The organism is Bifidobacterium tissieri (assembly GCF_002259645.1).
GTDB lineage: Bacteria > Actinomycetota > Actinomycetes > Actinomycetales > Bifidobacteriaceae > Galliscardovia > Galliscardovia tissieri.
The window spans coordinates 1-57,671 of the sequence record NZ_MWWV01000002.1; the positions used below are offsets into that span (position 1 = coordinate 1).

Genomic DNA, 57,671 nt, shown 5'->3' on the forward strand with positions numbered 1-57,671 from the left:
ATGATCCAAAACATCGCAACTCTGCTGGGACTCATCCAAGTCGTATTCGAACTCATCGACGCCATTGGCGCCGGAAGCCGGCCGGCACTCGTCGCGGCCGGGGCCCTGATGTTCATCCTGCACGCCATCCACCCGCTCATCAAACGCCGCGGACGCCACACCCGCCACAATCGGCACACAAACCGTGAGAAAGGACTCTAAAGCACCACAAAAGTTCCTATAGCCCTCCGTTCATGCGTCTCCTTTCACTTGCCGCAGGGCCGTTTGCCCCGCACACGCGGGGATGATCCCAATCAAACAGGGCAGACAGAGCCACTATTGTGGTTTGCCCCGCACACGCGGGGATGATCCGACGGGGGATGAACCGGCATGACTGTATCGACCGTTTGCCCCGCACACGCGGGGATGATCCGGTCGCGCAGAACTGGAAGCGGCTGGCTGAGAAGTTTGCCCCGCACACGCGGGGATGATCCTTCTTCTGCATGTCGCCGCGTGCCCGGAGCATCGTTTGCCCCGCACACGCGGGGATGATCCTGCCGCTGATGGTCGATCCCAGTTCCTCGAACCGTTTGCCCCGCACACGCGGGGATGATCCGGACAGCACGGCGGGGTCGGGCTGCTCGGTGATGTTTGCCCCGCACACGCGGGGATGATCCGCCGGGAACGGCGGCGACGGCGATGGTGGCGGGTTTGCCCCGCACACGCGGGGATGATCCGCTCCGGGAACTGCAGGCGAGGGACAGCCTCACGTTTGCCCCGCACACGCGGGGATGATCCGGACCTCGCCAAGGACGTCGCCACCATGGGCCAGTTTGCCCCGCACACGCGGGGATGATCCGCAGACCGACACGGGCGAGTCGATACCGTCCGAGTTTGCCCCGCACACGCGGGGATGATCCACCCGTGTACGCGCCGTTCTTCCGCATCGCATCCTGCAGGAGGCCGGATGCGCCGGGAATCGCGTCGGCCAGCTGAGTTTGCCCCGCACACGCGGGGATGATCCGATCAGCTGGCCCTTATGCCAAGAGTTCGCCCCGTTTGCCCCGCACACGCGGGGATGATCCACGACCGAGTTGCAGTCGGTTCCATTCGACCACTCTGGCAACCCACCAAGTGATATAATCGATGTGTTGAAGCGTCTTGGATTGACACCTCCTTTCAACACATGCATTGCGCATGTGGGTGACATTTCAGGGCGCTTCATCGTATTCTGCGTAATTGCCCGTCCTTGCCGATGATGTAGACCATGCCATCTTTGAAACGGCGGCTACGTTTGATGCACCGGATAAGCTCTTCGTCAGACATGCCCTTATTATCGACATTGTCGATAACCACTCGTTTAGCATCCAGCTTGTTGCTCGTCTTCTTAAGATGCGTGTCAATCGTGTTTTTGCTGGATGTATCTCGGAGGGTTTTTATCTCGATACCGTTCATCAGATCGGATAATCCGTAGTTTCTGTTTTCTCCCTTGACTGGATCGAATTTGTCTACGAAATCCTGTTTGAAGATGGCTGCAACACCATTCGCTTGCGTTTGCCCCGCACACGCGGGGATGATCCGTTGCCCACGGCCTTGCCGGACTGGGCGGTGATGTTTGCCCCGCACACGCGGGGATGATCCGCGCGTGCGCGAACTGAGCGCCACAATCACCGCGTTTGCCCCGCACACGCAGGGATGATCCGCGGACACGGTTGGCGAGCACGTCGACGGCCTTGTTTGCCCCGCACACGCGGGGATGATCCGTTGTTCACCTGGGCGACGTCGATCTTCTCGATGTTTGCCCCGCACACGCGGGGATGATCCGTCGTCGATGACGTCGATGGTGACGTCGAGTTCGTTTGCCCCGCACACGCGGGGATGATCCGTGTCGCGGCCCTTGGCGTTCAGGGCGTCGAAAGTTTGCCCCGCACACGCGGGGATGATCCGCCGTGGGCCTCAGCAAGAACGAATACAACGAGGTTTGCCCCGCACACGCGGGGATGATCCGCACGCCGTACCGTTCGGCGCGGCGGGCAACATGTTTGCCCCGCACACGCGGGGATGATCCGGAGGCCGCGAAACGATTGCACCAGTGGATCATGTTTGCCCCGCACACGCGGGGATGATCCGCGCGTAGCCGCCGGGACGGTTCAGCGCGGCCAGTTTGCCCCGCACACGCGGGGATGATCCGAACTGTTCAACCGTCTGCTGCCACGCGGACGTGTTTGCCCCGCACACGCGGGGATGATCCGTTCTGCACGATGATGGATCGTCCCGTTCCCTCGTTTGCCCCGCACACGCGGGGATGATCCGCTCCGCCCCTGCTCGTGCATGGAACACAGGATGTTTGCCCCGCACACGCGGGGATGATCCGTGCTCGGTGTGCAGGATTCACGGCGGGGTGAAGTTTGCCCCGCACACGCGGGGATGATCCGACCGACGGCATGACCGAGGCCGAAACCTCCACGTTTGCCCCGCACACGCGGGGATGATCCTCGTCCGCGGACGTGGGCGAGCAGATGGTCCACGTTTGCCCCGCACACGCGGGGATGATCCGGCATCGAGATATGCGAGGCCACCAACCGCGCTGTTTGCCCCGCACACGCGGGGATGATCCGACTATTTCATGCGGGTGAAGGTGGTCGATGCCGTTTGCCCCGCACACGCGGGGATGATCCGGGGACGGCGTTCCTGAGGCAGTCCAACGGCAAGTTTGCCCCGCACACGCGGGGATGATCCGACTATTTCATGCGGGTGAAGGTGGTCGATGCCGTTTGCCCCGCACACGCGGGGATGATCCGTTCCGCGTCCATACGGGTTTCCTCGCTTTCCTGTTTGCCCCGCACACGCGGGGATGATCCGCTGGTGGGTTGGGGCAGGATGCCGATGCGGGTGTTTGCCCCGCACACGCGGGGATGATCCGTTCATGCCGATGATCACCGGCGCGATGAACGCGTTTGCCCCGCACACGCGGGGATGATCCGTTCTACGACTCGTCGGGCGCGCGCGTCGGCGAGTTTGCCCCGCACACGCGGGGATGATCCTCAGCGGCCAGCTCGTACCCGACTGCCGCACCTGTTTGCCCCGCACACGCGGGGATGATCCGAACAGGGCGAGACCGGCCGCGAGCGCGGCGACGTTTGCCCCGCACACGCGGGGATGATCCGCTGGGAAGACCAGACCGCCTTGGTGGTCTGGCGTTTGCCCCGCACACGCGGGGATGATCCGCGCAGATCATCAACCAGTGGGCGCGGTTCGAGGTGTCGGCGGTGGCAGACTACGGAAATCTTCCCCATCAAAAACAGCACACGAGCGACGGCAACGTGTTCGAGCTGTCGTTCGACGGCAGAACATTCCGGATAAGCCAAACCGGGTCGAGAATGCCAAGATTGGACTACTGGTCGACCACATAAAACGTACAAACGTAACGTACCGCTACTGAGTTTGATCGAGGTGGTCGAGCGCATCGGCGTTATCAGGGGGCTTGGCCAACTACAACCTTCCCAGACCCAAAGCTATGGTCGGCCGGGCTCGCAGCTGGCCACCGTAGCTGGAATGGTTCTGGGTATTCCCGGACTCCAAAAATCGGATCTGGGTATTCCCGTATCATGAACACCCCCGACACAGGGTCTTCGTGATACGGAAATACCCAGACTCAGTTATCTATACCGGTTTGACCCAGACTTATCGTCCGGGAATACCCAAACCGGTGTCCGGAAATACCCAGACCAAAGTCCATCGAGTCCGGGTATACCCAAACCCGTGTCCGGCTTGACCCAGATCAGAGTCAACCGTGTCCAGAAATACCCAAACCGGTGTCCGGAAATACCCAGAACCGTGTCCGGAAATACCCAGATCAGAATCCACCGTATCCGGAAATACCCAAACCCGTGTCCGGTTCGACCCAATATTCGCCAAGATCCCCGATACCTGACCAGGTACGATCCCGCATGCACCTATTCCCGCTATCCCTCCTCGCTATCCCTCCGGCCAAAGATAGGCAAACATGGCATCGAATGCCGCCATGGCCTGTTCGATGGGCGTGGCGTCGGCGGGGACGGGCGTAGGTGATTGGCTGATGAGCAGGGCACGGTAGCCGTCGTAATACTCGGAATCGATGTCGGCGAGATAGTCCTCGTACCGTTCGGTCATGTACTGGTAGGCCATGTCCCGCGTGGTCTGTCCGGCATGGTTGATGGCGAGATAGTTATGTCCGTCGGAGCAGCACTCCCAGTAGGCGATGATATATCCGACGACTTCGGTGCCGAGTTCACCGAATTTTTCGAATTCACCGAGTTTCCCGAATTCATTGCGTGGCCGCATAGCGGATTCCTACCATTCTTTCATCATACGGATGCGATGCGGCATACGGATGCAACGAGACGCAACGAGGCCGCATCATAGACAGCACACTGCCATCATCGCATTCACCCAAACGGCGTACTCACCGGCCTCACGCCGTACCGTCGTCGTTCCGTCGTCGTTCCGTCACCGTCTGGAGACGTGCCACGACATGTCGGCGCGAGCTGACTCATCAGTCAGCCAACTCATCAATCAGCCAGCCAGCCCGCCGCCACGCCAGCCCTCCGCCTACTCCGCGAACGCGGCGTCCAACGCCTGGTCAAGATCGGCGATCAGATCCTCGGGATCCTCCAGACCGATGGACAGACGGATCAGATTGTCGGTCACGCCGGCGCGCAGACGGTACTCCTCAGGCACTTCGCGATGCGTGATGCGGGCCGGGTCCACGATCAGCGAGCGCGCGTCGCCGATGTTGGGGATGTAGGTGAATACGCGCGTGGCGTCGAGCAGTCGGCGTACATGTTCCTCGTCGCCGTCGATGAGGAACGAGAGGATCGTGCCCACGCCGTTCGGATAGTATTTGGCCACCAGATCACGCTGGTCGGTGTCGCCAAGTCCGGAGTAGTTGACCTTGAGCACGTGCGGGTTGGTCTGCAGGTGCTTGGCGATGGCGGTGGCCGTGGCGACTTCGCGCTGTTCGCGTTCGGGCAGGGTTTCGAGTCCCATGAGCTGCAGGTAGGCGTTGAACGGGGCCTGCACGGCACCGAATGTGCGCACGTATTTGATGCGCACGCGGCGGATGTATGCCTTGGGGCCGAAGGCGTCGGCGAAGCTGCGCCAGATGCCGTTGCGTTCGTCGCTGACGACGAGTTCCTTGCGGGTGAACTGCGGGTGGCGGCCGGCGGCCCAGTCGAATCGTCCGGCGTCGACGACCACGCCGCCGAGTGCGTTGCCGTGTCCGGTGATGCCTTTAGTGGTGGAGTGCACGACCACGTCGGCGCCGAATTCGATCGGGCGGAACAGGTAGGGGGTGGGTACGGTGTTGTCGATGATCAGCGGGATGCCGTGCTTGTGGGCGAGGTTGGCGAGCGCTTCCACGTCGGTGATTTCGGTGGACGGGTTGGCGACGGATTCGGCGAAGATGGCGCGGGTATCGGGCCCGATCTTGGATTCGACTTCCGCGAGGTCGTTGATGTCCTTCACGAAGTCGGTGTGGACGCCGAACTGGGGGAAGAAGGTTTCCATGGCGTCCACGGATGCGCCGTACAGGTTGGTGGGCGAGATGATGCGTCCGCCGCCTTCGGCTGCGCACAGCAGGGCGAATGACACTGCGGCCATGCCGCTGGCGACGGCTACGGCGTCGTCGCCTCCTTCAAGCTGGGCGAGGCGCTGTTCGAGCACGTCGATGGTGGGATTGGCCACACGCGAGTAGGAGAATCCCTGCTCCTCGCCGGCGGCGAGCCTGTCGCCACGGACCGCGGATTCCATGTCGAATGCGGCGCTCTGGTAGATCGGCGGCGTGGCGGCGTCGTGGTTGGCGCGGTTGTCGTAGCCGCCGTGGATGGCGATGGTGTGGAATCCGTTGGTCATGGGATGTTCTCTTTTCTCGTGTGTTCAGTTGCGCGTATTCGGCCGCGCGTTCAGTTGCTGGTACAGATCGTACGACAGATCGGACGACTGTGTGTCGGCGTGGTCTCGTTGAGTTCCGCGAGCGCATGCTGGGCGATGGCGGTCAGGAATCGTACTCCGGAGATGATGCCGTGCGGGTCGGGTGCGAAGGTGGGACCGTGCGGCGCGTTCGTGTCGCCGGCGCCGATGCGTACGAACAGTCCGGGTGCGCGGTCGAGGTAGTACGAGAAGTCCTCGCCGCCGAGGTCGGCCCATCCGGGGCGGGTTTCGAGTCCGGTTTCGGCGGCGATCTCGCGGCCGACTGCGGCCCAGTGCGGGTCGTTGTCGACGGATGGCGAACCGAAGAACCATTGGACGTCCGCGTTCACCCCGTAGGCGGCGGCTGTGTTCTCGACGATGCGTACGGCCCGGTCCTTGGCGATCTGCCGGTCGGCGCGTTCGGTGGTGCGTACGGTGCCTTCGAGGAATGCGGTGGATGGCAGCACGTTCCAGGTGTTGCCGGCCTCGATGTGCGTGACGGACAGTACGGCGGGGTGCACGGGGTCGAGGCTGCGGCTGACGACGGTTTGCAGCGACTGCACGATGGCGGCCGCGGCCACGATCACGTCGTCGCCTTTGGTGGGTTCGGCGGCGTGGGTGCCGTGCCCGGTCACGGTGATGGCGAATTTGTCGACGGCTCCGGATGTGCCGCCTTCCTTGATGTAGATGGCTCCGACCTCGCCGGGGGCGTCGTGCGTGCCGAAGAACGCCTGTACGTCGTCGAGTGCGCCGGTGTTGAGCACCTGTACGGCTCCGGTGGGGCGTTCCTCGGTGGCGCGGCCTTCCTCGGCGGGTTGGAAGATCACCTTGACCGTACCGGCGAGGGTGTTGCGCACGGCCTGCAGTTCAATAGCCGCGCCGAGTGCGACGGTGAGGTTGAAGTCGTGCCCGCAGCCGTGCATGTATCCCGCGTGTTCGGACGCGTACGGCAGGCCGGTATTTTCGGTGATCGGCAGGCCGTCGATGTCGCCGCGCAACGCGATCACCGGACCGGGTTGCGCACCGCGGATGACGGCGACCAGTCCGGTCTTGAGTCCCGTGTTGAGGATTTCGATGCCGTGGCTCTCAAGGATCCGTCTGATGCGTGCGGTGGTGGTGTGCTCCTCGTATGACGGTTCCGGATGCCGGTGGAACCACCGGTAGTGTTCCAGCAGACTCTGCTCAAAAGCCGATTCGCTCATGGGATCGTCCTTTTTCTCTTGATCGGGCGGCACGGGCCAGTCATACGCGTCCCGTGAAACGTGCAATGTTTCCATGTAAGCCTGTTTCCCGACACTTGACAACGCGCCGAGTATACGAAGAACTTATGGTCTGTTCGAAACCGTTCGCATGCATTCGTCTGCTCACGGCCATACCCTGAAGTCAGGCCCGACGGATATATCACATATCGGAATGAATGATCAGTATTCCGACATCACCGCCGCCGACGCCCGGACCGGGCATGATCGCGACGATCATCGCCCGTCATCCGAACAGGGCCCGACCATAACCAACGCCATAACCAACGAAGGACGACCGATGGACATCACCAAGGCATTGACCAGAATCCGCAGCAACGTCAGCACTCCCGTGTTCGTGCTGCTGCACGGCTGGGGATCGAATGAATATGATCTGCCGGATCTGCTGCGTTTCTGCGCTCCGGACGCGGATTACGCCTCGCTGCGCGCGCCCATCGAATACGGCATGGGCTACACGTGGTTTGGTACATGGGATCACGAGGGTGTGCCGTCGGGCGAGTCGTTGGACAAGCAGGCGCTGGACGCCGCCGAGGCGATCGACCGTTGGGTGACGGACAACATCGACGAGTCGCGTCGCGTGGTGACGATGGGATTCTCGCAGGGAGGACTGCTGGCCGGGCATATGCTGCGGGTGAACCCGGATCGGTATATGGCAGCCGTCAGCTTCTCCGGCTGGCTGGCTCCGGGCGCGCTGCCGGGCGATGCGAAGCTCGGCGAGACCACTCCCCCGGTGTTCTACGGCCATGGCGGCGCCGATACGATCTTCTCCCCCGATGAGCTGGCCGCCATGAGCGGGTTCTGGCAGTCGCACAGCACGCTTACCGAAAAGATCTATCCCGGCATGGAGCACAGCATCAACATGCCGGAACTGCGTGACGTGTCCACGTTCCTGCAGTCCATCGGCGCGGCGCGCCCCACGTTCTGACGATCATCGGTTCGACGGTTCGACATTTCGACGGACCGACGGACCGTATCGTTCGTTCCGTCGAACCGTCCGTGGTCTGCAGCCGATGAATCATACCGACTTGCAGACCGCGGAACCACACAATCTCAGAGTTCGCGCGAACGCTGGGCGGCGGCGGACACGGCCTTCATCACCGTGCCGCGGAATCCGGCCTCCTCGAGCACCGCGTATCCGGCGATCGTGGTGCCGGCGGGCGAGGTGACCATGTCCTTGGCCTGCGCCGGGGTCATGTTCCGGTCCAGGATCAGCTTGGCCTCGCCGAGGCAGGTCTGGGCGGCCAGACGGTATGCGGTGTCGCGGGGCAGCCCCTCCTTGAGTCCGCCGTCCGCAAGCGCCTCGATGAACATGGCGACGAAGGCGGGCGCGCTGCCGGAGAGTCCGGTCACCGCGTCGATCAGATGCTCGGGCACGAATTCCACAATGCCGATGGATGCGAACAGTTCCTTGGCGAATGCCTTCTCTGCGTCACTGAAGTCGCTGTCGGAGCTGAGCGCGAAGGCTCCGGCACCCACGAGGGCGGGCGTGTTCGGCATGAGTCGCAGTACGCGCGGGGTGCCGTCGACGGTGCTGCGGATGCGATCGGCGGTGACGCCGGCCATGATCGACAGCACGGCCTTGCCGTCGAATGATCCGCAGTTGGCGGCGGTGGCGGCGAATGACTGCGGCTTGACGGCCAGCAGGATCATGTCGGAGGATTCGACGACCTCGCGTTCGTTGGAGGCGGTTCCCAGTCCAAGATTCTTCGCTCGTTCGATGGAGCTGGCGTTCGGATCGTAGATGGTCACGGATGCGGGGTCGACCACGTGGTGTGCCACCGCGCCTCCGATGATTGCGCCGCCCATGTTGCCGAAGCCGATCACGCCGATGCGCGGAGTCGCCGTAGACGTTGTGTTGTCTGCCATGTCAGATCCTTTCCTTGGAGGTGCCCACCCGGAACGGCGTGACGTTCGTCGTCGTGTCCGAGCCTGCCGTGGTATCCATCCCATGCGCCACGACTAGAACGAAGTCTAGTTTTCGTTTGTGAACGATTATGCCTATGCCGCCTCATGCCGCGGACGCGATGCGACGAACGCCTTCGCGAATGTCGTCCTCGCTTGGGGGAACGGTCGAGAGCGCGCAATGAATGGAGAGGCCCTCGATCATCGCGTCGAGCAGCTGTGCCGTGCGCGGGTCGAAGAACCGTCGCAATTGTTCGCGACTGCGGCCCATCCATCGTGTGGTGATGTCACGGTAGGAGGGGTCGCGTGCGGCCAGCGTGTAGAACTCGAGGTTGAGGTTGAGATCATGCTGGCTGCGGAACACGTCCTCGGTGATCGTCCGGACCACGGCGTCGCAGGCCTGATCGCGGGTGGTGACTGCGGCGAACCGTTCCCGCATGCGTCGTACGCTTTCGTCGGCGAACCGTTCGAACGCCTGATGCAGCAGGTCGTCCATGCCGTCGAAGTAGTAGGTCATGGACCCGAGTGGCACGCCGGCGGCAGTGGCCACCACGCGATGCGAGGTGCCGGCCACACCCTTTTCCGCGATCACGTCCAGACACGCCTCGATGATGCGGTTCCGACGTTCGGGGTCACCGCGTCGTTCCCCGCGTCGCGCATGATTGTCGCGTTCAGATTCCGCCATAGTGTCCATCCATTCCGCGCCGTATGATCACCGTCTGATCATTCTCCTGTACATGTGTACACGATCAGTCGGATATTCGCGGTATTCGACGGCCATAGTCATGAAGGGTACGGAACGACCGCTATAGGTCGGTGCGCAGACGATGGTTCTCGGTGAACGCCATGCGATAGACGAGCATGACGATAAGCGTATCGGCGAGCGCGGTGAGCGACGAGATCACGGCGAGCACGACGAACTGGTATCGTGCGGCCTGCACCGGATCGCCACCGGCGATGATCTGACCGGCCATCATGCCGGGGATGAGCACAATGCCGCTGGACGCGAGCTGGGCGATGGTGGGGATCAGTCCGAGTCGTACCGCCGAGGTGATGGATGGCATGGCGGCCTCCAATGGCGTGGCGCCCCAGGCGAGCATCGTCTCGATCTCGTATCGGCGTGTGCGGATGTCGTCGAACAGTCGGGTGATGGCCACGGCGATGGCGGATACCACGTTGCCGAGCAGCATGCCGACCATCGTGACCACGACCTGCGGCGCGTACCACGGCTTGGGTCGGATGATGAGTTCCACGACCACGGAGAACATGAGCACGGCACTGGCGAGCAGGGTGAGGAACACCGGCAGCGCCAGCCCCTTCGGCAGGCCGCTGCCACGGGTGAGCGTGATCTGCACGGCGGCGATGATCATGACGCCAAGCAGGGCGAATACGAGCCACCACTGGTTCACCCGGATCACATAGCCGATGATCAGGCCCATGGCCAGCAATTGCACGAGTGACCGTACGGTGGCCCACAGTAGTCGGCGTTCCACGCCGAGTTTGAGCACCGCGGAGATCACGGACGCCAGAGCGACCAGCAGCAGGGCGACCAGCAGACCCCAGTTGTCGATCGGATAGTCGGACGCGGCGCCTTCCGTGCTGGTGACGAGAATACCGTTGATATCGTTCATGCCTGCACCTCCGTCGGGGACACTTCCGTCAGAACTCCATCCGCAAGTTCGAGAATGCGTGCGGCCATGCCGTCGGGGTCGCGATGGCGTACACGGCAGACGGCAACGCCCTGTTCCGCGGCCTTGGCAAGCAGGTGTGCGGCGCGCATGGCATTGTCCGGGTCGAGTCCGGCGTCCACCTCGTCGGCCAGCAGTACCTTCGGTCCGGTCAGCAGAGTACGCAACAGGCACACGCGCGCCTGCTGTCCCACGGACAGGTCCTGTGGCGACCGGTCGAGTTCCACGTCACGCAGTCCGATCTCATCCAGCGCCCGGCGCAACGTACCGTCGTCAGGGATGACGACTGAGGAATCACGACGGACCTTCAACGTGAACGGGTATCGGATCGCCTCCGCCACGGTCTCTCCCATCAGCACCGGACGTTGTGGTACGTACGCCACCTGCGTACGCCATTGTTCGGGAGTGAACCCGTCAGCGGACCTCCCGTCAAGCGCCATACGGGCGTCGGTGTCGGCGTTGAGCTGCGCCATGCACTCCATCAGCGTGGACTTGCCGGAGCCGGACGGTCCCACCAGATCGACGATCTGCCCGGCATACAACGTCAATGACAGCCCCTGGAAAATGGTCTTCCACTCGTCTCCATGCCGTACGCGGCACATGGCGTCGTCCACCTGAAGCACGGGTGTGAGCCCATTCGCCGACTGTTGGTCTCTTTCAATTGCAGCCATGACTTCAGTCTAGAATCGTTCCTTTCCATAGGTTCCGGCGATTCTCAGCGCTTTCTGAGAACACGTATCGCAGTCTTGGAATCAGGACGATCCCTGGACACTGTCTCGGAATCGACCGCACTCATTGCCATTGTCACGACCAATTTCACAAGGATCCGATATGCCAAGTTTTCTCAGTCCTGAATTCATCATCTCCGCGGCGGGTCCGTGGGCGCTGGTCATTTCCGCAATCATCGTGTTCGCCGAAACCGGTCTGCTCGTCGGATTCTTCCTGCCCGGCGACTCGCTCGTATTCCTGCTCGGCATGGTCTCCGCGGCCACCGCGCTGCCCGACTCGCCGCTCGCCCACACCTCGCTCGTACTGATCTGCATTGTGATCGGCATCGCCGCGTTCATCGGCGATCAGACCGGATACGAACTCGGCCGCAAGGGACGAGACAGCCGACTGCTACGGTCGTGGACCCAGGGCAAGAACGCCGAACGACTCGAACGCGCACACTCGTTCTTCGTCAAGTACGGTTACAAGGCCATCATCCTCGCCCGCTTCGTACCGATCCTGCGCACCTTCACCCCGTTCGCCGTCGGCCTGACCCACTACGACCACAGGAAGTTCATCTCCGCCAACCTCATCGGCACGCTGATCTGGGGCATTGCCCTGCCCACGCTCGGCCACCAGCTCGGCCGCGTGAGCCTGATCGCCAACAACATCGACGCCGTATGCATCATCATCGTGCTGATCTCCGTCATGCCGCTGGTCATCAAGGGCGTGCGTTCCGCGCTCTCCTCACGTGGCGCCACCCGCGCGTAAGACGTATTCCGTCACGCATTCCGTCGTGAAACGTGAAACAATGTGACCATACGATCGACGAAGGAGATGGTCATGGCGGACGAGACGTCGTATGCGATTTCCGATCCGGGGAAACTACTGCAGCCGGCCGTGCTGTTCATCGAGGATGATCCACGCATCGGGTCGATCACCGCGGAAATCCTTGGCGACCACTATCGCGTGGACTGGGTGACGACCGGCGCGGAAGGCCGTAAACGTCTCTTCGGCATGACCTACGATGCTGCGATCGTGGACCGTCGACTGCCCGACGCCGATGGACTGGAGCTGGTCCGGGAGGCCCGCGGCAGCGGCATCACCACGCCGGTGCTCATGCTCACCGCGTTGGGCAGTGTGGACAACATCGTGGAGGGGCTGGACTTCGGCGCCAACGACTACCTGACCAAGCCGTTCCATTTCGAGGAGCTGGAGGCGCGACTGCGTGCGCTGCTACGCGGGTATCGCGCCGAACAACGCGCCTACGACATCGGCGACTGGCGACTGCTGCCGAAGTCGAACATGATCGAATCCCCGGATCTGACCCGCATTGCACTCACCCATGCCGAATGCACGCTGCTGACCACACTCTGCTCCTCGCCGCAGCACGTGTTCTCCCGAGCGGAGCTGCTGCGGCTCGTGTTCAGCGAAAGCGACACGGAGGGCACGATCGACACGTATGTGTCATACATCCGACAGAAGACCACACGACATATCATCGACACCGTACGCGGTCACGGATACATCATCGGAGAGCCGCGCGAATAGAGGAAATTCATGGGTCACGATACGACATCGACAACCGCTCCGGCGTCTTCCAAACCGAACCGTCTCATCCATGCCGCGGCAACGATCGTGGCACGTGTGCTCGGTGATCGGGCGGCGGCCAGCATCAGTCTGCGCATGACGCTGGCCATGACCGTGATCACGCTGATCGGCAGCGGATGCCTGATCGCCGGTGTGCTGCTCGGTTCCCGGCACGAGTTCAGCGAGCGCGGCATCGATCCGAACGATGTGAACGCGGCGGCGTCATCGGTTGGCACGTGGGTGATCGATCAGAAGAAGGCGTTGGCGTTCATCGTGCTGTTTTCGCTGGGTATCATCGTGGCCACGGCGTTGGTCGGCTGGTATTTTTCGCAGCGCGAGTTGGCGCCGTTGCACGAGGCGCTGCGATTGCAGAAGAATTTCGTCGCCGACGCCAGTCATGAACTGAAGACGCCGCTGACGGTGATCAGTCTGCAGACCGATCTGGTCGAATACCGCCAGTCGCGCGGCATGCCGATCGACGATGCCGTGAAACAGTTGCGTGACGATGTGGATCGGATGAACGACATCATCAACGACCTGCTGCTGGCGGCGCAGGGGGCGCAAAAACCCGAACCGGTTGCATTGGGCGAGGTGATCGACGAGGCCATGTCGACGGTGGATCTGCTGGCCCGCAGCAAGCAGGTGACGGTCGACTGCAACGATGCCACGGCGATCACGGTGCTGGGCGGACGGTTTGGCCTGGTGCGATGCATGGTGGCCGTGCTCGACAATGCGATCGCACACTCCCCCGCCGACTCGCACGTTCGCGTAAATGCGTATACGACCGGCGAGTCGTTGCGTGCGGGCAAGCGTCAGGCGGTGATTCTGGTGAGCGATCAGGGCAGCGGCATCGGCGACGATCCGGAACGACTGTTTCAGCGGTTCGCGCGGGCGGATGACGGCACTGCGCATCAGGGGTATGGGCTTGGGCTTGCGTTGGCACGTGACGTGGTGTCCCGCTATCACGGCTGGATTGATGTGGAGTCCTCGTCATCGCAAGGCACCACGATGCGAATCACGCTGCCGGTGGCGTGATACGTCATGATGACGTTCGTGACACGCTGATTCGGCACGCCGGCCGCGTCGAGTGAGCCAATCGGTGAGCCGCCGAAAATTGCAAAAGGTCCGTGACCCATTCGGATCCCGGACCTTTATCCGTGGAGCTAGGGGGATTCGAACCCCCGACCCCCTCCATGCCATGGAGATGCGCTACCAGCTGCGCCATAGCCCCGTCAGCTGATCACCATCACCGCGATGGCAATCTGACTGGTCTCGTTCGGACTTGAGACATAGTACGCGTATACCGTACTTCATGCAACCATCGGCGTGTCTCATTGCACCGACGTTGTGTCGACTATCGAATCGGACGCAGTTCGAGATGCGCGTGCGCGTCGACATCACTCCACTTGACCGGATATCCGGCCCCGTGCGCGCAGAACACCGAGTCGGGCGTGTTCTCCAGATCGGATTCGGGATCATAGTCGGCTGATTCGATCACCTCGTCGGCGTTATGGCAGGGACGGTATCCGCCGAATGTGCAGCTGATCTGCCCCTGACCGTGCGTGTACGCGTTGACGTCCATCGCATAGTCGCGCATTTCGGAAACCGGTGCCGTGCCGGACAGCACCGCATACTCCCCGTCGTTCGACGGTGGGTCGAATTCGCCGCTCATGCGCTGCACGTCGGCCATGGCACGGCCGATCATGTCCTGCGGCACCTCGAGACGGAAGTCGTACCACGGCTCCAGCAGTCGGCAGTGTCCGTCGCACTTCGCCTTCATCAGTCCCTGACGGACCGCACGATACGTGGACTGACGGAAATCGCCGCCTTCGGTGTGCTTCTCATGCGCTCGCCCGTTGATCAGCGTGATGCGCATGTCGGTGATCGGGAAGCCGGCTAGCACGCCGAGATGCTCCTTCTCCCCCAGATGGGTGAGCACCAGACGCTGCCAGTTGCGGTCGAGGATGTCCAGACTGCAATCGGAGCCGAACGTGAGCCCGCTGCCGGCCGGAGCCGGTTCGAGCATCAGGTGCACTTCGGCATAGTGGCGCAACGGTTCGAAGTGGCCCACGCCTTCGATGGGCTCGGTGATCGTCTCCTTGTAGAGGATGCCGCCGGGACCGAAATCGATGTCGAGCGCGAACCGGTCGTGCATGATCTGCCGGATGATCTCCAGCTGCACGGCACCCATGAGCTGCACGTGGATCTCCTGCAACCGTTCCTGCCAGGTGACGTGCAGCAACGGATCCTCGTCGTCGAGCTCGCGCAATGCGGAGAGGACCTTGTGCACGTCGTTGTCGCCGGGCAGCACGGTGTAGGTCAGCACCGGTTCAAGCGCGGGTTCGCCGGCGTCCGGCTCCACTCCCAATCCTTCGCCGGGGAAGGTGCTCGTCGGGCCGGTCACCGCCACCACGGCACCGGCATGGGCCTCGTCGACGAGCGTGAATCGGGCCCCCGAGTACACACGCACCTGATCGGCCTTCTCATGCCAGATCGAATCGGAGGGCACCGCCGACGATGCCGGGGACGCCGACGGAGCCGGAGCCGTTTCCCCACCGTCGGCCGACGCACTCCGCTCGTTGGTCAGCACGCTTTTGACCGGCAGCGTGCCGCCGGTCACCTTCATCCACGTCAGCCGTCCGCCCTGCTTGTCGTGCGAAATCTTGAACACACGCGCACCGAACTCGTCGCCATGATCGGGTTGACGGACCAGCGCACGCAATCCATGAAGGAATTCGTCGACGCCCTGCAGTTTCAACGCCGATCCGAAATAGCAGGGAAACACCTTGCGTTCGGCGATCAGTCGACGAACGGTCTCGACGGTCAGCCTTCCCCGGTCGAGGAACTCGTCCATGGCCGATTCGTCCTGCGTGGCCATGGTCTCCAGAACGTCATCGGGCAGATTGGGAAGATCGGACGGATCGTGGGAATCGGACAGGGTCGATGACTCGGACGTCGCAATGGTGGCAGAGGCATCATCGACGCCGCTCAACCCGTCGAACGGCACGCAGGCGTCGGAGAACCGGGCGCGCATCTGCTCCAGCACGGCCTTGCCGTCCGCGCCCACGGCGTCCATCTTGTTGACGAATACGAATGTGGGTACACCGTACCGTGCCAGCAGACGCCACAGCGTTTCCGTGTAGCCGCGCACGCCATCGGAGGCGCCGATCACCAGAATCGCATAGTCGAGTACACGTAGGGTGCGTTCCATTTCGGCGGAGAAGTCGACGTGGCCGGGGGTGTCGAGCAAGGTGATACGCAGATCGTCGAGGTCGATCACCGCCTGCTTGGAGAAGATCGTAATGCCGCGCTGCTTCTCCATGGCATCGGTGTCGAGGAACGCGTCGCCGTGGTCCACGCGACCGAGCGAGCGGATCTGACCGGACCGGTAGAGCAGTCCTTCGGACAGCGTGGTCTTGCCTGCATCCACATGGGCGAGGATGCCCACCACAACCTGTTTCATCGTCACCTCGGCGCGCTCAGTCGGATTCATGTCACATGATGGCTCACATGATGGCGGATTTCACGGGATGACACGGGGGCCACCGCAAATCGCCATCATTCGACAGTACCGGCACCCGTGCACCGCGGCGCGCGCACGGGACGGTATGGATTGAGCTGAGACATCGACGACGCCCGCCGCCGTATCGACCGCCGACGGCTCCTGTCACAAACCGAGGATCTTCGCAGCGGTGCCGTACAGCACCTTGCGCTCCTCCTCCGGATGCAGATGCCAATCGCGAATGTTCTGCACCCCTTGGGCAATCGGACCCAACGGGAACGACGAGCCGAACAGCACCTGATCGGGGACCATGCGCTCCGCCGCCTGGCGAAGCTCCGGAGAGGCGTTGCCACGCGTGCCCTCGAAGTCGGCCAGCAGATACAGGTTCGTGTTCATGAACGCGATCGGCACCATTTCCGCCACCCACGGCCATCCGGCATGCGCGGCGACGAAGATAAGCTTCGGGAACGTGGTGACCACGCGGTGGACCTGACGCGGAATGGTTGGATCGATAAGATCGCTGGCGAACGCACTGACCGTCGCCAGGACCGGAAGACCGAGTTCCTGCAGACGCTCATAGATCGGGAAGACGCGTTCGTCGTCGAACCGCACGTCATTGCCGCCAAGCGGCTCGATGGACACCCCCTTGGCACCGCGCGCCACAACGTCCCGCTCGATCACGTCCAACGCCTCCTGAGGATTCGCCACGTCGAGGAACGGGAACACGAGAAACCGCTGCGGATCGCGGGCCGCATAGTCGAACAGTTCGGCGTTCGTGGTGTTGTACACCTTGCGCCCGGGCAGCACGGCCTTGACCACATGGGCTTCGTCGAGCTCGGTGCGCAGGGATTCGTAACCGCGGTCGATCGCCGCCGCGGTGATGTCGTATCCGAATCCGGAGAAGAACCGGCGAACCATCGTCTCGGAGAACCCGGCATCGTAGTGTTCGGAGAACGGGCGTAGACGGAAGTCGATGACGGGACCGAAGTCATCATTGTCATAATTGCCGTTCGCGGATGCGGCGGATTTCGCGGAATGTGCGGACTGTGTCTTGTTGTTCGACGATGCGCTTGTCATGGAGATCCCCCAATCTCGTTTTCGATCCCGTGTGGCCTGTGCAGCCCGTGTGGCCCGTATGGCCTGGGATTCGGCATTGCGGTTGCATTGCAGGCAATGGTATTCAGATCAGGGTGTTGCAAATGGGCGGAACCTCACATTCCGAACACCGGCGTTATAGACAATGGTGATGTCTCGTTCAATGCCGGTTCACAACTCGCAGGCGCCTTCGACGCCAACGCACAATACCGTCTCGATAACGCACAGCAACCGCGCAATAACCGCAATAACGAACGGTGGCCCGCGGTCCAAAACCGAACCGCGGGGCCACCGTGTAGGGGCGTCGCGTCATGCGATCACGAACGTCATGCGCCCGATATCATGCGTTGTCGTCACGCCTTGGCGACGGTCACGCCGAGCTCCTTGGCATCGGCGTCGGCGGTGATCTCCACACCGGCCTCAGCCAGGGTCTCCGCGGCGATCAGGTCGCGGAACTGCTCGGCCTTGGGGGCGTCGGCGGCGGGCACGACCAGCTTCAGCGCGATGCGATCGGCGATGTCGAGTCCGGCGTCCTTACGGGCGTCCTGCACGGCGCGGATCACGTCGCGGGCGTAACCCTCGGCGATCAGGTCGTCGTTCAGCTCGGTGTCGAGGATCACAAAGCCACCGGTCGGCAGTGCGGCGGACACGGAGTTGGCGGCCTCATGCGCGTTCTCCTCCTCCACACGGTTGATCAGCTCGTACTCGCCCTCGACGAGTGCGATCTCACCGTTCGGAGTCTCGGCCACGGGAGCGCCGTCCTCGCCGACATGCCAGGCACCGGTCTTGGATGCCTTGATGGCGAACTGGACGTCCTTGCGCAGACGCTTGCCGGCCACACGGGCGTTCACCTTGAGCTCGTGGACGATCTTGAGACCCTGGGATGCGGCATCCTCCATGGTGCAGAACTCGATGTCCTTGACGTTGAGCTCGGACTTGAGGATCTCGGCGTACGCCTTGACCGCGTCGGCGTCCTCCACCACGACGGTGAGCTTAGCGAGCGGCTGGCGCACGCGGATCTGCTGGGCCTTGCGCAGCGACAGCGTGCCGGAGACGACCTCGCGCACCTTCTCCATGGCGTCGACCAGTGCATCGTCGGCCTTGAGGGTGTTGCCGAGCTCGGTCGGCTCGCCGGTCTTCTCGTCGGCGAGGAACGGCCACTCGGCCAGGTGCACGGATTCGCCGCCGGTCAGACCGCGCCAGATCGTCTCGGTCTCCATCGGAGCGAGCGGGGCCATCACGCGGCACAGCACCTCGAGCGCGGTGTACAGGGTGTTGAACGCGTTGGCGTCCTCCTGCCAGAAGCGGTCACGGGTGTTGCGGATGTACCAGTTGGTGAGCACGTCGATGAAATCGCCCACCTCGTCGCATGCGTCGGAGATGGCGAACTCGTCGAGCGACTTCTGCACGTTGGCGACCAGCTTGCGCAGACGGGCCAGCAGGTAGCGGTCCATCTCCGGCAGTGCGGCCACCTCGTCGGCGGTGATCGCACGGGCGTCGAAGCCCTCGCCCTTGTTCGCCGCGTTGGCGTACAGCGTGAAGAAGTAGTAGGAGCTCCACAGCGGCAGCATGATCTGACGCACGGTGTCGCGAATGCCCTCGGACGTGACGATCAGGTTGCCGCCACGCAGAATCGGGGACGACATGAGGAACCAGCGCATGGCGTCGGAACCGTACTTGTCGAACACGCCGTTGACGTCCGGGTAGTTGCGCAGATGCTTCGACATCTTCTGGCCGTCGGAACCGAGCACGATGCCGTGGCAGATCACGTTCTTGAACGCCGGACGGTCGAACAGGGCCGTGGCCATCACGTGCAGCAGGTAGAACCAGCCGCGCGTCTGGCCGATGTATTCGACGATGTAGTCGGCCGGGAAGTGCTGCTCGAACTTCTCCTTGTTCTCGAACGGGTAGTGGAACTGCGCAAACGACATGGAACCGGACTCGAACCAGCAGTCGAGCACGTCGGAGATGCGGTGCATGTGGCTCTTGCCGGTCGGGTCGTCCGGGTTCACACGGGTCAGGTTGTCGATCCACGGACGGTGCATGTTGATGTTGCCGTCCTTGTCGCGCGGGTAGTCGCCGAAGTCGGCCTTGAGCTCCTCAAGGGAGCCGTACACGTCCACACGCGGGTACTTCGGATCGTCGCTCACCCACACCGGGATCGGGGAACCCCAGAAGCGGTTGCGGGAAATGGACCAGTCGCGCGCGTTGGCGAGCCACTTGCCGAACTGGCCGTCCTTCACGTTCTCCGGGATCCAGTTGATCTCCTGGTTGAGCTCGAGCAGGCGCGGCTTGATCTTGGTCACGGACACGAACCAAGAGCTCACCGGCTTGTAGATCAGCGGCGTGGCGCAACGCCAGCAGTGCGGGTAGGAGTGCACGTAGCTCTTCTCCTGGAAGAGGATGGCGCGCTTGTCCTCGTCGATCTGGGCGAGCGGGCCGTCTCCGGCACGCAGGTTGCGCAGGATCGGCAGGTTGGCGTCGAACACGAACATGCCCTCGTATTCGGGGCACTGCGAGGTGAAGCGGCAGCCGGCATCGAGCACGTCGGTGCTCTTGATGCCCTTGGCGTTAAGCGTGTTCATATCGTCCTCGCCGTAGGGGGCCTGGTGGACCAGACCGGTACCTTCGACGGTGTCGACGTAGTCGGCGGTGAAGATCGTGTATCCCTGCGGACCGGGCACGTGGCCTTCGGATTCGGCCTCGTCACCGGCGAAGTACGGGAACACCGGCCAGTAGCGCCAGCCCTCCATCTCGGCGCCCTTGAGCTCGCGGACGATCTCGTAGTTCTCGCCGAGCTCCTTCTCGTAGTGCGGCAGTAGGGCCTTGCCGAAGTAGAACTTCTTGCCGGCGAACTTGCCTTCGATGGGCTTGACCTCGACGTAGTCGATGTCGGCGCCGACCACGATGGCGAAGTTGGTGGGCACGGTCCACGGCGTGGTGGTCCAGAAGACGGCGTAGGCGTCCTCATCGCGCAGCTTGACGGCCACGGACACGGTGGTGTCCTGACGGTCCTGATACACGTCGGCGTCCATGCGCAGCTCGTGCGCGGACAGCGGCGTGCGATCCTTGGGGCAGTACGGCAGCACACGGTAGCCCTGGTAGGCGAGGCCCTTCTCGTACAGCTGCTTGAACGCCCACATCACCGACTCCATGTACGGGATGTTCAGGGTCTTGTAGCCGTGCTCGAAGTCCACCCAGCGGGCCTGACGATGCACGTAATCCTGCCATTCGCGCGTGTACTTGAGCACGGATGCACGGCAGGCGTCGTTGAACTTGTCGATGCCCATCTTCTCGATCTGATCGACCGAGTCGATGCCGAGCTCCTTCTGCGCCTCAAGCTCGGCGGGCAGACCGTGGGTGTCCCAGCCGAACACACGATTGACCTTGCGGCCCTTCATGGTCTGGTAGCGCGGGATCACGTCCTTGGCGTAGCCGGTCAGCAGGTGGCCGTAGTGCGGCAGGCCGTTGGCGAACGGAGGGCCGTCGAAGAACACGAACTCATTCTGGCTGTGGTCGCCGGAAGGATTGCGTTCAACGGACTTCTGGAAGGTATCGTCCTTGTCCCAATAGTCGAGGGTCTTCACCTCGAGATCGGGGAAGCTGGGATTCGGGGCCACATGCTCCAGACTGGAGTCGGCTGCGGCCTTCGGGAACTTGTTGCTCACCGCTGGTCTCCTCATTCACAGTGTCACCATTACTACTGCTACGAGGACGACCGGCGTTCCACGATGATCACGAACATGCCCGGGCACATCCGCCATTCGTCGCGGCGCGTACCGACCGCGGTACCACCTCGCTTGCCGCACCGGTGTTCCAAAACCTCGTGGAACGGTGATGCGACCGCTTGTCTAGGGCTGTGTCGGGCCCACCCGCCGGTTCTAATAAGCCGCGCCACGCATATCCACATTGGACTTGGGCGACGTGCGACCGTTCTTCCGGAAGCTCCCCGCTGATGACGGATCGATGCTTACCATGTCACATGATAACACCGCCACGCGGACGCATGTCGCGCGCATCCAGGAAATGTGACCCGCACGACATCGTCTGGTAAAGCTACGTTTTATTCATTCATAGACGAAAATGGCACTGAGAATGATTCTCAGCAATACTTTTTCACTCAGCAAGCTACTCTGAGATGGACCGTTTTCACTATCGAATTTACAGCTCTATCTCTTCCTCGACCATGTTCCATCTTGTACCGCACAACGAGCGCTTACCAGTATTTAGTATGCAGAATTTAGTATGCAGATTATGTGATCATCGACGATTCGTTGCGTCTCTTAGTACGAACCCCGTTTGTCGAAAGCAATAAAGACCTGCCATGTTCTTTAGCTGTTTTGGCATACAGCGTCATGAGAAAAACGCTCACCCGATGCAAACTCATGCAGTAGATTTCATGATCTCCTACAGCATAGCCCTTCACAGCATCCGATTTGCCGAATAATGCGGAACGGGCAGCCAGGCGGCGGACGACCAGATGGCAGACAACCAAGTGGCAGACAACCAAGTGGCACGGAACGGACAAATAGTAGATCGGCGCATTCTCTGCCACGAGCCGTGGCACGGAATGGCGAAACCTCCACACGGGTCATTCCCTGCCACGGGTCACGGCAAAGAATGACAAGATCGCCCAAATCGACGCTCCCTGCCACGATTTCCTGCCACACAATGACCAGCAGGGCGTTTTGCGCGTTCCCTGCCACGATCGTCCGGCAAGGAACATACGAAACCGGTTCCAGCGACGTTCCCTGCCACGGCCGTCACCCCGTTATCACGCCCAGGACCGAGAAAACGACGGAATTCACGCCATATTCACTGGATTTACGCGCGAATAGGACGGAATTTCGCGGCAGGAAACGACGGAAAACCTCGTATCGTCATTCCCTGCCACGCCCTTTGGCAGGGAATGACAGCAACCGCCCATATCTCGTTGCCTGCCACCACAATCACTGGAACCTGCCATCCCGAATCCACCCCCAGAAGCCCCCTCCCAGAAGCGCAACCAGACACCTGCCACAACCGATCACTCTCCCCGAGCCCGAATCCCATCTCCCCTACTCCCAGACCACTTCCCGACGACATCACAACCAATGGCAGCCAAAACCAATCACACACCTACCGAGACACTCCCCACTACGAGGATTGGACCAGTAGGATGAGAAGCGTGAAATAAGAAATCTACTCGTCACATTGCCTCAAAACAAAAATCTACTGTTCATGAGAGCAGAAATGACGACTCCATACCGGTGTAAAGAATCAATGCCTTTCCACTGCAGAGGCGTCGTATGAATGCATGATACGCATAACAGGAAGACCTCGCCCATATAAAACATGGTCGTCTTCGGAACACCTCCGAGGATGTCCGAAGACGACCATGGCATGCGCGGTAACGCGATCTGCCTCGATCCGTTTGACCGTTAACGGTCAAACGGTCATGCGGTCATGCAGTCAGCGTATCGCAGCCAACGCCATGCTCAGCGCTGAGCCTTGCGCCGGTTGAGCACGAACGCGCCACCGGCCACGAGGGCGAGCGCCGCGAAGACCGCCGCGCCGACGATGGCCGTGCCAGTGGCGGACAGTTTCGGTGTCTTCTTGGCGTTGGTCGTAGTCTTCGTCGTGTCGATCGTCTTGCCAGTTCCCGTCTGGGTGCCGGCGTTATTGGTGTCGCCCGGCTGCGAGGCGGCCGTACCGTCGTCCTTCTCGAACACGGCCTGGATGGACACGTCCTTGTTGGTCATGGCGAACGTGTTGTCCTTGACCGTGACACCGCCGTAGAGCACCTTCCACTCCTTGAAACGGTAACCGTCGTTCGGCGTGACGGTGAGTGTCACCTGATCGCCCTGAGCAGCGGTGGCAACGTTCGCGGATGCCGTGCCGTTGCCGTCACCGCTCACCTTGACCGCATACTTCACCTTCTGCGTGTTGGGCGTGCGCCACAGCTGGGTGCCGTAGAACGGATTGGCTGTGCCGATCAGCAGATAGTCGCTGGTCTTGGCGAAGATACGCAGACCATGGTTGTACCGGTCTCCAAAGCCGTTGTCGGTCAGGGTCTGCACGCTCACCTTGCCGTTGCTATCGGTGACGGTATACAGGTCAAAGCCGCGCTTGGAGGTCTTCAGATACTTGTACGACCTGGCATAGGCCTCAAGATTATCCTTGGTGGTGAGCTTGAGCAGCATGTCGTACAGGGGCTTCAGATTGTCGGGAACGGCAAGCTTACCGTATTCGTCGAGCAGCTGATCATATGCCTCGCGGAAGCTCTGACCATCGGACGCCTTGGCACCGATCAGGGTGTCGAGCGTGTTGAGCTGGTTGTTGAGATCGTTGAGTCGATCGGCGAACGCGTTGTCGGTGATGGATCCGGGGACGATGGTGCCATCGTTGATTCCGGCAACGAGCTTGACCCTCTGGTCGTCTGTAAGGCTGACCTTGGCGTCGGATGTATTGGCGTTGCTGCCGGAATCCGCACTCATCGTCTGTGGCATGGTCTGTGCCTTGCGCTCAGACGCCTGTTCCACTGCCTGCTTGACGAGATCGGATGCGTCTGCGGATACGGTGTCGGGGGTTCTGGCGGAGAACGTTGCCGCACCGGCCGCGCCCGAATCGTTGCCGGAATCGTCGGGGCTGGCTGAACCGTCGGAATTGGTGGCATCCTTGATCAGCAGTTCAAGGAACACACGCAGATAGTTGATCTGACTCTTCCACTCCTCCGGCGTCATGTGGATCAGATCGCCGTTGGTGAACTGGGCGATCGGTTCGAGTAGCGTCGTCGTGTCCATCGTGCCGATATACAACTTGTCTTCGTAGACGGTTGCCTGCCACGTGTACTGGTTCATGTGGGTGTCGTATCCGGTGCCCTTGCCGGAGATGCCGCCCTCGGGGAACATGTCGGTCGGGTCGCCTACCACGAGTTCGATGTTCTCGTTGGCATCCATACGATACAGGTTGATGGACTGCTCGAGGTTGGTGGCCTGCGTCACGAAGTTCTTCTGCAGTACAAAGCCCTGCAATGCGCTGGACACGTCGTTGTAGTCGCCGATGTACAGGTGGTTCTTGTATTTGACGAGCGTTGCCGCGCCGGCGCTGATGCGCGACGGGTCGATGCCATACGTGTACTTGGCGCCCTGTGTAGTGTCGCCCACCACGCGACTCCACGTCCAGCTGGAACGTTCGGTCGGATCACCGTTCACGGTTCCACGCCAGATGGCGAACGCCTTCTTGGTGCCCTGCGTGTTCTGATTGGCGGGTGTGCCAGTGCACACCACCACATAGAGCTGACCGTTGAATTCAATCACCTGGTAGATTCCGCCGCCCCCGTTGACATCGGTACGATGCCAGGCTGGCTCACCGCCGAAATCATCCATGGTGGCGATGGTCTTGAATGAGTCCTTGCCTGCGGACGGATCCTTGGAGGCGGTGAGGAACACGCCGTTGTTATCGAGCGCGCCGGCGATAAGCGTGCCGTTGAAATCACCGATCGCGCGGGTGGATGTGAACACGTTGTCGGCCACCAGTTTGTCGAAGCGGGCCTTGCCCTGCTCGCTGGTCGTCTTGTCATCGGACAGGATGCCCAGCGCATCGTACACGCAGGTGATCTTGTCGTTGTTTTCCGGATCGATCTGGTAGATCACCGGGAAACCGTTCTGCACGGACAGCGCAGTGGCGAGTTCACGCTGGTTGAGGTGCATGGTATCGACCACCATGCCCACGAAGTAGATCTTGCCGTCAAGCACGAGCGCGTCGCGGAACGTGGGCATGACACCGGTTTCGCGCGACATAAGAACCTTCGTCTCGCCGGTCTTCACGTTCACCTTGACAAGGATCCCGCCCGATTGCACGCCGTCGGGCTCTCCGAAGTACAGGTTGCCGTTGTACATGGTGTCCATGGCGGCTTTCATCGCCTCCGCGGACATGCCCGGCACGCTGTAATTGAGAATGGTGGAAATGCCCAGACCACCGTACATGGTGTTGATATACACCCAGTCGCCGTAGACGGCGGATGCGTAACTGTATGACTGGCCTCGGGCGCCATTGCCCTCGGCGCTCACACCCTGCTCATACGGTTTGACCAAACCGTTACCGGCATAGTCGACAATGCCGTCGTTGGTTTCCACACCGGAGCCGGCGTGCGAGATCTTACTGAATGTCATGCCGTTGCCGGCTGTGTAGGTGGTTGTGGGGTTGAGCGTGGATGCGGTTCCTTCCGCAGCCGATGCCACAGGGGCGATCAGCATGGCAATCGATGCCACGACTGCGGCCGCGACACCTGCGATACGACGTCCGGAGCGGCCGGAGCGGTCTCCCCCACTGATATTGCGTTTACTGCGATTATCGATATCCCCGATGCGTCTATGGCGAGATATGGCCATGAATCTTCCTTCTTCATATGCCGAGGCTGACTCGATGGACGGGGGTACTGCTTCATTGCGTCATTGCATCGGGTCGTACCGGCAGACCGTTGTACTGGTACCGTCCTCTGATGAGAACCAATCTCCACCATACGCGTATGGGACTACATACGGGGGTACATCATTAAGTCGAGTGACGATCATAGACCAATCTTCAATTTCTGAAGTATTTTCCATATCCTGCAGACGTCAATCTCCAAGTTCTGAAGTTGATCACGACCAATAACGCGGTATGGGCGTTGGAATTCCAACGTCCATACCCCGAAACTCTTTCCCGGAGACTTCAGAACTCGGAGATTGATGGCTGTATGACGCCGAAATTACTTCAGAACTTGAAGATAGGCGAAGATAGGCGGGAAGCAGACTGCAACAGCACGCAAACGGGGAAGCCCAAAGGCAGGGGCATCAGGCGGCCGCGCGACGACGGTCGATCTCCTCCTGCAGTTTGAGCAGGTCGCGGATGGTGGACAGCGTGTGGAAGATGATCTCGCAACGGTGGGATGCGGCGTGCTCGCCGGTCAGCTGCTTGTGAATCAGTTCACGCTCCTCATCCTTTTCAGTGCCGTGAAGCGCCACGTTCATGCGTACGCAGAAGCCGACAGCCAGAGACTTCTCATCCTCCGTGGCAAGCTCCTCGTGAAGCTCAAACGGCTTGTTCGTCGGATCCTCATGCGTCAGCAACATGGCCAACGCGGCAGGCACCGGTTCAACCTCCTGCGACACGTTGCGCAATATGCGAATAATGCTCTGATTGAGTTCGCCCTCCTCAACCGCTTCGATGAGCCGTTCCACATTGTCGGGCTTCAGGTCGGCATGGCATTGCTTCTGAATCTGCCGACGGATCGCGAAGGCGATAAGGAGACCAAGCATCGTGGCCTTCTGACGGCCGGGTTCGATGTGGCCTTGGTGGGAGTGGGAGGATTCGGATGCCTGCGACGACTGCGCGTCGCGCGGAGTCTGCTGTTCGCTTGTCATGGTTTCCAGCCTAGTCCGCGGAACGCCGAGCCGCAGCCGTAGCGTACGGTATGTGGGCCGATTCACGCTGCGGCATGTTCACACGGGCGGTTGCAAGCCATCCTGTCATCGGCGCAGATCGCATGAATCTGCATATATCTCCAGACCGCTCATACGCATCCAGACCGATCGACGTCTACTTATACAGCGCTTCGACGCTCATGACATCATCCAAACCCGGCAACGATTCCCCAGAACGCGAGGTGCGCAATCGAGACAAGCTATAATTCCGCCGCTCAAAGCATTTCCGCACATCCTCAACGGGGACAGGCCGCCACGAGACCTCGCCAATGCGATCTCCTTCGACACGAAGCGTAACCCACGCCATACGATGTCGCTGCGTCCACCCGGGCATGGGATCGGGTTCACCGGTCAGAATCGTCCAATCTTCCGCGCTGACATACGCCAGGCTCTCGACCTCGCAAGTGGGCAGATCGTTGCGGAATACGATTCGATACACCGGACTCTGTTCCACGTTGTCCTCACCATGCCAATCGCCATCCCACACCAGCGCAGTGCGGAAATCGTCGGTGTTCACGGCGACTATATGCGGATCGGCGAACACATCCGTCGCAGACGGTTCCCTGCTGGACCGTTTCCGCGAATACACCGCGTACACGGCCGCGATGATGGCGACAAGCAGCAAGAGGCCGGGAAGCGCCATATTCCCCCAATCGATCTCCCCCATCTGAATGCCCTCGCCGTACACGATCACCCATGTGCCTTCAAGCGCTTTGAATATGCCGAACAATCCGAGGACTCCGACCACCACGGCCACCAGAATCGCGAATACTCTTCCGGCTTCGTTATCGGTTTCCTTGCGCTTGATCTGGTCGCGTACTTCCAAAGCGGTTGTGCGCGATCCCGTCAGCCAGATTGGATTTTCGATCGGGCTCAGTCGCTCAGTAGACACCGTCCGTGAATCCCCATTTACACCTTCCATATACGCCCCCATGCCATGCATATACACCGGTTTGAGTTCCGGATTCATTTTCTCTCGGATACGGCAACAAGACAACGGCCTCGAATCATCCGTACACCCACCCGGTTGATCTGGATATACCCGGATTCTTATTCTGGGTATACCCGGTTGATCTGGGTATACCCGGTTAGTTTAGGAGTGGAAAAGAGGGTGCTAGTGACATGGTTTTACCCAGAGCCATCCGTCATGACCCGGTTTGACCCAGATCCCTGTCCGGTTTGACCCCGAATCATGTCCTATTAAACCCAGATCTTTGTCCTGTTCTACCCAGAACGGAGTTGGGTGAGTTCTGATATGTCCGTCTTGCCCCAGATTGCTGTCCTGATTGACCCAGAGGGATGATCCGTGGTTGAGGATGATGTCATCTTGGAATTCGCTGTCTGAACAGTCGTTCGATTCTTTGCTGTGGGCCCGGAATCATCCCCGTGCATAGAGGGGAAACACCGAAATGACTGATCACCACAAGATATCCGCTGCGAATCATCCCCACGCGAGGGGAACACTTAGACGTCGAACCGATTGGAAAACTGATCGGGAAAATCAAAAGGTCCGCACTCCCCTATCGGAGAATGCGGACCTTGATCCGGGATGCGGAGATCTCAGCGCGATGACGACGCAGTTGCATCGTCACGCGCAACCACGAGCAACCACGCGTAACCGGGCAACATATAGCCACGCAACCGACATCACGCACAGTCGCGCAACCGCCCCTAATCCGCTAATCCAGCTCCACGGCGCCCGTGTACAGCTGGTAGTACTCACCCTTCTGGGCGATGAGCTCGTCGTGCGAACCGCGCTCGATGATGTTGCCATGATCGAGCACCATGATCACGTCGGAGTTGCGCACGGTGGAGAGGCGATGCGCGATCACGAACACGGTACGCCCCTTCATCAGGTTGTCCATGCCGGCCTGCACCACTTCCTCGGTGCGGGTGTCGATGGACGAGGTCGCCTCGTCGAGGATCAACGCGGGCGGATCGGCCACGGCGGCTCGCGCGATGGAGATCAGCTGCCGCTGCCCCTGGGACAGGCCGCTGCCGTCACCCTCGAGTACGGTCTGGTATCCCTGCGGAAGCATGCGGATGAAACTGTCCGCGTTCACCAGTCGCGCCGCCTCGATGCACTCTTCGTCGGTGGCATCCAGACGACCGTAGCGGATGTTGTCCATCACGGTGCCGGTGAACAGCGTCACGTCCTGCAGCACCACGCCGAGCGAGCGGCGCAGGTCCGGCTTGCGGATGCCCTTGATGGAGATGCCGTCGTAGAGGATCTGGCCTTCCTGAATGTCGTAGAACCGGTTGATCAGGTTGGTCACGGTGGTCTTGCCGGCACCGGTGGCACCGACGAGCGCGATCTTCTGTCCCGGCTTGGCGAACCAGGTGATGTCGTGCAGCACGGGCTTGTCGGGGTTGTAGCCGAACGTCACGTTGGTGAAGCGCACGTCGCCGCGCAATAGCGTGAGGCGTCCGTCGGGCGAGGTGATCGCCGATTCGCGGGCCTTCACCGCCACCTCGCGGGCCTTGCCGTGCAGTTTCTCGGCGGCGCGCAGCGAACGAGTGCCGTCGTCGCCCTCCTCGCGCTTCCATGCCCAGTGGCCGGTCTCGCGATCCGTCTCGGTCATGGTGCGGCCGTCCTCGCCGAGCTCCACGTTCACCAGGGTCACGGTGCCACCGTCGGTTTCGACCGGCTCGTCCATCAGCTGGAAGATGCGCGATGCGCCGGCGAGCGCCATCATCACCATGTTGAGCTGCATGGAGACCTGCCCGATCGGGTTGATGAACGAGCGGCTGAGCGTGAGCAGCGAGATGAGCGTGCCGAGCGTGAGCGGGCCCGCGCCGGAGAGGCCGAAGTTGCCGACGCCGGCGAGCGCCATGGCTCCGCCGATGATGGCGAGCAGGATGTAGAGCATGTAGCCCATGTTGCCCACAACCGGCATGGTGACGTTGCCCCAGGTATTGGCTTCGGCGGAGGCTTCGAAGAGCTCCTGGTTCTTCTGGTCGAAGGTCTTCTGGGTGGTGTCCTCGTGGTTGAACACCTTGATGACCTTCTGGCCGTTGACGGATTCCTCGACGAACGCGTTGACGTCGCCGAGCCAGTGCTGCTGCTTGACGAAGTAGCGTCCGGCACGACCGACGATCGCACGGATGATCATGAACAGCATCACGGTGAACAGCAGCACGAACGCGGTGATCGGCACGCTGAGCCAGAGCATGGAGATGACGGCCGCGATCGAGGAGATGGCTGCGGCGAACATCTGCGGGAATGACTGGCTGATGGCCTGTCGCAGCGTGTCGGTGTCGTTCGTGTAGCGGCTCATGATGTCGCCGTGTTCGTTGGTGTCGAAGTAGCGGATGGGCAGACGCTGCTGGTGGGCGAACATGTCGTCTCGGATTTTCTTGAGCGTGCCCTGTTCGACGGCGACGACGAGCCACTGCCAAAGCCATCCGCAGAAGATGCCGGCCACGTACAGGCATCCGATGAGGGTGATGGCGCGCAGCAGCGGCCCCCAGTCGGGGTTGGCCTGGCCGACCATCGGCAGGATGTACGTGTCGATGAGGGTCTGCAGGAACAGTGCGGATCCTGCCTGTGCGGCGGCTCCGACGAGGATGCAGACGACGATGACGACCACGTGCACCTTGTATTGCAGAATGTATCCGAAGATGCGTTTTATGGTGCCGGGTGCGGGCTTGCCGATGCCGGGTTTGCGATTGCCGAACGCGTTCTTGGTGGCGGACGCGGACTGTGCCTGGTTGTTCTGCGCGGTCTGGTTGTTCTGTTCCGTCATTATCGTGCACCTCCTTCGGCGGTGGGAGCGTTGTGGACTTCGTGGGCCAATGACTGTTCCTCCTCGGGCAGTTCGGTTTCGGCGCTGTTCAGCGCATTGCCCGCGGAACGATCGACCGGCGAGGTAGCGTCATCCGTCACGTCCTCCGGCCGGCCCTGGTTCTTGGTCTGGGATTCGTAGATGGACCGGTATTCCTCGCAGGTGAGCAGCAGTTCGTCATGCGTGCCGCGTGCCATGATGCGACCGCAGTCCATGACGAGGATCATGTCGGATTCCTGCACCGAGGAGACACGCTGGGCGATGATGATCTTGGTGGTGTCCGGGATCTCGTTGTGGAACGCCTCACGGATGAGTCGGTCGGTCTTGGTGTCGACGGCGCTGGTGGAGTCGTCGAGGATGAGGATCTTCGGCTTCTTCAGCAGTGCGCGCGCGATGCACAATCGCTGGCGCTGGCCACCGGACACGTTGGTACCGCCCTGTTCGATGTACGTGTCGTACTTGTCGGGGAATTCCTGGATGAAGCTGTCGGCCTGGGCGAGCTGGCAGGCGTGCCGCAGCTCCTCGTCGGTGGCGTTCGGGTTGCCCCAGCGCAGGTTTTCGGCGATGGTGCCGCTGAACAGCACGTTCTTCTGCAGAACCATGGCCACCTGGTCGCGCAAGGCTTCAATATCGTATCGGCGTACATCGAGACCGCCGACCCGCAGGGATCCGGCGGATACGTCGTACAGACGGGGTATGAGCTGAACAAGCGAGGATTTGGAGGAGCCGGTGCCGCCGACGATGCCGATGGTCGCGCCGGACGGGATGTTCAGGTCGATGTCGTCGAGCACGGGCTTTTCCGAACTGTCGGAGTAGCGGAAGGTCACGTGGTCGAAGTTGATCGAACCGTCGGCCACGGTCATGACGGGCTGGTCGGGATCGGTCACGGTGCTTTCCTCCTGCAGCACCTGGCAGATGCGTTCGGCGGACGCCTGCGAGATGATCACCATGACGAAGATCATGGACAGCATCATCATGGCCATGAGGATCTGCATGGCGTAGGTGACGAGCGCGGTCAGATCACCGGTGGTCAAGCCCAGTGCGGCGTTGTTGCCGGAGTCAGCGATCTGCACGGCACCCATCCACGAGATGAGGATCATGGAGCCGTAGACGCAGAGCATCATAAGCGGCATGTTGAAGCTCATGATGCGCTCGGCCTTGATGAAGTCCTTGAAGATGCGCTTGGAGATGCGGTCGAACTTGTTGATCTCGAACGATTCGCGGTTGTACGACTTGACCACGCGGATGCCCTGCAGGTTCTCGTCAACCACGTTGTTCAGCTCATCGTACGTGTGGAACACACGCTCGAACACGGGGTGGACGAGCACGGCCAGACCACACAGACCAAGTCCGAGAATCGGGATGCAGGCGAGGAACACCATGGAGATGCTCGGGCTGATGCGGAACGAGAAGATCCACGCGACGATGACCATGATCGGCGCACGCACGCCCATGCGGATCATCATGGCGTACGCGTTCTGCAGATTAGTCACGTCGGTGGTGAGCCTGGTGATGATCGAACCGGTGGAGAACCGGTCGATGTTGGTGAAGCTGAAGTCCTGCACCTTTTCAAACTGGTCATGACGCAGGTTCTTGGCGAAACCGGCGGCGGCGATGGCGGCGAACTTTCCGGCAAGGAAGCCGCAACCCAGCGAAACCAGCGAACAGCACAGCAGAATCAGGCCGAACTTGATGATGGCGGGCATGCTGCCGCCCGTGATGCCCTGATCGATCAGCGTCGCCATGATCGTGGGGATCACGATCTCCAGCACGCTTTCGATGATCACGAACACCGGAGCCAGCAGACTGTGCTTCCGGTATTCGCGCAGGGACCTTCCCAGCGTACGGATCACATGCTTGGGCTTGTCCGGTTCAACGGCCTTGCGCGCCTTTTCGATGGCCGCTTCGGTGGCGGCTGCGTCATCGGCCGGCCGCGTCTTCGTGTTTGCGGTAGTGCTCACGCGTTCTCCTCCTTCGTGTTCTTCTTGATGTCGTACTTATTGTTCTGATTGCGGTGATTCACGATGTCGTCGTCATGGTCCTCCGAGGCCGCGCCGTGCTCTCCCCGTTCGAACCGTTGCTGCGCCGCGGCGATGTTGTCGCGCATTCGGCGCACATAGTCGTAAAGGGCGCGCTCCTCCTCTTCGGAGAATCCTCCGACCAGCTGCCGTTCCATGCGCTCGCCGTTCGCTTTGAGGTCGGCGACGATGGCGTCAGCCTTCGCCGTCAGCACGATCTTCTTCAGCCGTGCATCGTGGGCGACCGGTTCGCGGATGATCAGCCCTTTTTTCTCCATCAGTCCCAGCACCCGCGACGCCGTGGAACGGGTGATACAGAATTTCTGCTCGATGGTGTGCTGGTAGATGTCCGTGCCACGGTTGCGGGCGAGGAACATGATGATGCGCGCATTGCCCCCCGTGGCGTCCGCGGCCGATTCTGGCATGGTCTCACCGAGATACCGGTCGACGGACTTACATAGGGCGCGCAGTTCAAGACTCAAAAAGCGTTTGTCCATGCGGCTCCTTGATCTCACACCCTCGCGGTCGACGACTTCTCGTCATTGCCGTCAATCCGCAATAGGAAATGTTGTATATGCAACGAGACACTCTAATACGTATCGTATACAACAGTTGCAAATGCAACAATTCGGTGTGTCGAAAGGGCAATCGCCGAGTTCTGTGCGGATTATTCGGCTTGCAGACATCAATCCGCGAGTTCTGAGCGGAGAATTTGCCTTACCCCAAGTACGACCCTTGATATTGCAAGCCTCATACTTCGCTTTTCGTCCCGGCAACGCACAGAACTCGAAGATTGGTGTCTGCACTCCTTTGAAATCCGCACAGAACTCGGAGTTAGGTCAAGTCACGCCGCTTCGGACAGGCTCGGCGTGGACTGGGTGTCGCCGCCGTCCTTGCCGGCCGCCGTGCCCGACGTGCCGTGCTCCTGCTCCTGTTTGCGCTCGTCGTTCTCCACGGCATCCGCATCCACGCCAGCGGCCTCGGCGGCCTGACGCTTGGCCTCGGCCTGCTTGGCGGCGGAGATCATGAGCTTGATGCGGTTGAGCTGGTTCGCCTGCGAAGCGCCCGGATCGTAATCGATCGACACGATGTTCGCCTCGGGGTGCTGTCGGCGGATCTCGCCGAACATGCCGCGTCCGGTCACGTGGTTCGGCAGGCAGGCGAACGGCTGCGCACACACCACGTTCGGCGCGCCGGACTCAATGAGTTCGAGGATCTCGGCGGTCAGCAGCCAGCCCTCGCCGGCCTGCACGCCCACCGACGTGACCTCGCCGGCCTTCTTCACCAGCTCGGCCATCGGCAGATCCTGCTGGAACTTGCCGTGCGCCAGATCGATGGCCCGGCGCACCGGGTTGAGGTAGCGATCCAGTCCCCAGCGCATGAGCGCATACAGTTTCTGGTTGCCGCCCATGCCAAGGTTGTGCTCGTTCCAATCCGTGATGTACGGGCGGGTGGTCATGAACTCCATGATGCCGGGCACCACGGCCTCGCATCCCTGGGATTCGATCACATCGACCACATGGTTGTTCGCATCGGGATGGTACTTGACGAGGATCTCGCCCACCACGCCCACGCGCGGCTTGCGCGGAATGTCACGCAACGGCAGCGCATCGAACGACTTGACGATCTCCTTGAGCAGGACCGGGTACGGCAGGTATCCCTTGCCGATCTTCGCCTTGGCGGTCTTCGAGAACCCATGGTGCTCGATCACCTCGCGGGTGATCGTGTCCCACATGCGGTACAGCTCGTTCGCGCTGCCCTTGACCTTCTCGTACGGACGCACGCGGTACAGGCACTTGAGGAACATGTCGCCCACGATCAGCGCCTTGATCGCACGATGCAGCAGCGCCGGGGTCGGCGTGAAGCCGGGGTTGGATTCGAGTCCCTGCGTGCTCAGCGCGATCACCGGCACCTGCGGGTATCCGGCGTCGATGAGCGCCTTGCGGATCAGACCGAAGTAGTTCGTGGCACGGCACATACCACCGGTCTGCGTGATGGCGAGCGCCACCTTGTCCGGATCGTACTTGCCTTCGACGATGGCGTTGACGAGCTGGCCGACGACCATGATGGCCGGGTAGCAGGCATCGTTGTTCACGTACTTGAGGCCGAGTTCCACGTCCTCGCGGCTGGCATGTTCGAGGACGTCGAACTTGTAGCCGCCGGAACGGATCACGGATTCGATGAGCGACATGTGCATGGGGCTCATCTGCGGCGCCACGATGGTGTAGTCCTTCTTCATGGACTTGCCGAAGGGGATGCGGTTGGCGTACTTCGACATGGTGGCGGTGTTGTGCGCGTTCTTCTTGGTCTGCGTGCTGGCCTTGGGGTTGCCGTCCATGACGGCGTCGAGCAGCACCTGACGGCCGGGCGTGGGGGCCTTGGAACCGGTACGGCGGAATTCGCCGGTACGGCCCTTCGGCGCGCTACCCGCTCTGGTGCCGGCACCCGCACCTGGCGCTCCGGCACCCGTTCCGGCAGCACCAGCACCCGCGCCAAGCGCGATCCTGTACGGCTTATCCACGAATCCGGCGTCCAGGTTGGCGGCCGGCATGGTAGCCTCCACCTCGGCCTGGGCGGCTTCAAGCTGCGCCTTGGCCTCCTCGAACCGGGCCTGCGCCTCGGCGAGACGATTCTCGGATTCGGTTTCGCGACGCACCTGCTCGGCGGTGATCTGCGCGGCGTGCTCCTCACGCTTCTTGTTGGCCTCACGCTCCTCCACGGCGGCCTTGAGCGAGCGCAGTCGGATCTTGGCGGCACCCAGGTTCGACACCTCGTCGATCTTGAGCAGCGTATACACGTCGGCCTTGTCCGCGAGGATCTCGGAGACCTGATCGGTGGTGATGGCGTCAAGTCCGCAGCCGAAGGAGTTGAGCTGCACGAGCTCGAGTCCCGGGTAGGAGGCCACAAAGTTCGCGGCCGCGTACAGACGCGAATGGTAGGCCCACTGGTTGGTCACACGCAACGGCATGCGGGTGACCTTGCGGTCGCCCACGTGACGGAATCCGGCGGAGTCCTTGGTCCGCGGGTTCTTCTCCCCCTCGGCGAGATAGTCGCTCAGATGCAGGTCCTCGCCGGGCTGCAGCTCGCAGATCGAATCCTCGGACAGCACGACCATGCCGAGCGCACAGATCGTCTCGGGAATGCCGTGGTTGATCTCCGGATCGATGTGGTAGGGGCGTCCGGCGAGCACGATGCCACGGCAGTTGTGCTCCTTCATGTAGGCGAGCGCGCGCAGACCCTCCTGCTGCACGTCGTGCTTGAACAGCTTGTCCTCGGCGTACGCCGCCTTGACGGCCTGTTCCGCCTCCTCACGCGTGACGTTGGCCCACGCGAACTCCTCGACGATACGGTCGACCATGAGGTCGTGGTTGGCGAGGTTGAAGTAGGGGCGCATGTAGCGGATCGACGGGTCGCGCAGTTCGGGCATGTTCGCACCGATCACGACCGGATAGTTGGCCACGACCGGGCAATTGTAGTGGTTGTCCGTGTTCTCGACCAGATTCTCCTCGTAGCTCACGCACGGGTAGAAGATCGTCTTGACGCCCTTGTGCAGCAGCCACTTGATGTGGCCGTGCACGAGCTTGGCCGGGTAGCAGATGTTCTCGGACGCGATGGAGTCGATGCCCGTCTCGAACAGTTCGTGGTTGGACCGGCCGGAGATCATCACCTTGAAGCCAAGGCTGGTGAGCAACGTGAACCAGAACGGGTAGTTCTCATACATGTTGAGCACGCGCGGGATGCCGATCTCGCCGCGGGTGGCCTTCTTGTCGGTGAGCCTGCGGTAGGCGAAGCACCGCTTGTACTTGTATTCGTACAGGTTGGGGCGGTCGCTGCGCTTGCGTTTGCTGTCGCCGCCGCGCTCGCAGCGGTTGCCGGTCACGTAGCGGGAGCCGTCGGCGAACGTGGTGATGGTGAGCTTGCAGTGGTTCTGGCACAGCTTGCACACGTCACGTTCGGAGGTCATCGACAGGTTGTCGAGTTCGTCGCCGGAGAGGATCGAGGAGCGCTTGTCCGGATCGTCATCGTCGTTGTAGTGCATGCGCGCGGTGAGGGCGGCGCCGAACGCACCCATGAGGCCGGCGATGTTTGGTCGGGTCACTTCGCGCTCAGTGAGCAGTTCGAATGCGCGCAGCACAGCGTCATTGAGGAAGGTGCCGCCCTGCACGACCACGGTGTCGCCGAGGTCGCCGGCGTCACGCAGCTTGATCACCTTGTACAGGGCGTTGCGCACGACGGAGTAGCACAGGCCGGCGGCGATGTTTTCGATCGACGCGCCTTCCTTCTGCGCCTGCTTGACGGACGAGTTCATGAACACGGTGCATCGCGAGCCGAGGTCGACCGGGTGGTCGGAGGCGAGCGCCTTCTGCGTGAATTCCTGGATGCTCAGTCCCATGGACTGGGCGAAGGTCTGCAGGAACGATCCGCAGCCGGACGAGCATGCCTCGTTGACGGCGATCGAGTCGATCACGCCGTCGTTGATGGCGAGGTATTTCATGTCCTGTCCGCCGATGTCGATTACGGCGGTGACGCCGGGGCTTACCATTTCCGCACCGCGATAGTGGGCCATGGTCTCGACCACGCCTTCGTCGAGGTGCAGGCCGGTGGTGATCAGTCCTTCGCCGTAGCCGGTGGCGCAGCTACGGGCGATGTACGCGTCGTCCGGCAGTTCGCTTTGGATTTTCTTGACGATGTTGACGGCGGCGGTCAGCGGGCTGCCTTCGTTGTTGGCGTAGCTGGACCAGACGATTTCACGATCGTCGTTGACGAGTGTGGCCTTGATGGTGGTGGAGCCCGCGTCGATGCCGAGGAAGTGCGGTCCGTGGGCGCCTTCGAGCGTGCCGATGTGGATGTGTTCGCGGTGGTGACGCTCGTTGAAGCGTTCGCGATCCTCTTCGGTGTTGAACAGCGGAGGCATGGTGGGCGTGTTGCTCGGCAGGTTCTTCAGGTTTTCCAGCGCCTGGAGGATGTCGGTGAGCGTGCGCGCCTCGTAGTGGACGGTGCCTTCCTCGTTCTGTTCGGAGTCCTCCTGTCCGGCGAGCAGCGCGGCGCCGTATGCCACGTACAGGTGTGCGTCCTCGGGGGTGATGAATTCCTTGACGCGATCCTTGAGCGCCCGGCGGAATGCCTCGCGCAGTTCGGAGAGGAAGAACAGCGGGCCTCCGAGGAAGATCACGGTGCCGCGGATCGGGCGTCCGGAGGACAGGCCGGCGATGGTCTGCGTGGCCACGGCCGTGAAGATGGATGCGGCGAGGTCGGGTTTGGCCGCGCCGTCGTTGATGAGCGGCTGGAGATCGGTTTTGGCGAACACGCCGCATCGCGAGGCGATCGGGTAGAGCGTCTCGTAGTTCTTGGCCATGTTGTTCAGACCTGTGGCGTCGGTGTCGAGCAGTGTGGCCATCTGGTCGATGAACGCACCGGTGCCGCCTGCGCATGAACCGTTCATGCGCTGTTCGGGTGTGGGCTTGAGATACGTGACCTTGGCGTCCTCGCCGCCGAGTTCGATGATCACGTCGGCCTGCGGATACTTGGCGTCGATCGCCACGGTTTCGGCGATGACCTCCTGTGCGAACGGCACGTGGAGGTTGTCGGCGAGGCCAAGGCCACCGGATCCGGTGATGGACAAGCGTACGGGTTCGTCGCCGCGTCCCAGTTCCTCGAGATGATGGTGGATGTCGGTGAGCAGTTCGGCCACCGTGGCACGCACGTTGGCGTGATGTCGCCGATAGTCGGCGTAGAGAATGTGCTGGCCGGGGGCGGCCAGCGGCGATTCGTCTCCCCCGTTTTCCTCGGTCTGGACGCCGTCCTTATCCAGGACCACCGCCTTCACCGTTGTCGATCCAATATCCAGACCGATCCTGATGCAGTCGTTCGTCTTCAACTCCGGCATACCTTTTCCTTCAATTCGTCCGTGTGCCTCTTCACGCCTACCCGGCCGCGCTCACTTCGTTTTTTGCTGCAACCCTTCATATGCGTTCGCACATTTCCTTGTAGTATCGTAGTCGTCACTACGGAACGTGGACGATCACCAAACCGTTACACGCCCGTATTTTGAGCCGACAGCGAATGATTCTCGACATACCTCGCAAAGTTGTTCGTTCTGCCATCACTGATTCCCCGCAGTTCCGTATCCACACACCTGGGAGTGTCTCGGGAGGTGTGTAACCGGAATTGGTCGCATGCGTGCGTCGGATACGCACTGGATCGGGTCTCCTACTGCGGGTTCGTCCCGGATGTCCGTCGGATACGCAGTGAAGCACGCCCTTCGGTGCGGGTTTGCCATACATGGATGCCGCATCGAAGCGCGTCCCCTACTGCGGGTTCGTCTCACGCGTGCGTCAAATGCGCACCGGAGCGTGTCCTTAACTGCGGGTTTGTCACAGACGTGCGTTGAATACGCAGCGAGGAGTGCGGCTCGGTGCGGGTTTGCCTCACGCGTGCGCCGCATGGGCACCGCGGCGTGTCTCCGGTGCTTAAGTGACGTATTCGTGCGTCATTTGATCACTGAGCAGTCTCTTGGATGCTTGTCGGACGCACGTATGCGTCATATGAGCATCGGAGCGTACGTCCGGTGCTTGTTCGGTGCATACGTGCGTCGGATACGCACTGAAGCGGGGAGCCGTCTTTCTCCATGTCGTCACTGCTTCGATCGGCACGGCTCCCAACGGGAGCCCCTTCCCGCCGGCCTCGCGACCGGCAGCCAAGACCAACTACACACCACCTACCAAGACTCCCACCGAAGGACCACCATTCACCCTCATCAGAAAGCCAAAATTCCCATTCACCTTCTAAGGAACCCAAAGGACCACCATTCACCCTCATCAGGCAACCGAAGGACCTAGGAGATGCGTCATGACGCGTGTGGCATCGGTGGCGCAGAAGGCGAAGGCGTACAAAGGTACGTCGAGTCTTCTGTGCCGCCGATGACACTCCGTCAGGATGCATCTCCTTCGCCGGCCGCGCGGTCCTTGCCATATATCTCGGGGATGAATCGCTCCTGGTCGTGGAGTTTGGCCCAGATGACGGGCTTGCCGGCGGTAAACGACTTCGGAACGTCGAGGATGCGCTGGTTTTTGGAGCCGCGGAATTGGAGGAGGGAGTCGTGCTGATCCTTGAGGTAGCGACCGTCGACGAGGATGTCGATGAGCTGGAGGAGCTCGAGCTTGTCGGGGGTTTCGCCGGGGCGCATGAGCTCTTCCCAGGTGTAGCCGGTCCAGCACCAGATGTCTTTGGTGTGGCCGAAGCGTTCGCGGATCTTGCGGCAGAGGGGGGTGAGGATGGTGGTGTTGAGGAGGGGTTCGCCGCCGAGGAGGGTGAGGCCTTGGACGAATGATTGGGAGAGGTCGTCCATGATCTGGTCTTCCAGTTTCTGGTTGTACTCGTAGCCGGCTTGGAAGTCCCAGATGGAGGAGTTGTAGCAGCCGTCGCAGCGGAAGGGACAGCCGCTGACGTAGATGGAGCAGCGGATGCCTTCGCCGTCGGTCATGAGGAAGCGTTTGTAGTCGGCGACCATGCCCTGACCCATGCGACGACCGTCCCATTGGCCGGCGCGGGGGTTGTTGGTGAGTTCGCTGGGAACGCCGGGACCACGGTCGGGTTCTCCGGCGGCGAAGTCGTGGTGTTTGACCTGTTTCCATGAATCAGGCATGGGCGTTCTCCTTCTGCTGGCGCGGACGGCGTCTTCCTCTGTACACGGCTTGTACGTGTTCTCAGTCATACGCCGCCGTGCGGAGCGCGCACATGACTGAGGGGAGCCCCTGCGTGCACAACAATGCAACGCGGTGGGCTCCCCTCGGTCGGCGTTGCCGACAGCTCCCTCGTTGGCCTGTGTTGGCTGTTAGCCGAGGGAGCCGGAGATGGCTGGTGGTGTCACCGGATCACTTGGTGTCTTCGAACCATTCGCGCTCGGTGCCGTCCTTGAGCGTCACGTGTCCGGTTTCGCCGGCCATGTGCTTGACGCGGTGGGCGATCTCCTCGTGGCGGCCGTGCACCATGGGGCGCTGGACCGGGTTGCCGAGGTAGCCGCAGGTGCGCTTGGTCACATTGCACTTGTCGGGGTCGGAGTTGCCGCATTCGGGGCACTTGAAACCTTCGTCGGTGGGCTCGAAGTCGCCTTCGAAGCCGCAGACGAAGCAGTGGTCGATGGGCGTGTTGGTGCCGAGGTAGCCGATGCCGATGTTGTAGGCGTAGTCCCACACGGCTTCAAGGGCCTTGGGGTTCGGCTGCAGGCAGGGGAACTCACAGTAGTTGATGAAGCCACCGGAGGCGAAGTAGGGGAAGTCCTTCTCGTAGGCGAGCTTCTCCATGGGGGTGGGCTGCAGCCACACCGGGTAGTGGAAGCTGTTGGTGTAGAAGTCGTGGTCGGTCACGCCTTCGACCACACCGAACTTCTCGCGGTCCATGCGGTTGAAGCGGTCGGTGAGGCTTTCGGCCGGGGTGGAGTACACGGAGTAGTGGTATCCCTCGGCGGCGCTCCACTGCTTGCACAGCTCGTTCATGCGGCGCACGATCGACAGGGCGAACTTCTTGCCGTCCTCATCCCAGTGGTGATCGGTCATCCAGTCCTTGCCGAAGAACACGGCGGTGGTCTCGTAGAGGCCGATGTAGCCGAGGGACACGGTGGCGCGACCGTCCTTGAACAGCTGATCGACCTTGTCGTTGGCGTTCAGGCGGCCGAAGGCACCGTAGCGGTAGAGCGTGGGGGCGTTGACCGGGGTGGCCTGCTTGCAGCGCATGATGCGGAACTGGAGTGCCTCGTGGGCGATCTCCATGCGCTGGTTGAACAGCTTCCAGAAGCGGTCGACATCGCCGTGCGATTCGAGGGCGATGCGCGGCACGTTCACGGACACCACGCCGAGGTTCATGCGACCGTCGGTGACGTCCTCACCGGTCTTCGGGTCCTTCCAACCCTGCAGGAAGGAACGGCAACCCATCGGGGCCTTGAAGGAGCCGGTGATCTTGACGATGTTCTCGTAGAACACCACGTCAGGGTACATGCGCTTGGTAGCGGACTCGAGGGCCAGCTGCTTGAGGTCGTAGTTCGGGTCGCCCGGGTCGGCGTTCACGCCGTGCTTGATGGTGAACACGAGCTTGGGGAAGATGGCGGTGTGACGATCCTTGCCGAGGCCGCGGATGCGGTTGAGCAGGATCGCGCGCTGGATCTCGCGGGCGAACCAAGAGGTGCCGAGACCGAAGCCGACGGTGACGAACGGGGTCTGGCCGTTGGACACGCGGTTGGAGTTGATCTGGTACTCCATGGTCTGCATGGCGTCGTAGATGGCCTTGCGGGTCATGATCTTAGCGTAGATCTCGCGCAGCTGCTCGATCTCGGAGAGGGTCTCGTCGAACGGGGTGTCCTCGCCCAGCGGCTCGCGGTTCTCGAAGTGCAGCCACTTGGGCTCCTGGGCCTTGAGGCCCTTGACGACGTCCTCGGCCACGTTCAGCGGCATCTCGTCGGGCAGGATGGCCTCGGCCATGCGCAGGTTCTTCTCGTAGTCGCGCTTGGCGTAGCGTTCGAGCATCTCGTCGCAGCGGTTGACGGTCTGTCCGCCGTACTGGCAGCCGGCGATGTCCTTGATGATCTGCGTGATCTGCGTGGCGGCGGTGCCGATGGACTTCGGGGAATCCATCATGGCATTGCCCAGGGCGAAACCGTGCTCGAGCATGTCGCCGAAATCGGGCAGCGAGCAGTTGCTCATGGCGGTGAACGGCGAGTAGTCGGCGTCGTGGAAGTGGATGTCGCCCTTCATGTGGGCGTTGGAGACCTGTTCGGGCAGCATGGAGAAGGCGGAGGCCTTGCTCACGGCGCCGGCGAGCAGATCGCGCTGGGTGGCGTAGACGTTGGAGTCCTTGTTGGCGTTCTCGCGCACCAGGGCCTCGTCCTTGTTGACCAGACGGCTCACGGCCTCGTTGATGTCGGTGGCCTTGGCGCGTTCGATGTCCTTGTTGAGGCGGTAGTTGGTGTAGGTGCGAGCCACATCGTACAGGTGCTCGCCGATGAGGGCGTGCTCGACCAGGTTCTGGATGTCCTCGATCTTGGCGGGGCCGGTGTAGCGGGTCTTCACCTCGGCCTCCACGCGGTCCGCGATGTCACGGATGATGCGCTCCTCTTCGGGGCCCACCTTCTTGTCAAGGTCGCCGAATGCAGCGGCCACGGCATTGATGATGTTGATCGGATCAAAATCCACGACCCTGCCGTCGCGCTTCTCCACGAGCACGGTTTCCTTCTGCGGACGAATCACCCCGGTCGTCTCCTGTTCCAGCACCTGTGCGCTCATCAGTCTCCTTCCGCCATGGTTCTCGGTGTGTCGGTTCAACGTTCTCCGTGGTCGTTAACGCCGGGACCACGCCAACCGGCCTATTGCACATTACAGCACTTCCACCACAATATCTAGTTGGGAAGCGCAATGACAAACGCATATCTAGTGTTTTCGGCATCATGACGCGGAAAAGTGACAGCTCGGTAAACACCTGCCGGCGTGTCATGGCCGAGCATCGATTGTGCACGAATCTCCGGACAGAAATCGGGACGACACGGCACAGGGTGAGGTATCTCACATCGTCCGCACGGGCACCGTCACAGGTCGTTCACAGACACGCATGTCCCGCACGCGACGGAAAGTGAAGGGCATGACCAATACGCTTTTCCCGGACTCCCCCGGAGCCCAGAACGTGCAGCCGCAGCCGCTTGCACGTCTGGCGAGGGACACCACTCCGGACAATCCATGGCCGATCAGTCTGCTGAGCCGCAAATACCACGATGCCGTGGCCAAATGGCCGGGCACGTGGATCGAGGGGCAGATCTCGGAGATCAACACCCGTCGTGCGGGATCCGCCTATCTCACCGTGCGGGACAACACGGAGGACATCTCCCTGAGCGTGACCGGCTTCGGCCGTTTCGCGCAGATGGCCCGTGAATTCCGTCAGGGCGATCGTGTGGTGCTGCACGGCCGGCCGGACGTGTGGATGAAGCAGACCCGTCTGAGTTTCATGGGCGACGACATCCGCCGTGTGGGCAAGGGCGATCTGATGGCGCAGATCGAGGAGCTGCGCAAGCGACTCAAGGGCGAGGGATTGTTCGACGCGGACAACAAGGTGCCGCTCCCCCAGTTCCCCAAGCGCATCGGCCTGGTGTGTGCCCCGCAGGCGCGCGCCGAGGGCGATGTGATCACCAACGCGCGGCTGCGCTGGCCCACCATCGAGTTCACGGTCGTGCATGCGCATGTGCAGGGCCCCAGCTGCCCGCCGGACGTGATCGCCGCGATCCAGCGGCTCGATGCGGATCCGACCGTGGACGTGATCATCGTGGCCCGAGGCGGCGGCAGCTTCGAGGATCTCATGGGGTTCTCGGACGAGGGCGTGGTACGTGCCACGGCCGCCTGCGTCACGCCGATCGTGTCGGCCATCGGTCATGAGGACGACTGGACGCTGATCGATCTGGCCGCCGATCTTCGTGCGTCCACGCCGACCGACGCCGCCAAGCGCGTGGTGCCGGACGTGAACGAGCAGCTGCAGATCGTGGACGAGGCGCGCCGTCGTATGCGCGATCGCATCCGCGCTCGCGTGGACAATGAGATGCGGCTGATCGAGGGCTATGCGAACCGTCCGAGTCTTACGCAGCCGCTGACGATGCTGGAACGTCCGCAGCGGTTCGTGGACGACGCACGGCAGCGTCTGGATATCGGCATGCGTCGCATTGTGGACGACGCATCGCTGACCGTGGAGAAGCTGCACGCCTCGCTGACCGCGTTGAGTCCGCAGTCCACGCTCGACCGCGGCTATGCGGTGATCCAGAACGCCGATGGACATGTGGTGACCGACGCCGACGACGTGAGAACCGGCGACGAGATCGCGGTCACGCTGCGTCACGGTCTGATCCATGCCACCGCGCGATGACGGAACCGCACAATGACGGCGTCAGGCGACAGTCCGGCATTCCGCGACCAATGACATAGCGACAACGACGAATGCACGGCAGATGACTATGCGCGTTGTTTCACGAACCCGTGTGAAACGCCCCCGTGAAACAGATTCGTGGAACAACGAACGATAGCCGTGAAACAACACATACATCTATATAAGGAATAAGGAGCATGATCATGACCGATCAGAACACGACCGAACAGCAGCCGTCCACCCTACCCTCGCTGAGCGCCGAGGAGCTCGAGCGCATCAATGCGCTGAGCTACGAGCAGGCGCGCGACCAGCTCATCCAGGCCGTACAGGCGTTGGAGGCCGGAGGGCTCGATCTCGACGCATCCATGCGCCAGTGGCAGTTGGGCGAGGCGCTGGCCCGTCGCGCGCAGGCCCTGCTCGATGACGTGCGCGCCCAACTTGACGCCGCCCAGGCCAATCAGGCCAGCGCGGGTGCCACCGCCGGCACCCAGAGCAATCTGGAGCAGTAATCGGGCATCGGACGCATCAGGCACCAATCGATCCACCAATGGGCTTCGGCCACACGCCTCAAGGGCGATGCGACCGAAGCCCATTCTCGTATCGCCTTCCCATGCATGACATCGCGACCCGTCATGCCGTGCCTGTTAACCGCAATCGTGCGTCATACGAGCACGGAACACTCCTCCCTGTGCCCATCCGACGTACACGTACGTCGCATAAGCACCGGAGCTCTTCTTCGGTGTCCGTCCGACGGACGCACGCGTCCGACAAGCACCGGAGCCTATCCTCCATGCTTGTTCGGCGCATGCGTGCGTCGCATAAGCACCACGGCCTTTCCTCCGTGCTTATTCGGCATATGCATGTGCCCGACAAGCACGGAACGCTCCTCCCGGTGCTTGTTCGGCGTATGCGTGCGTCAAATAGGCACTCTCCCGATTGCCCACGGGTTGCGGATATACGAAAAATCCCCGAAGCCTTTCGGCTCCGGGGATCACCTCGGGGTGGCTAACGTGGCTCGAACACGCGACCTTCTGAACCACAATCAGATGCTCTACCAACTGAGCTATAGCCACCATGTCGTCTTCACTCAGCGAGCTGAATGAGCGCAACAGGTGATTACTATACACGATCCACAGCAGCTGTCCACTTCGGCGTGTCGCGCTACATCATCCGGTCTTGGAATCCGCCGAAATCCTTACCCTACAAGGCCTTGAAGGACCGAATGCCACGCATACCGGGCAACGCTCCTCACCCGCCACGCCTATCCACCCACCGCACTCACTCCATCCACCGCGCCACTCCACCCACCACGTCACCACGTCCCGAAGTCCCCGAACCCTCACTTCCCACGAGCATGGTCCGCGATAGCCTCCCTCTCCATGGCAACGAACCGCTCCACGGACGACCGCACCGAATACCGCTCCTGCGTATGAGCCGCATACCGACGCCCCCAAGCCGCGCATTCCCCGGGGTGCTCATACCACCAGTCGATGCGCGCGGCGAGCGCCTGCACATCTCGCGCGGGGAACAGGGATTCGTCGGTGAGCGCGAACTGTTGCGCGGCACTCAGATCGGATTGTGCGATTACTGGAGGCAGACCGCAGGCCATGGCCTCGATCACGCTCACCGATTCGAGATCGGCGATGGACGGGTGGACGAACAGGTCGGCCGATCGCAGCAGGTCGGGCATGGTCGCGTTGTCGTGGAATCCGATGTCGGCCGGTCGGACAAGCTTGCGTCGAGCCTGCATCCGCAGGTAGCGTTTGAGCGGCCCCGTGCCGGCGATCACCAGTCGTATGTCGTCACGATGACGGCATACGGCGAGCGCTCGGATCAGCGTCATGTGGTCTTTTTCGTGGGAGAGTCTGCCGGATGCCATCACGAGGAACGGCTTCCGCACGGTTTCGGGGTAGTCGGTCTTGCCGGTGAACCGTGGGGAGTATCCGTTGGAGATGACGTGCAGATGGGCCGTATACCCGTGGTCGCGCAGGAGTCGTGCCGTCATTTCGGTGGGTACGTGGATGTGGTCGACCTTGCCGTAGAGCCAGTGGCGGAACAGCCGGTAGATGAACGCCGACATGCCTGGGATGAGTTTGAGCGGCCCTGCCGAGTACATGATGTTCTCCGGCTGGATGTGGTATCCGGCGGTGACGGGGAGGCCCATGCGTTGGGCGACTGCCAGTGCACGGCGGCCGAATCGGAAGGGCATGTAGATGTGCACGACGTCGACGCCGTCGAAGGCGCGTCGGAACAGTGCATCGTCGGGTTTGGCGAACAGCATCTGCTGTTTGGCGGCCACCCAGGAGATCAACGGCACGCGGTTGATGCGGGCCTTGTATTCTGGGGCCCCGACGCCGACGAGGCGTACCGTGTGTCCCTGTCGTTCGAGTTCCTCGGCGAATTGCAACGCCGAATTGGAGGTGCCGTTGCCCCGGTTGCCGAATGTGTCGAGCACAAGCGCGATGGTCAGCGGATGCCGTGTCGACTGCCGGCGTTCGGCCGTGTTCATGTCGTCTTGACTGCTTGCCATTCCTCAACTGTAGAACCGCCCGAACGGATTACGGGGGAACACGGGGTCATTCCCCGTCAACGTTCGACAGAACTGATCGGTTTGTCGTGTTGCATCGGTGTGGCATGACGCCTGTATGGAACAATGGGGAATGTGCATGGCCCGATGCCGTCGCATGGATGCGACGACGTTGCCATGGCCATGCGAGACTCGGAAGGGGGTCGATAATCATGGCTATTGGTGGATTCTTCGGAATTATCGTGGCGCTCGTCGTCCTAGCGCTGATCATCCTGCTGTTGATCGCCAGCCTGTACATCGTGCCGCAGCAGAACGCGTATGTGATCGAACGTCTGGGCAAGTTCCACACCGTGTCCACGGCAGGTCTGCATGTGAAGATCCCGATCATTGATCGGATCGCACAGAAGATGAACCTTCGCGTGAGCCAGCTGGACGTGAAGCTGGAGACCAAGACGCTGGACAACGTGTTCGTGACCGTGGTGGCGTCCACTCAGTTCCGCGTGGATGCGAAGAACGTGGCCGTGGCCTACTACGAGCTGCAGAACCCGGCCGCACAGCTGCGCAGCTACATGGAGGACGCGCTGCGTTCCGCCATTCCGGCCCTGACGCTGGATGACGCGTTCGCCCGCAAGGACAATGTGGCGCTTGACGTGCAGCAGACGGTGGGCAATGAGATGCAGCGGTTCGGCTTCACCGTGGTCAAGACGCTGATCACCGCGATTGACCCGTCCGGACAGGTCAAGCAGGCGATGGATTCGATCAACGCGGCCCAGCGTGAGAAGGAGGCCACGCGCCAGCGTGCCGAGGCCCAGCGCATCGCCATCGAAACGCAGGCTCAGGCCGACGCCGAGAAGGTGCGTCTGCAGGGTGAGGGCCAGGCGAACTACCGTCGTGAGATCGCCAACGGTATCGTCGACCAGATCAAGAGTCTGCAGGATGTGGGCATGGATATCGCCGAGGTGAACCAGATCGTCATGTTCAACCAGTATCTCGACGTGATGCGCTCGCTGTCCGAGTCGCCGAACGGCAAGACCGTGGTGCTGCCGGCGAGTACGCCTGCCGGGTTCAAGAACCTCTACGATGAGGTGACGAACGCGCTGCTGACCTCGCAGTACACGGGTCCGGACGCGTACGGCACGGGCAAGACGAAGTAATAAAAAGTAATGAAGCAATACGGCTCCCTGTATCAATCACAACTTGAGGATTGGTGTAGGGAGCCGCCTGCGTTCACTTCTTCTTGCGGGGAACGTAGATGACCTTGTCGATCAGATCACGGTAATGGTCCACGATCACGGCGCGCTTGGCCTTCATCGATGGCGTGGTCATGCCGTTCTCCTCGGTGAACTCGTCGGGCAGGATCACGAACTTGCGGATCGATTCGGCGCGGGAGACCAGATCGTTGGCCGCATCCACCGCACGCTCCACCTCGGAGTGAATGATCGGATTGTGTGCGGCCTCGTCAAGATCGGCCACCTGTTCGGCACCCTGCGACTTGAGCCAGGCGTTCGCATCAGCCAGATCGATGGTGATCAGCGCGGCGATGAACGGCTTGCGGTCGCCGATCACCACGCACTGGGCCACGACCGGCGAACTCATCACCGATGCCTCGAGAACGCCCGGGCTCACGTTCTTGCCGCCCGCGGTAATGATGAGATCCTTCTTGCGTCCGGTGAGCTTGATGAACCCGTCGGCGTCGATGTCGCCCAGATCGCCGGTGTGCAGCCAGCCGTCCACGATCTGCTGCGTCGTGATCTCGGGATGATTGTGGTAGCCCGCGCACACGCTGTCGCCCTTGATGCACAGTTCGCCGTCGTCGTCCACGCCGAAGCTCATGCCGGCCATCGGCAAACCGATCGTGCCGATCTTATAGCCGACGGTCGGATTCACACACGCCGGGGCGCAGGTCTCGGTCATGCCATACCCCTCCAGCAAGGGCAGTCCCAAACCATTGAAATAGTGCGCGATCGACGCATCAAGCGGAGCGCCGCCGGAGATCGCATACTCCACATTGCCACCGAACACGGCGAGGATCTTGCGATAGACGAGCTTCGAGTACGCCAGATGCTTCACACTCAGCCACAGCGGAATGCGACCGCCAGTCTCCAGCGCCTTCTGCTGCTCACGAGACCATTCGCGCGCCACGTCGGCGGAACGGGCGAACATGCGGCCCATCGTGCCCTGACCGGCCTTCTGACTGGCCGCGTTGTACACCTTTTCGAAAATGCGCGGCACCGCCAGGATGAACGTCGGCTTGAACGCGTTGAAGTCCGCGAGAATCGTCTTGAGATTGCTCGACAATCCCAGCGTCACATTGCCGTAGAAGCAGACGAACTGCATGTACCGGGCGAACACGTGCGCCAGCGGAAGGAATAGCAGCAGGCGACGGCCCGGCTTCATCACCACGTCATCCATGGTCTCACTGCCGTTGGCGACGATGGAATAGAAATTGGTATGCGTCAGTTCGATGCCCTTGGGCGTGCCCGTCGAACCGGACGTGTACACGATGGTTGCCAGATCGGAACCGGTCACGTCGTTCGCACGCTCGCGGAACTCGTCGTCGCTCACGCCACGGCCGAATTCCTTGATCGTATCGATCGCGCCGAGATCGATGACGTACACGTCCGTAAGATACGCGCACTGGTCACGTACGGAGTCGATCTTGTCGCGCTGGCCGTCGTCCTCGGCGAAAGCGAGCGTGACGCGGGAGTCGTTGAAGATCGTGCGGATCTGCGCCGCGGAGTTGGTCTCGTACACGGGGATGGTCAGCGCGCCGATCGACATGATCGCCATATCAAGCGCCGTCCACTCCCAACGCGTGTGCGAGAGGATCGACACGGCATCGCCCTTCATCACGCCCTTGGCGATCAGCCCCTTGGCCAGGGCAATCACCTCGTCGCGGAACTCGGCCGCGGAAAACGACTGCCAACCGTCGGCGTTCTTGTACTCCACCAGCGAGTCGCCGGGGGCACGGTTCGCGCGCTCGTCGAGGATCGAGAAAATGGTCTCCGAACCGGTCACGTCCACGAGAGCCGGCCTATGGGTTTCCTTACGCATGTTCCTCCCTTGTCTGGTCAGATGCGCCACTGATTAGAACACTATCAGCACAACCGACAAAACCGCGGAGAACGTCGTCCTTCCACACCGGCCGCGACACCGCGAAACACCGAACGTGACACCCACCGCGAGATCTGCCCGACGCCGCGCTCATTTCGCGTTTTCGCCTGCATACGGTATAGTGGAACGCCGTTGCCCGGGTAGCTCAGGGGATAGAGCACCGCTCTCCTAAAGCGGGTGTCGTGCGTTCGAATCGCATCTCGGGCACAGAGAAAGAGCCGAAGATCATGGTTATGGTCTTCGGCTCTTTTGCAATGCATCACCATGCCACCACTGTGTGACGCGCGTGACGCTGCGTGACGCGATATGCGGCAGGCGGGTCCGGGTACGAAACCGGACCGGCAGCTCTACGAACGGCAACCCGGCAATCCGATGTCTCTAATCCGAAGGATGGCGTATCGATGAACAAAGGCGCGATGGGCAGGATACTCTGCACGGCACTGGCCGTGATCCTCGCCGCGGTCACGGCGGTCGGCACTGCGGCCCGTCTGCTGCCAATCGGCATGTCGACCATCCCCTATGTGCCGAACATCGTCGCCGCCACGCCCTGGTTCGCACTCACCGCCGCATTGGCGCTGCTGTTCGCGTTGCTCGGCCGTCGTCGTCTCATCATCGTGCTCATGGTGGCGTGTCTGGGTGCGCAGGCGTACTGGCAGGGGCCGTTCTTCTCCAGCGTGGTCGGCTCGAACTCGGCGAACTCGTCGTCGTCGGACGCATCGGGGGCGTCAGGGTCGTCGGGAAATGCGACGATGTTGCGCGTGATGACCTGCAACGTCTACAAGGGCCGGGCCGACGCCGGGCAGATCGTGCGTCTTGTGCGGGACGAACACGTCCAGGTGCTTGCCCTGCAGGAAACCACCGCGGCGTTCGTGGACGAGCTGAACAAGGCCGGCATCGCCGACTATCTGCCCTATGCCAAGACCGCGTCAGCCGACGGCAAGTACGGCAACGGCGTATGGTCGGCGACCCCGCTCGCCGATACCGTCAAGGACGAGGTCAACTCCAGCGCATCGTTCATGCCGGCCGGCACGGTGAGCCTTTCCAATGGGAAGGCACTGCGATTCGTGTCCGTGCACACCACCTCCCCTGTCAATCGATACTGGAATCTATGGAAGCGCAGCATCGATGAGATCGGCGCGCTGGACAGCCGGACCAACACTACGTACGTGATCATGGGCGACTTCAACGCCACCTATGATCATGCGCCGTTCCGCGACATGCTCGGCGATCGGTTCACCGACGCCGCACGGCAGGCCGGTCACGGATTCACGTTCTCCTGGCCAAGCGACCGACCGTACCTGCCCATGATGTTCTCCATCGATCACATCGTGCTCGACAAGGGGCTCGTCGCATCGGATCTGAAGAACGTCAAGGTGGACGGCACCGACCACGCCGCGTTGCTCGGCACGATTCGCGTGTCCTGACCGGAATCCGATCACCGTACCGAACCGGGTCATATAACCGACTCTGGGTATTTCCATGTCATGAGAGACCGTTATTCGAGGTCCTCGTGGTACGGGTATACCCAGAACCCATTTCTCGAGTCCGGGTATACCCAGAATCCCCGGACGGAAATACCAGAAAACCACGAGACAAACGTGGGCATCGACTTTACAAGCAGAGGAAAGAGGATTACTACAGGAATTGCCGGTTTTGTGAGCTCGGTCCGACGACAACGCCCGCCGCGATCGCAGGGACGGCATGATGAACAATATGTGAAAAAAGGAGTTCTCATGGACGAGAAGACACTGGTCGAGAAGCTCAAGAACGTCGTTATCGTGGATGACGTGCTGGCCGTTGCCAAGGAAGCCGGTCTGGACTGGACCTACGAGCAGGCCGACGAGGCTCTGGGCAAGATCAATGCCACCAAGAACGACATCGCCGAGCTGGGTGGCGACACCCTGGAGAAGGTCGCCAAGGAAGTCTTCGGCATCTGATTCCCGATAGTCGTTATTCACCCTTTCGCCGACGGCGGTCCACGTGACCCCGTCGGCGTTTTCGTTCGCGATCAAACGGTCGTCGGCCATCTTCGACCGGTCATTGCACAATGGAGTCATGACCGATACGAATCCCGTCTCCGAATCCGTCTCCCCAACCGCAATCCCCAACCGCCCTCTGGGTTCCCCGCTCGGCGAATCCGCGCCATGCACGCGCGTGCTGCTGCTCGGCTCGGGCGAACTGGGCAAGGAGATCGCCATCGAACTCATGCGTCTCGGCGCACGCGTGATCGCCGCCGACTCGTACGCCGGCGCCCCCGCCCAGCAGGTGGCCCACGAATCCCGCGTGCTCGACATGGCCAACGCCACCGAACTCAACGCACTGATCGCCGACGTCAGGCCCGACATCATCATCCCCGAGGTCGAAGCCATCGCCACCGCGGAACTCTCCCGCGCCGCGGACAACGGCGTGCAGGTGGTGCCCAGCTGCCAGATCGCCCAGATCTGCATGGACCGCGAGCGCCTGCGCCGTCTCGCAGCCGAGGAACTCGACCTGCCGACCACCCCCTATCGTTTCGCCGACTCCGAAGAGGAACTCGCCGCCGGTGCCGCCGCAGTCGGATTCCCCTGCGTGGTCAAGCCGGTGATGAGCTCGTCCGGCCACGGCCAGTCCGTGATGCGCGCGCCCGAGGACGTAGCCCACGCCTGGCATGTGGCACAGACCGAAGGCCGCACCGCCAAGGAGCACACCGTCAGCCGCGTGGTGGTGGAGGCGTTCGTCCCGCTCGACTACGAGCTGACCGTGCTCACCGTCGCGTCCTCGTCGGGCATCGTGGCGTGCACGCCGATCGGCCAGCGTCAGGAGAACGGCGACTACCGCGAATCCTGGCAGGGTTCCCCCATTCCCGAGGATGTGCGCATCAAGGCCGACGACTACGCCGTGCGCATGGTGCAGGGACTGGTCGACATCGCCCGCCGGAACGGCGAGACCGGCTGGGGCGTCTACGGCGTGGAGCTGTTCGTGCTCGTCGACGGCCGCGTGCTGTTCAACGAGGTTTCCCCCCGTCCGCACGACACCGGCATGGTCACCATGATCTCGCAGAATCTCAGCGAATTCGCACTGCATGCACGCGCCGTGCTCGGCGTGCCCGTGTCCGCCCGATCCGTGGCGTTGCGTGATCCCTCCACGGTGGGTGCCAGCCATGCGATCGTCGTGTCCGGCAAGGGCGAGGTGACGTTCGGTTCGATCGCACAGGCGCTCGCCGAGCCCGACACCGACCTGCGGATCTTCGCCAAGCCCGGCGTTGACGGTCATCGACGCATGGCCGTGACGCTCGCCGTGGCCGATACCGAGCAGGACGCGCGGGCCAAGGCCGGACGTGTGGCGGACGCACTCGCGATCGACGTGTTCTGAGGCGTGTTCTGATCGACGTTCCGCTGCTCTGATCGCATTGTGGGACCGATGCCGCATGGCGGTGGCGCGGCATCGGTGTTCCTTTGGTTTTGTAGCCGCCGCTTGATACTGTGAAAACGATCATTCACCCCAAGTTTCCACTCCGATAACGCTGTGAGATACCGTTGTGAGAAAGGCAATGATGGAGAAACTGGAAAAGCTCTACGAGGGCAAGGCCAAGCAGCTGTACGCAACCGATGATCCCGAGGTGCTCTGGGTCGAGTACAAGAACACGGCCACGGCTGGCGATGGTGAGAAGAAGGAGGACTTCACCGGCAAGGGTCGTCTGAACAATCTGATCACCACCATCATCTTCGATCTGCTCAAGAAGCGCGGCATCGACAGCCATCTCGTCAAGCGCGTGGACGATACCGCCCAGCTGGTGCGCAAGATGGACATGTTCCCGCTGGAGATCGTGCTGCGCAACACCGCCGCCGGTCACTTCTGCTCCCGTCTTGGCGTGGAGGAGGGCCTGCCGCTCAAGGAGCCGGTGCTTGAGTATTTCCTCAAGAACGATGATCTGCACGATCCGTTCGTCAACGACGACGATCTGGTCGCCCTGGGCGTGTGCACCCGTGAGGATCTCGCCGAGATCGCCCCGCTCGCCCGTCGCATCAACGAGGCTCTGATCGACATCTTCGCGAAGATCGACGTCAAGCTCGTGGACTTCAAGATCGAGATGGGCCGCACCTCCGACGGCACGCTGCTGCTGGCCGACGAGATCACCCCGGATTCCTGCCGCCTGTGGGATCAGAAGGATCACAGCGGCAAGGTCGAGCATCTGGACAAGGACCTGTTCCGCCGCGGTCTGGGTTCGATCATCCCCGCCTATGAGGAGATCGAGTCCCGCCTCGCCGAGCTAGCCAAGTCCGAAGGCATCGAAGTCAAGTAACCCGTAACCAACCGTTTATCGTGGCTCCCCTTCCATCGAGGGGAGCCACACGAGTCTGATAAGGAAAAACCGCAGTGGTCTTTCGCATCTATGTGGAAAAGAAGCACGGCTTTGACGTGGAGGCCCAGCAGCTGGGCAACGAACTGCGCACGATCCTCGGCATCGACGCGCTGACCGGACTTCGCATCATCAACCGTTACGACGTGGAGGGCATCAGCGAGGAACTGTTCGCCGAGGCCACGCCTGTGGTGTTCAGCGAGCCGCAGGTGGACGACGTGTTCTCCGACCTTCCCGACTTCGGCGACGCCAAGGTGTTCGCCACCGAGTTCCTGCCCGGACAGTTCGACCAGCGCGCCGACTCCGCCAGCGAATGCATCCAGCTGATCAGCCAGGGCGAGCGCCCCGATGTGCGCAGCGCCAAGGTGTACGTGCTCGAGGGCGCGCTCACCGATGAGGATGTGGCTACGATCAAGCATTACGTGATCAACCCGGTGGAGGCCCGCGAGGCCTCGCTCGCCACGCGCGACACCCTGAAGATGGATGTGGCCGTGCCCGGCAAGGTGGAGGTCATCGACGGCTTCCTTGATCTGGATGAGGCCGGTCTGGAACAGTTCATCGCCGACCGTGGTCTGGCCATGGATCTCGCCGACATCAAGGTGTGCCAGGAGTACTTCTCCGAGGAGAAGCGCAACCCGACCATCACCGAGATCAAGGTGATCGACACGTACTGGTCCGATCACTGCCGTCACACCACGTTCGGCACCCAGCTGACGAATATCGAGATCGACGACGCCGTGGTCAAGGCAGCGTTCGACAAGTACATGGCGATCCGTCATGAGCTGGGCCGCGACGCCAAGCCCGTGTGCCTGATGGATATGGGTACGATCGGCGCCAAGTATCTCAAGGCCAAGGGCGTGCTGAAGAACCTCGACGAGTCCGAGGAGATCAACGCCTGCACCGTGAAGGTGAAGGTGGACGTGAACGGCGAGGACCAGAACTGGCTGTTCCTGTTCAAGAACGAAACGCACAACCACCCCACAGAGATCGAGCCGTTCGGCGGCGCGGCCACCTGCATCGGCGGCTGCATCCGCGATCCTCTGTCCGGCCGCTCCTACGTGTATCAGGCGATGCGCGTGACCGGTGCCGCCGACCCGACCGTGCCGGTTTCGCAGACGCTTGAGGGCAAGCTGCCGCAGCGCAAGCTCGTCACCACCGCGGCCGCCGGCTACAGCTCCTACGGCAACCAGATCGGTCTGGCCACCGGTCAGGTCAACGAGCTGTACCATCCCGGCTACGTGGCCAAGCGCATGGAGATCGGTGCCGTGGTGGGTGCCACGCCGGCCGATCACGTGCGCCGCGAGACCCCGGCCCCCGGCGACAAGATCATTCTGCTCGGCGGTCGTACCGGCCGTGACGGCATCGGCGGTGCCACCGGTTCCTCCAAGCAGCTCGACATCGACTCCCTTGAGGAGTGCGGCGCCGAGGTGCAGAAGGGCAACGCCCCGATCGAGCGCAAGCTGCAGCGACTGTTCCGTCGCGGTGACGCCTGCCGTCTGATCAAGCGCTGCAACGACTTCGGCGCCGGCGGCGTGTCCGTGGCCACCGGCGAGATCGCCGACGGCCTGACCATCGATCTCGACAAGGTGACCAAGAAGTACGAAGGTCTTGACGGCACCGAGCTGGCCATCTCCGAATCGCAGGAGCGCATGGCCGTGGACGTGGCCGCCGACGACGTGGACGAGTTCCTGGGCTACGCTCGTGAGGAGAACCTCGAGGCCACGGTCATCGCCACCGTCACCGAGGATCCGCGCATGGTCATGACGTGGAACGGCGACACCATCGTGAATCTGAGCCGTTCGTTCCTCAACTCCAACGGCGCTCCCAAGTACATGGACGCGCACGTGGAGCAGGGCGGCACCTACGCCACCCCGTGGAAGGGCGACACGCTCGCCGATCGCATGCGCGATCTGGTCACCGACATCAACGTGGCGTCCAACAAGGGCCTGTCCGAGCGCTTCGACTCCACGATCGGCGCGGCCACCGTGTTCATGCCGTTCGGCGGCAAGCGTCAGCTCACCCCGTCGCAGGCCATGGTCGCCAAGTTCCCGGTGTTCGGCGAGACCGCCACCGCGTCCGCGATGGCCTGGGGCTTCAACCCGTACATCATGGAGAAGAACCAGTTCACCGGCGCGTACCTTTCGGTGGTGGAATCCATCTCCAAGCTGGTGGCCGCTGGCTTCCGCCGTGAGGACGCCTACCTCACGTTCCAGGAGTACTTCGAGAAGCTGCGCGAGGATCCGAAGCGCTGGGGCAAGCCGATGGCCGCCGTGCTCGGTGCGCTCATGGCGCAGATCGACCTTGGCGTGGGTGCGATCGGCGGCAAGGACTCCATGTCCGGCAGCTTCGAGGATCTTGACGTGCCGCCCACGCTGGTGAGCTTCGCCGTGGCCGTCGGCCCGATGGACCGTGCCACCTCCCCGGAGTTCAAGCAGGCCGGTCACCCCGTGGTGCGTATCGCACCGCGCTACCAGGCCGATGGTCTGACCCCGGATCCGGAAAGCCTGATCGAGGTGCTGGCCGCGGTTGAGGGCCTGATCGAGGACGGTCAGGTCGTGTCCGTGTCCACGCCGGGCTACGGCTGCACCGCCGAGACGCTGTTCAAGAACACGCTGGGCAACCGCATCGGCGTGGCGCTTGACGATGCGATCGCCGTGGATGATCTGTTCACCCCGGCCTACGGCAGCTTCATCGTGGAGCTGGCCGACAACGGCAAGCTGCCCGCGGTGTCGAACCTCGTGTGCATGGGCAAGATCGGCGAGACCACCGAGGACTACGTGTTGCACGCCGCTGGTGAGGATCTTGATCTGGCCGTGCTGCAGGAGGCTTGGGAGCACGGCATGGAGGATGTGTTCCCCTACCGCGGTCATGGCGACGC

General features: G+C 61.8%; 35 protein-coding genes, 3 tRNA genes and 2 CRISPR repeat arrays (1 of these 40 running past the window's edge). Of the genes, 14 read left to right on the plus strand and 24 right to left on the minus strand.

Annotated elements, in window-relative coordinates:
• Positions 1–201, plus strand: a 201-nt coding sequence (locus BTIS_RS11945; protein ID WP_094661785.1) for a hypothetical protein, incomplete at its 5' end; no start/stop codon positions are given.
• 61 nt (positions 202–262) lie between these two features.
• Positions 263–901: a CRISPR direct-repeat array (repeat unit 29 nt; unit sequence GTTTGCCCCGCACACGCGGGGATGATCCG).
• 299 nt (positions 902–1,200) lie between these two features.
• On the opposite strand, the gene BTIS_RS00895 is transcribed toward BTIS_RS11945, so the two are convergent.
• The 4 genes from BTIS_RS00895 to BTIS_RS00910 form a co-directional block, all read right to left on the minus strand.
• Positions 1,201–1,434: a hypothetical protein gene (locus BTIS_RS00895; RefSeq protein ID WP_094661786.1), complete on the minus strand. Its 234-nt coding sequence runs from the start codon at positions 1,432–1,434 to the stop codon at positions 1,201–1,203.
• A gap of 97 nt (positions 1,435–1,531) precedes the next feature.
• Positions 1,532–3,207: direct repeats of the CRISPR family, unit length 29 nt; unit sequence GTTTGCCCCGCACACGCGGGGATGATCCG.
• Positions 3,208–3,957: 750 nt separating this feature from the next.
• Positions 3,958–4,302, minus strand: a complete 345-nt coding sequence (locus BTIS_RS00900) for a hypothetical protein (protein ID WP_094661787.1) — start codon at positions 4,300–4,302, stop codon at positions 3,958–3,960.
• 267 nt (positions 4,303–4,569) lie between these two features.
• Positions 4,570–5,871, minus strand: a complete 1,302-nt coding sequence (locus BTIS_RS00905) for an O-acetylhomoserine aminocarboxypropyltransferase/cysteine synthase family protein (protein WP_094661788.1) — start codon at positions 5,869–5,871, stop codon at positions 4,570–4,572.
• A 50-nt stretch (positions 5,872–5,921) separates the two neighbouring features.
• Positions 5,922–7,130: an amidohydrolase gene (locus BTIS_RS00910; RefSeq protein WP_094661789.1), complete on the minus strand. Its 1,209-nt coding sequence runs from the start codon at positions 7,128–7,130 to the stop codon at positions 5,922–5,924.
• Positions 7,131–7,467: 337 nt separating this feature from the next.
• Here BTIS_RS00910 and BTIS_RS00915 point away from each other — a divergent pair, with 337 nt between their 5' ends.
• Complete coding sequence (locus BTIS_RS00915) at positions 7,468–8,112, plus strand: alpha/beta hydrolase (protein ID WP_094662055.1); 645 nt, start codon at positions 7,468–7,470, stop codon at positions 8,110–8,112.
• 125 nt (positions 8,113–8,237) lie between these two features.
• On the opposite strand, the gene proC is transcribed toward BTIS_RS00915, so the two are convergent.
• The 4 genes from proC to BTIS_RS00935 form a co-directional block, all read right to left on the minus strand.
• On the minus strand, positions 8,238–9,053 hold the full coding sequence (gene proC / locus BTIS_RS00920; RefSeq protein ID WP_094661790.1) for a pyrroline-5-carboxylate reductase: 816 nt from the start codon (positions 9,051–9,053) through the stop codon (positions 8,238–8,240).
• Between the two features lie 142 nt (positions 9,054–9,195).
• On the minus strand, positions 9,196–9,774 hold the full coding sequence (locus BTIS_RS00925) for a TetR/AcrR family transcriptional regulator (protein WP_094661791.1): 579 nt from the start codon (positions 9,772–9,774) through the stop codon (positions 9,196–9,198).
• Between the two features lie 121 nt (positions 9,775–9,895).
• Positions 9,896–10,720 (minus strand): ABC transporter permease, encoded by an 825-nt coding sequence (locus BTIS_RS00930; RefSeq protein WP_094661792.1) that lies wholly within the window; start codon positions 10,718–10,720, stop codon positions 9,896–9,898.
• Positions 10,717–11,448, minus strand: a complete 732-nt coding sequence (locus tag BTIS_RS00935; RefSeq protein WP_245819182.1) for an ABC transporter ATP-binding protein — start codon at positions 11,446–11,448, stop codon at positions 10,717–10,719. The genes BTIS_RS00930 and BTIS_RS00935 overlap by 4 nt, the downstream gene beginning before the upstream one ends.
• Positions 11,449–11,608: 160 nt before the next feature.
• Here BTIS_RS00935 and BTIS_RS00940 point away from each other — a divergent pair, with 160 nt between their 5' ends.
• The 3 genes from BTIS_RS00940 (at position 11,609) to BTIS_RS00950 (ending at position 14,110) form a co-directional block, all read left to right on the plus strand.
• Entirely contained in the window at positions 11,609–12,256 is a 648-nt protein-coding gene (locus BTIS_RS00940; RefSeq protein ID WP_094661793.1) for a DedA family protein, read from the plus strand.
• Positions 12,257–12,328: 72 nt separating this feature from the next.
• Positions 12,329–13,036: a response regulator transcription factor gene (locus BTIS_RS00945; RefSeq protein WP_094661794.1), complete on the plus strand. Its 708-nt coding sequence runs from the start codon at positions 12,329–12,331 to the stop codon at positions 13,034–13,036.
• Between the two features lie 9 nt (positions 13,037–13,045).
• Positions 13,046–14,110, plus strand: coding sequence for a sensor histidine kinase (locus BTIS_RS00950; RefSeq protein WP_094661795.1), 1,065 nt, complete (start codon positions 13,046–13,048; stop codon positions 14,108–14,110).
• 123 nt (positions 14,111–14,233) lie between these two features.
• Here BTIS_RS00950 and BTIS_RS00955 read toward each other — a convergent pair.
• The 13 genes from BTIS_RS00955 to nrdD form a co-directional block, all read right to left on the minus strand.
• Positions 14,234–14,306 (minus strand) — tRNA-Ala (locus tag BTIS_RS00955).
• Positions 14,307–14,429: 123 nt separating this feature from the next.
• Complete coding sequence (locus tag BTIS_RS00960; protein WP_094661796.1) at positions 14,430–16,538, minus strand: GTP-binding protein; 2,109 nt, start codon at positions 16,536–16,538, stop codon at positions 14,430–14,432.
• 204 nt (positions 16,539–16,742) lie between these two features.
• The gene (locus BTIS_RS00965; RefSeq protein WP_094661798.1) at positions 16,743–17,654 is read right to left on the minus strand and encodes an amidohydrolase family protein; all 912 of its coding nucleotides are present in this window, start codon (positions 17,652–17,654) and stop codon (positions 16,743–16,745) included.
• Between the two features lie 371 nt (positions 17,655–18,025).
• Positions 18,026–21,340 (minus strand): mupirocin-resistant isoleucine--tRNA ligase, encoded by a 3,315-nt coding sequence (gene ileS / locus BTIS_RS00970; protein ID WP_420807000.1) that lies wholly within the window; start codon positions 21,338–21,340, stop codon positions 18,026–18,028.
• A gap of 1,809 nt (positions 21,341–23,149) precedes the next feature.
• A complete protein-coding gene (locus tag BTIS_RS00975) occupies positions 23,150–26,044 on the minus strand; it encodes an InlB B-repeat-containing protein (RefSeq protein WP_245819184.1) in 2,895 nt (964 codons plus the stop codon).
• A gap of 444 nt (positions 26,045–26,488) precedes the next feature.
• Positions 26,489–27,058 carry a hypothetical protein gene (locus BTIS_RS00980; protein ID WP_094661804.1) on the minus strand — a complete coding sequence of 190 codons (570 nt, stop codon included), beginning with the start codon at positions 27,056–27,058 and terminating at the stop codon, positions 26,489–26,491.
• Between the two features lie 175 nt (positions 27,059–27,233).
• Positions 27,234–28,010 (minus strand): hypothetical protein, encoded by a 777-nt coding sequence (locus BTIS_RS00985; RefSeq protein ID WP_143248828.1) that lies wholly within the window; start codon positions 28,008–28,010, stop codon positions 27,234–27,236.
• A 787-nt stretch (positions 28,011–28,797) separates the two neighbouring features.
• Positions 28,798–30,864: an ABC transporter ATP-binding protein gene (locus BTIS_RS00990; RefSeq protein ID WP_094661808.1), complete on the minus strand. Its 2,067-nt coding sequence runs from the start codon at positions 30,862–30,864 to the stop codon at positions 28,798–28,800.
• The gene (locus tag BTIS_RS00995) at positions 30,864–32,648 is read right to left on the minus strand and encodes an ABC transporter ATP-binding protein (RefSeq protein ID WP_245819205.1); all 1,785 of its coding nucleotides are present in this window, start codon (positions 32,646–32,648) and stop codon (positions 30,864–30,866) included. Before BTIS_RS00995 ends, BTIS_RS00990 begins: the two co-directional genes overlap by 1 nt.
• Before the next feature lie 212 nt (positions 32,649–32,860).
• On the minus strand, positions 32,861–33,418 hold the full coding sequence (locus BTIS_RS01000; protein WP_169713036.1) for a MarR family winged helix-turn-helix transcriptional regulator: 558 nt from the start codon (positions 33,416–33,418) through the stop codon (positions 32,861–32,863).
• A 347-nt stretch (positions 33,419–33,765) separates the two neighbouring features.
• The gene (locus tag BTIS_RS01005) at positions 33,766–38,808 is read right to left on the minus strand and encodes an acyl-CoA dehydratase activase-related protein (protein ID WP_094661812.1); all 5,043 of its coding nucleotides are present in this window, start codon (positions 38,806–38,808) and stop codon (positions 33,766–33,768) included.
• A 1,044-nt stretch (positions 38,809–39,852) separates the two neighbouring features.
• Positions 39,853–40,566 carry an anaerobic ribonucleoside-triphosphate reductase activating protein gene (gene nrdG / locus BTIS_RS01010; protein WP_094661814.1) on the minus strand — a complete coding sequence of 238 codons (714 nt, stop codon included), beginning with the start codon at positions 40,564–40,566 and terminating at the stop codon, positions 39,853–39,855.
• A gap of 229 nt (positions 40,567–40,795) precedes the next feature.
• Entirely contained in the window at positions 40,796–43,195 is a 2,400-nt protein-coding gene (nrdD, locus tag BTIS_RS01015) for an anaerobic ribonucleoside-triphosphate reductase (protein ID WP_094661816.1), read from the minus strand.
• 352 nt (positions 43,196–43,547) lie between these two features.
• Here nrdD and xseA point away from each other — a divergent pair, with 352 nt between their 5' ends.
• Positions 43,548–44,813: an exodeoxyribonuclease VII large subunit gene (gene xseA, locus BTIS_RS01020; RefSeq protein ID WP_169713037.1), complete on the plus strand. Its 1,266-nt coding sequence runs from the start codon at positions 43,548–43,550 to the stop codon at positions 44,811–44,813.
• 197 nt (positions 44,814–45,010) lie between these two features.
• On the plus strand, positions 45,011–45,322 hold the full coding sequence (locus BTIS_RS01025) for an exodeoxyribonuclease VII small subunit (RefSeq protein WP_094661820.1): 312 nt from the start codon (positions 45,011–45,013) through the stop codon (positions 45,320–45,322).
• A gap of 491 nt (positions 45,323–45,813) precedes the next feature.
• Here the strand turns inward: BTIS_RS01025 and BTIS_RS01030 are convergent.
• Both BTIS_RS01030 and BTIS_RS01035 read right to left on the minus strand, forming a co-directional pair.
• Positions 45,814–45,886: transfer RNA gene (locus tag BTIS_RS01030), tRNA-His, on the minus strand.
• Positions 45,887–46,152: 266 nt separating this feature from the next.
• Positions 46,153–47,343: a glycosyltransferase gene (locus tag BTIS_RS01035; protein ID WP_420807001.1), complete on the minus strand. Its 1,191-nt coding sequence runs from the start codon at positions 47,341–47,343 to the stop codon at positions 46,153–46,155.
• Between the two features lie 209 nt (positions 47,344–47,552).
• Between BTIS_RS01035 and BTIS_RS01040 the strand changes: the two genes are divergently transcribed.
• Entirely contained in the window at positions 47,553–48,494 is a 942-nt protein-coding gene (locus BTIS_RS01040) for an SPFH domain-containing protein (RefSeq protein WP_094661824.1), read from the plus strand.
• A 73-nt stretch (positions 48,495–48,567) separates the two neighbouring features.
• Here the strand turns inward: BTIS_RS01040 and BTIS_RS01045 are convergent, their stop codons facing one another.
• Positions 48,568–50,394 carry an AMP-dependent synthetase/ligase gene (locus BTIS_RS01045; RefSeq protein ID WP_094661826.1) on the minus strand — a complete coding sequence of 609 codons (1,827 nt, stop codon included), beginning with the start codon at positions 50,392–50,394 and terminating at the stop codon, positions 48,568–48,570.
• Between the two features lie 194 nt (positions 50,395–50,588).
• On the opposite strand from BTIS_RS01045, the gene BTIS_RS01050 reads away from it, so the two are divergent.
• The 6 genes from BTIS_RS01050 to BTIS_RS01075 form a co-directional block, all read left to right on the plus strand.
• Positions 50,589–50,661, plus strand: a tRNA-Arg gene (locus BTIS_RS01050).
• 194 nt (positions 50,662–50,855) lie between these two features.
• Positions 50,856–51,878, plus strand: coding sequence for an endonuclease/exonuclease/phosphatase family protein (locus tag BTIS_RS01055; RefSeq protein ID WP_245819188.1), 1,023 nt, complete (start codon positions 50,856–50,858; stop codon positions 51,876–51,878).
• 309 nt (positions 51,879–52,187) lie between these two features.
• Positions 52,188–52,391 carry a hypothetical protein gene (locus tag BTIS_RS01060; RefSeq protein ID WP_094661828.1) on the plus strand — a complete coding sequence of 68 codons (204 nt, stop codon included), beginning with the start codon at positions 52,188–52,190 and terminating at the stop codon, positions 52,389–52,391.
• A 118-nt stretch (positions 52,392–52,509) separates the two neighbouring features.
• Positions 52,510–53,805, plus strand: coding sequence for a formate-dependent phosphoribosylglycinamide formyltransferase (purT, locus tag BTIS_RS01065; protein ID WP_094661830.1), 1,296 nt, complete (start codon positions 52,510–52,512; stop codon positions 53,803–53,805).
• 181 nt (positions 53,806–53,986) lie between these two features.
• Entirely contained in the window at positions 53,987–54,736 is a 750-nt protein-coding gene (gene purC / locus BTIS_RS01070; protein ID WP_094661832.1) for a phosphoribosylaminoimidazolesuccinocarboxamide synthase, read from the plus strand.
• Between the two features lie 74 nt (positions 54,737–54,810).
• On the plus strand, positions 54,811–57,671 hold the 5' portion of the coding sequence (locus BTIS_RS01075) for a phosphoribosylformylglycinamidine synthase (RefSeq protein WP_094661834.1). Its footprint extends 862 nt past the window's final position; 2,861 of the gene's 3,723 nt are visible here — the first part of the coding sequence; it begins with the start codon at positions 54,811–54,813; its stop codon lies beyond the right edge, outside the window.

What these genes read in the sequence shown, in the direction of transcription:
- BTIS_RS00895 (WP_094661786.1), bottom strand. Translation starts at nt 1,434, where the DNA reads ATGAACGGTATCGAGATAAAAACCCTCCGAGATACATCCAGCAAAAAC.
- BTIS_RS00900 (WP_094661787.1), bottom strand. Translation starts at nt 4,302, where the DNA reads ATGCGGCCACGCAATGAATTCGGGAAACTCGGTGAATTCGAAAAATTC.
- BTIS_RS00905 (WP_094661788.1), bottom strand. Translation starts at nt 5,871, where the DNA reads ATGACCAACGGATTCCACACCATCGCCATCCACGGCGGCTACGACAAC.
- BTIS_RS00910 (WP_094661789.1), bottom strand. Translation starts at nt 7,130, where the DNA reads ATGAGCGAATCGGCTTTTGAGCAGAGTCTGCTGGAACACTACCGGTGG.
- BTIS_RS00915 (WP_094662055.1), top strand. Translation starts at nt 7,468, where the DNA reads ATGGACATCACCAAGGCATTGACCAGAATCCGCAGCAACGTCAGCACT.
- proC (WP_094661790.1), bottom strand. Translation starts at nt 9,053, where the DNA reads ATGGCAGACAACACAACGTCTACGGCGACTCCGCGCATCGGCGTGATC.
- BTIS_RS00925 (WP_094661791.1), bottom strand. Translation starts at nt 9,774, where the DNA reads ATGGCGGAATCTGAACGCGACAATCATGCGCGACGCGGGGAACGACGC.
- BTIS_RS00930 (WP_094661792.1), bottom strand. Translation starts at nt 10,720, where the DNA reads ATGAACGATATCAACGGTATTCTCGTCACCAGCACGGAAGGCGCCGCG.
- BTIS_RS00935 (WP_245819182.1), bottom strand. Translation starts at nt 11,448, where the DNA reads ATGGCTGCAATTGAAAGAGACCAACAGTCGGCGAATGGGCTCACACCC.
- BTIS_RS00940 (WP_094661793.1), top strand. Translation starts at nt 11,609, where the DNA reads ATGCCAAGTTTTCTCAGTCCTGAATTCATCATCTCCGCGGCGGGTCCG.
- BTIS_RS00945 (WP_094661794.1), top strand. Translation starts at nt 12,329, where the DNA reads ATGGCGGACGAGACGTCGTATGCGATTTCCGATCCGGGGAAACTACTG.
- BTIS_RS00950 (WP_094661795.1), top strand. Translation starts at nt 13,046, where the DNA reads ATGGGTCACGATACGACATCGACAACCGCTCCGGCGTCTTCCAAACCG.
- BTIS_RS00960 (WP_094661796.1), bottom strand. Translation starts at nt 16,538, where the DNA reads ATGAAACAGGTTGTGGTGGGCATCCTCGCCCATGTGGATGCAGGCAAG.
- BTIS_RS00965 (WP_094661798.1), bottom strand. Translation starts at nt 17,654, where the DNA reads ATGACAAGCGCATCGTCGAACAACAAGACACAGTCCGCACATTCCGCG.
- BTIS_RS00975 (WP_245819184.1), bottom strand. Translation starts at nt 26,044, where the DNA reads ATGGCCATATCTCGCCATAGACGCATCGGGGATATCGATAATCGCAGT.
- BTIS_RS00980 (WP_094661804.1), bottom strand. Translation starts at nt 27,058, where the DNA reads ATGACAAGCGAACAGCAGACTCCGCGCGACGCGCAGTCGTCGCAGGCA.
- BTIS_RS00990 (WP_094661808.1), bottom strand. Translation starts at nt 30,864, where the DNA reads ATGACGGAACAGAACAACCAGACCGCGCAGAACAACCAGGCACAGTCC.
- BTIS_RS00995 (WP_245819205.1), bottom strand. Translation starts at nt 32,648, where the DNA reads ATGGCGACGCTGATCGATCAGGGCATCACGGGCGGCAGCATGCCCGCC.
- BTIS_RS01000 (WP_169713036.1), bottom strand. Translation starts at nt 33,418, where the DNA reads ATGGACAAACGCTTTTTGAGTCTTGAACTGCGCGCCCTATGTAAGTCC.
- BTIS_RS01005 (WP_094661812.1), bottom strand. Translation starts at nt 38,808, where the DNA reads ATGCCGGAGTTGAAGACGAACGACTGCATCAGGATCGGTCTGGATATT.
- nrdG (WP_094661814.1), bottom strand. Translation starts at nt 40,566, where the DNA reads ATGCCTGATTCATGGAAACAGGTCAAACACCACGACTTCGCCGCCGGA.
- nrdD (WP_094661816.1), bottom strand. Translation starts at nt 43,195, where the DNA reads ATGAGCGCACAGGTGCTGGAACAGGAGACGACCGGGGTGATTCGTCCG.
- xseA (WP_169713037.1), top strand. Translation starts at nt 43,548, where the DNA reads ATGACCAATACGCTTTTCCCGGACTCCCCCGGAGCCCAGAACGTGCAG.
- BTIS_RS01025 (WP_094661820.1), top strand. Translation starts at nt 45,011, where the DNA reads ATGATCATGACCGATCAGAACACGACCGAACAGCAGCCGTCCACCCTA.
- BTIS_RS01035 (WP_420807001.1), bottom strand. Translation starts at nt 47,343, where the DNA reads ATGGCAAGCAGTCAAGACGACATGAACACGGCCGAACGCCGGCAGTCG.
- BTIS_RS01040 (WP_094661824.1), top strand. Translation starts at nt 47,553, where the DNA reads ATGGCTATTGGTGGATTCTTCGGAATTATCGTGGCGCTCGTCGTCCTA.
- BTIS_RS01045 (WP_094661826.1), bottom strand. Translation starts at nt 50,394, where the DNA reads ATGCGTAAGGAAACCCATAGGCCGGCTCTCGTGGACGTGACCGGTTCG.
- BTIS_RS01055 (WP_245819188.1), top strand. Translation starts at nt 50,856, where the DNA reads ATGAACAAAGGCGCGATGGGCAGGATACTCTGCACGGCACTGGCCGTG.
- BTIS_RS01060 (WP_094661828.1), top strand. Translation starts at nt 52,188, where the DNA reads ATGGACGAGAAGACACTGGTCGAGAAGCTCAAGAACGTCGTTATCGTG.
- purT (WP_094661830.1), top strand. Translation starts at nt 52,510, where the DNA reads ATGACCGATACGAATCCCGTCTCCGAATCCGTCTCCCCAACCGCAATC.
- purC (WP_094661832.1), top strand. Translation starts at nt 53,987, where the DNA reads ATGGAGAAACTGGAAAAGCTCTACGAGGGCAAGGCCAAGCAGCTGTAC.